66 protein-coding genes, 1 tRNA gene and 1 pseudogene (2 of these 68 running past the window's edge) are annotated in these 54,318 nt (G+C 57.1%); 49 read left to right on the forward strand and 19 right to left on the reverse strand.

What is annotated here, in order from left to right; genetic code table 11:
• From bamC to ACVBEG_RS06065, 5 genes are all read left to right on the forward strand, one after another.
• A protein-coding gene (gene bamC / locus ACVBEG_RS06045; protein ID WP_322180341.1) for an outer membrane protein assembly factor BamC crosses the window boundary here: on the forward strand, positions 1-397 show its end. It extends 719 nt beyond the left edge of the window; only the last 397 of its 1,116 coding nucleotides appear in the window; its start codon lies beyond the left edge, outside the window; it ends in the stop codon at positions 395-397.
• The gene (locus ACVBEG_RS06050; RefSeq protein ID WP_322180339.1) at positions 398-1,156 is read left to right on the forward strand and encodes an MBL fold metallo-hydrolase; all 759 of its coding nucleotides are present in this window, start codon (positions 398-400) and stop codon (positions 1,154-1,156) included.
• Between the two features lie 49 nt (positions 1,157-1,205).
• Entirely contained in the window at positions 1,206-1,916 is a 711-nt protein-coding gene (purC, locus tag ACVBEG_RS06055) for a phosphoribosylaminoimidazolesuccinocarboxamide synthase (RefSeq protein ID WP_219064249.1), read from the forward strand.
• A gap of 93 nt (positions 1,917-2,009) precedes the next feature.
• Positions 2,010-2,099 (forward strand) — tRNA-Ser (locus ACVBEG_RS06060).
• 485 nt (positions 2,100-2,584) lie between these two features.
• A complete protein-coding gene (locus ACVBEG_RS06065) occupies positions 2,585-4,219 on the forward strand; it encodes an AAA family ATPase (protein WP_447107449.1) in 1,635 nt (544 codons plus the stop codon).
• 228 nt (positions 4,220-4,447) lie between these two features.
• Here ACVBEG_RS06065 and ACVBEG_RS06070 read toward each other — a convergent pair whose 3' ends face one another.
• From ACVBEG_RS06070 to ACVBEG_RS06120, 11 genes are all read right to left on the reverse strand, one after another.
• Positions 4,448-5,665: an Arm DNA-binding domain-containing protein gene (locus ACVBEG_RS06070; protein ID WP_447107450.1), complete on the reverse strand. Its 1,218-nt coding sequence runs from the start codon at positions 5,663-5,665 to the stop codon at positions 4,448-4,450.
• Positions 5,662-5,877, reverse strand: coding sequence for an excisionase family protein (gene xisR / locus ACVBEG_RS06075; RefSeq protein WP_447108445.1), 216 nt, complete (start codon positions 5,875-5,877; stop codon positions 5,662-5,664). Before xisR ends, ACVBEG_RS06070 begins: the two co-directional genes overlap by 4 nt.
• A gap of 151 nt (positions 5,878-6,028) precedes the next feature.
• The gene (locus tag ACVBEG_RS06080) at positions 6,029-6,850 is read right to left on the reverse strand and encodes a YfdQ family protein (RefSeq protein WP_447107451.1); all 822 of its coding nucleotides are present in this window, start codon (positions 6,848-6,850) and stop codon (positions 6,029-6,031) included.
• 33 nt (positions 6,851-6,883) lie between these two features.
• On the reverse strand, positions 6,884-7,228 hold the full coding sequence (locus ACVBEG_RS06085; protein WP_447107452.1) for a hypothetical protein: 345 nt from the start codon (positions 7,226-7,228) through the stop codon (positions 6,884-6,886).
• A gap of 49 nt (positions 7,229-7,277) precedes the next feature.
• A complete protein-coding gene (locus ACVBEG_RS06090; protein ID WP_447107453.1) occupies positions 7,278-7,520 on the reverse strand; it encodes a pyocin activator PrtN family protein in 243 nt (80 codons plus the stop codon).
• A complete protein-coding gene (locus ACVBEG_RS06095; protein ID WP_447107454.1) occupies positions 7,517-7,891 on the reverse strand; it encodes a hypothetical protein in 375 nt (124 codons plus the stop codon). The genes ACVBEG_RS06090 and ACVBEG_RS06095 overlap by 4 nt, the downstream gene beginning before the upstream one ends.
• A 14-nt stretch (positions 7,892-7,905) precedes the next feature.
• On the reverse strand, positions 7,906-8,166 hold the full coding sequence (locus ACVBEG_RS06100; protein ID WP_447107455.1) for a hypothetical protein: 261 nt from the start codon (positions 8,164-8,166) through the stop codon (positions 7,906-7,908).
• 10 nt (positions 8,167-8,176) lie between these two features.
• On the reverse strand, positions 8,177-8,749 hold the full coding sequence (locus tag ACVBEG_RS06105; RefSeq protein ID WP_447107456.1) for a deoxynucleotide monophosphate kinase family protein: 573 nt from the start codon (positions 8,747-8,749) through the stop codon (positions 8,177-8,179).
• Positions 8,746-8,952: a hypothetical protein gene (locus tag ACVBEG_RS06110; protein WP_447107457.1), complete on the reverse strand. Its 207-nt coding sequence runs from the start codon at positions 8,950-8,952 to the stop codon at positions 8,746-8,748. The genes ACVBEG_RS06105 and ACVBEG_RS06110 overlap by 4 nt, the downstream gene beginning before the upstream one ends.
• Before the next feature lie 129 nt (positions 8,953-9,081).
• Complete coding sequence (locus ACVBEG_RS06115; protein WP_447107458.1) at positions 9,082-9,333, reverse strand: DUF1654 domain-containing protein; 252 nt, start codon at positions 9,331-9,333, stop codon at positions 9,082-9,084.
• A 142-nt stretch (positions 9,334-9,475) separates the two neighbouring features.
• Positions 9,476-10,195 carry an XRE family transcriptional regulator gene (locus ACVBEG_RS06120; RefSeq protein WP_447107459.1) on the reverse strand — a complete coding sequence of 240 codons (720 nt, stop codon included), beginning with the start codon at positions 10,193-10,195 and terminating at the stop codon, positions 9,476-9,478.
• Between the two features lie 100 nt (positions 10,196-10,295).
• On the opposite strand from ACVBEG_RS06120, the gene ACVBEG_RS06125 reads away from it, so the two are divergent.
• The 37 genes and pseudogenes from ACVBEG_RS06125 to ACVBEG_RS06305 all read left to right on the forward strand — a co-directional run bounded on the left by ACVBEG_RS06125 (position 10,296) and on the right by ACVBEG_RS06305 (position 38,968).
• Positions 10,296-10,523, forward strand: a complete 228-nt coding sequence (locus ACVBEG_RS06125; RefSeq protein WP_447107460.1) for a YdaS family helix-turn-helix protein — start codon at positions 10,296-10,298, stop codon at positions 10,521-10,523.
• Positions 10,524-10,664: 141 nt separating this feature from the next.
• Complete coding sequence (locus ACVBEG_RS06130; protein WP_447107461.1) at positions 10,665-11,153, forward strand: phage regulatory CII family protein; 489 nt, start codon at positions 10,665-10,667, stop codon at positions 11,151-11,153.
• A gap of 34 nt (positions 11,154-11,187) precedes the next feature.
• Positions 11,188-11,352, forward strand: a complete 165-nt coding sequence (locus ACVBEG_RS06135) for a TraR/DksA C4-type zinc finger protein (protein WP_447108446.1) — start codon at positions 11,188-11,190, stop codon at positions 11,350-11,352.
• Positions 11,349-12,386 (forward strand): PriCT-2 domain-containing protein, encoded by a 1,038-nt coding sequence (locus ACVBEG_RS06140; RefSeq protein WP_447107462.1) that lies wholly within the window; start codon positions 11,349-11,351, stop codon positions 12,384-12,386. Before ACVBEG_RS06135 ends, ACVBEG_RS06140 begins: the two co-directional genes overlap by 4 nt.
• A gap of 65 nt (positions 12,387-12,451) precedes the next feature.
• Positions 12,452-14,098, forward strand: a pseudogene (locus ACVBEG_RS06145) (primase-helicase family protein); the annotation flags it as partial.
• 328 nt (positions 14,099-14,426) lie between these two features.
• Positions 14,427-14,906, forward strand: coding sequence for a hypothetical protein (locus tag ACVBEG_RS06150; protein WP_447107463.1), 480 nt, complete (start codon positions 14,427-14,429; stop codon positions 14,904-14,906).
• A 264-nt stretch (positions 14,907-15,170) separates the two neighbouring features.
• Positions 15,171-15,515, forward strand: a complete 345-nt coding sequence (locus ACVBEG_RS06155; RefSeq protein WP_447107464.1) for a phage holin family protein — start codon at positions 15,171-15,173, stop codon at positions 15,513-15,515.
• 36 nt (positions 15,516-15,551) lie between these two features.
• Complete coding sequence (locus ACVBEG_RS06160; protein WP_447107465.1) at positions 15,552-16,052, forward strand: hypothetical protein; 501 nt, start codon at positions 15,552-15,554, stop codon at positions 16,050-16,052.
• 227 nt (positions 16,053-16,279) lie between these two features.
• The gene (locus tag ACVBEG_RS06165) at positions 16,280-16,882 is read left to right on the forward strand and encodes a terminase small subunit (RefSeq protein ID WP_447107466.1); all 603 of its coding nucleotides are present in this window, start codon (positions 16,280-16,282) and stop codon (positions 16,880-16,882) included.
• Positions 16,883-16,886: 4 nt separating this feature from the next.
• Complete coding sequence (locus tag ACVBEG_RS06170) at positions 16,887-18,908, forward strand: phage terminase large subunit family protein (RefSeq protein ID WP_447107467.1); 2,022 nt, start codon at positions 16,887-16,889, stop codon at positions 18,906-18,908.
• A 1-nt stretch (position 18,909) separates the two neighbouring features.
• Complete coding sequence (locus ACVBEG_RS06175) at positions 18,910-19,116, forward strand: phage head-tail joining protein (RefSeq protein WP_120265958.1); 207 nt, start codon at positions 18,910-18,912, stop codon at positions 19,114-19,116.
• Positions 19,116-20,597 (forward strand): phage portal protein, encoded by a 1,482-nt coding sequence (locus ACVBEG_RS06180; RefSeq protein WP_447107468.1) that lies wholly within the window; start codon positions 19,116-19,118, stop codon positions 20,595-20,597. The genes ACVBEG_RS06175 and ACVBEG_RS06180 overlap by 1 nt, the downstream gene beginning before the upstream one ends.
• Positions 20,594-21,757, forward strand: coding sequence for a head maturation protease, ClpP-related (locus tag ACVBEG_RS06185; RefSeq protein ID WP_447107469.1), 1,164 nt, complete (start codon positions 20,594-20,596; stop codon positions 21,755-21,757). Before ACVBEG_RS06180 ends, ACVBEG_RS06185 begins: the two co-directional genes overlap by 4 nt.
• Positions 21,754-22,098, forward strand: coding sequence for a head decoration protein (locus ACVBEG_RS06190; RefSeq protein WP_447107470.1), 345 nt, complete (start codon positions 21,754-21,756; stop codon positions 22,096-22,098). The genes ACVBEG_RS06185 and ACVBEG_RS06190 overlap by 4 nt, the downstream gene beginning before the upstream one ends.
• A 62-nt stretch (positions 22,099-22,160) precedes the next feature.
• Positions 22,161-23,156 (forward strand): major capsid protein, encoded by a 996-nt coding sequence (locus ACVBEG_RS06195; RefSeq protein ID WP_447107471.1) that lies wholly within the window; start codon positions 22,161-22,163, stop codon positions 23,154-23,156.
• A 2-nt stretch (positions 23,157-23,158) separates the two neighbouring features.
• Positions 23,159-23,479, forward strand: a complete 321-nt coding sequence (locus ACVBEG_RS06200) for a head-tail joining protein (RefSeq protein WP_447107472.1) — start codon at positions 23,159-23,161, stop codon at positions 23,477-23,479.
• Positions 23,476-24,141: a hypothetical protein gene (locus ACVBEG_RS06205; protein ID WP_447107473.1), complete on the forward strand. Its 666-nt coding sequence runs from the start codon at positions 23,476-23,478 to the stop codon at positions 24,139-24,141. Before ACVBEG_RS06200 ends, ACVBEG_RS06205 begins: the two co-directional genes overlap by 4 nt.
• Complete coding sequence (locus ACVBEG_RS06210; protein ID WP_447107474.1) at positions 24,134-24,646, forward strand: hypothetical protein; 513 nt, start codon at positions 24,134-24,136, stop codon at positions 24,644-24,646. The genes ACVBEG_RS06205 and ACVBEG_RS06210 overlap by 8 nt, the downstream gene beginning before the upstream one ends.
• The gene (locus tag ACVBEG_RS06215) at positions 24,643-25,200 is read left to right on the forward strand and encodes a phage baseplate assembly protein V (protein ID WP_447107475.1); all 558 of its coding nucleotides are present in this window, start codon (positions 24,643-24,645) and stop codon (positions 25,198-25,200) included. The genes ACVBEG_RS06210 and ACVBEG_RS06215 overlap by 4 nt, the downstream gene beginning before the upstream one ends.
• A gap of 54 nt (positions 25,201-25,254) precedes the next feature.
• Complete coding sequence (locus ACVBEG_RS06220) at positions 25,255-25,515, forward strand: hypothetical protein (protein WP_447107476.1); 261 nt, start codon at positions 25,255-25,257, stop codon at positions 25,513-25,515.
• Positions 25,516-25,520: 5 nt separating this feature from the next.
• Positions 25,521-25,847: a GPW/gp25 family protein gene (locus ACVBEG_RS06225; RefSeq protein WP_447107477.1), complete on the forward strand. Its 327-nt coding sequence runs from the start codon at positions 25,521-25,523 to the stop codon at positions 25,845-25,847.
• Positions 25,844-26,725, forward strand: a complete 882-nt coding sequence (locus ACVBEG_RS06230) for a baseplate assembly protein (RefSeq protein ID WP_447107478.1) — start codon at positions 25,844-25,846, stop codon at positions 26,723-26,725. Before ACVBEG_RS06225 ends, ACVBEG_RS06230 begins: the two co-directional genes overlap by 4 nt.
• Before the next feature lies 1 nt (position 26,726).
• Positions 26,727-27,332, forward strand: coding sequence for a phage tail protein I (locus tag ACVBEG_RS06235; protein ID WP_447107479.1), 606 nt, complete (start codon positions 26,727-26,729; stop codon positions 27,330-27,332).
• Complete coding sequence (locus ACVBEG_RS06240; RefSeq protein ID WP_447107480.1) at positions 27,329-28,801, forward strand: phage tail-collar fiber domain-containing protein; 1,473 nt, start codon at positions 27,329-27,331, stop codon at positions 28,799-28,801. The genes ACVBEG_RS06235 and ACVBEG_RS06240 overlap by 4 nt, the downstream gene beginning before the upstream one ends.
• Positions 28,802-28,810: 9 nt before the next feature.
• Positions 28,811-29,326 (forward strand): DUF4376 domain-containing protein, encoded by a 516-nt coding sequence (locus tag ACVBEG_RS06245; RefSeq protein WP_447107481.1) that lies wholly within the window; start codon positions 28,811-28,813, stop codon positions 29,324-29,326.
• Positions 29,323-29,700 (forward strand): DUF1353 domain-containing protein, encoded by a 378-nt coding sequence (locus ACVBEG_RS06250; RefSeq protein ID WP_447107482.1) that lies wholly within the window; start codon positions 29,323-29,325, stop codon positions 29,698-29,700. The genes ACVBEG_RS06245 and ACVBEG_RS06250 overlap by 4 nt, the downstream gene beginning before the upstream one ends.
• An 89-nt stretch (positions 29,701-29,789) precedes the next feature.
• The gene (locus ACVBEG_RS06255; protein WP_447107483.1) at positions 29,790-30,950 is read left to right on the forward strand and encodes a phage tail sheath subtilisin-like domain-containing protein; all 1,161 of its coding nucleotides are present in this window, start codon (positions 29,790-29,792) and stop codon (positions 30,948-30,950) included.
• 12 nt (positions 30,951-30,962) lie between these two features.
• On the forward strand, positions 30,963-31,466 hold the full coding sequence (locus ACVBEG_RS06260; protein ID WP_447107484.1) for a phage major tail tube protein: 504 nt from the start codon (positions 30,963-30,965) through the stop codon (positions 31,464-31,466).
• A 12-nt stretch (positions 31,467-31,478) separates the two neighbouring features.
• A complete protein-coding gene (locus tag ACVBEG_RS06265; protein WP_447107485.1) occupies positions 31,479-31,787 on the forward strand; it encodes a phage tail assembly protein in 309 nt (102 codons plus the stop codon).
• Positions 31,788-31,936: 149 nt separating this feature from the next.
• Positions 31,937-34,495: a phage tail tape measure protein gene (locus ACVBEG_RS06270; RefSeq protein ID WP_447107486.1), complete on the forward strand. Its 2,559-nt coding sequence runs from the start codon at positions 31,937-31,939 to the stop codon at positions 34,493-34,495.
• 9 nt (positions 34,496-34,504) lie between these two features.
• Positions 34,505-35,350, forward strand: a complete 846-nt coding sequence (locus ACVBEG_RS06275; protein ID WP_447107487.1) for a phage tail protein — start codon at positions 34,505-34,507, stop codon at positions 35,348-35,350.
• Entirely contained in the window at positions 35,325-35,531 is a 207-nt protein-coding gene (locus tag ACVBEG_RS06280; protein ID WP_443701131.1) for a tail protein X, read from the forward strand. The genes ACVBEG_RS06275 and ACVBEG_RS06280 overlap by 26 nt, the downstream gene beginning before the upstream one ends.
• Before the next feature lie 72 nt (positions 35,532-35,603).
• Positions 35,604-36,641 (forward strand): phage late control D family protein, encoded by a 1,038-nt coding sequence (locus ACVBEG_RS06285; protein WP_447107488.1) that lies wholly within the window; start codon positions 35,604-35,606, stop codon positions 36,639-36,641.
• 65 nt (positions 36,642-36,706) lie between these two features.
• Complete coding sequence (locus ACVBEG_RS06290) at positions 36,707-37,216, forward strand: glycoside hydrolase family 24 protein (protein ID WP_447107489.1); 510 nt, start codon at positions 36,707-36,709, stop codon at positions 37,214-37,216.
• Positions 37,213-37,755, forward strand: coding sequence for a lysis system i-spanin subunit Rz (locus tag ACVBEG_RS06295; protein WP_447107490.1), 543 nt, complete (start codon positions 37,213-37,215; stop codon positions 37,753-37,755). The genes ACVBEG_RS06290 and ACVBEG_RS06295 overlap by 4 nt, the downstream gene beginning before the upstream one ends.
• A 149-nt stretch (positions 37,756-37,904) precedes the next feature.
• Positions 37,905-38,699 (forward strand): DNA adenine methylase, encoded by a 795-nt coding sequence (locus ACVBEG_RS06300; protein WP_447107491.1) that lies wholly within the window; start codon positions 37,905-37,907, stop codon positions 38,697-38,699.
• 83 nt (positions 38,700-38,782) lie between these two features.
• A complete protein-coding gene (locus tag ACVBEG_RS06305) occupies positions 38,783-38,968 on the forward strand; it encodes a hypothetical protein (protein ID WP_447107492.1) in 186 nt (61 codons plus the stop codon).
• Here the strand turns inward: ACVBEG_RS06305 and ACVBEG_RS06310 are convergent.
• The gene (locus tag ACVBEG_RS06310; protein ID WP_447107493.1) at positions 38,965-39,666 is read right to left on the reverse strand and encodes an SOS response-associated peptidase family protein; all 702 of its coding nucleotides are present in this window, start codon (positions 39,664-39,666) and stop codon (positions 38,965-38,967) included. The genes ACVBEG_RS06305 and ACVBEG_RS06310 overlap by 4 nt on opposite strands.
• Before the next feature lie 101 nt (positions 39,667-39,767).
• On the opposite strand from ACVBEG_RS06310, the gene ACVBEG_RS06315 reads away from it, so the two are divergent.
• A complete protein-coding gene (locus tag ACVBEG_RS06315; RefSeq protein WP_447107494.1) occupies positions 39,768-40,193 on the forward strand; it encodes a LexA family protein in 426 nt (141 codons plus the stop codon).
• Positions 40,186-41,463 carry a translesion error-prone DNA polymerase V subunit UmuC gene (gene umuC, locus ACVBEG_RS06320; RefSeq protein WP_447107495.1) on the forward strand — a complete coding sequence of 426 codons (1,278 nt, stop codon included), beginning with the start codon at positions 40,186-40,188 and terminating at the stop codon, positions 41,461-41,463. Before ACVBEG_RS06315 ends, umuC begins: the two co-directional genes overlap by 8 nt.
• Positions 41,464-41,614: 151 nt before the next feature.
• On the opposite strand, the gene ACVBEG_RS06325 is transcribed toward umuC, so the two are convergent.
• Together ACVBEG_RS06325 and ACVBEG_RS06330 are read right to left on the reverse strand one after the other, a co-directional pair.
• The gene (locus tag ACVBEG_RS06325) at positions 41,615-42,031 is read right to left on the reverse strand and encodes a type II toxin-antitoxin system PemK/MazF family toxin (RefSeq protein WP_447107496.1); all 417 of its coding nucleotides are present in this window, start codon (positions 42,029-42,031) and stop codon (positions 41,615-41,617) included.
• Entirely contained in the window at positions 42,031-42,312 is a 282-nt protein-coding gene (locus tag ACVBEG_RS06330; protein WP_447107497.1) for a hypothetical protein, read from the reverse strand. Before ACVBEG_RS06330 ends, ACVBEG_RS06325 begins: the two co-directional genes overlap by 1 nt.
• A gap of 491 nt (positions 42,313-42,803) precedes the next feature.
• Here ACVBEG_RS06330 and ACVBEG_RS06335 point away from each other — a divergent pair, with 491 nt between their 5' ends.
• Complete coding sequence (locus ACVBEG_RS06335; protein ID WP_447107498.1) at positions 42,804-43,397, forward strand: hypothetical protein; 594 nt, start codon at positions 42,804-42,806, stop codon at positions 43,395-43,397.
• 275 nt (positions 43,398-43,672) lie between these two features.
• Here ACVBEG_RS06335 and ACVBEG_RS06340 read toward each other — a convergent pair whose 3' ends face one another.
• Positions 43,673-44,545: an undecaprenyl-diphosphate phosphatase gene (locus ACVBEG_RS06340; protein ID WP_322180337.1), complete on the reverse strand. Its 873-nt coding sequence runs from the start codon at positions 44,543-44,545 to the stop codon at positions 43,673-43,675.
• 751 nt (positions 44,546-45,296) lie between these two features.
• Here ACVBEG_RS06340 and ACVBEG_RS06345 point away from each other — a divergent pair.
• Positions 45,297-45,542, forward strand: a complete 246-nt coding sequence (locus tag ACVBEG_RS06345) for a hypothetical protein (protein ID WP_322180335.1) — start codon at positions 45,297-45,299, stop codon at positions 45,540-45,542.
• Positions 45,543-45,599: 57 nt separating this feature from the next.
• Here the strand turns inward: ACVBEG_RS06345 and ACVBEG_RS06350 are convergent, their stop codons facing one another.
• Together ACVBEG_RS06350 and ACVBEG_RS06355 are read right to left on the reverse strand one after the other, a co-directional pair.
• Positions 45,600-45,848 (reverse strand): hypothetical protein, encoded by a 249-nt coding sequence (locus ACVBEG_RS06350; protein WP_322180333.1) that lies wholly within the window; start codon positions 45,846-45,848, stop codon positions 45,600-45,602.
• Positions 45,849-46,080: 232 nt separating this feature from the next.
• Positions 46,081-46,362: a hypothetical protein gene (locus tag ACVBEG_RS06355; RefSeq protein WP_219064245.1), complete on the reverse strand. Its 282-nt coding sequence runs from the start codon at positions 46,360-46,362 to the stop codon at positions 46,081-46,083.
• Positions 46,363-46,865: 503 nt separating this feature from the next.
• Between ACVBEG_RS06355 and ACVBEG_RS06360 the strand changes: the two genes are divergently transcribed.
• Together ACVBEG_RS06360 and ACVBEG_RS06365 are read left to right on the forward strand one after the other, a co-directional pair.
• Positions 46,866-48,554: an NAD-dependent malic enzyme gene (locus tag ACVBEG_RS06360; RefSeq protein WP_322180331.1), complete on the forward strand. Its 1,689-nt coding sequence runs from the start codon at positions 46,866-46,868 to the stop codon at positions 48,552-48,554.
• Between the two features lie 128 nt (positions 48,555-48,682).
• Complete coding sequence (locus tag ACVBEG_RS06365) at positions 48,683-50,305, forward strand: GMC family oxidoreductase (RefSeq protein ID WP_322180330.1); 1,623 nt, start codon at positions 48,683-48,685, stop codon at positions 50,303-50,305.
• A gap of 161 nt (positions 50,306-50,466) precedes the next feature.
• Here ACVBEG_RS06365 and ACVBEG_RS06370 read toward each other — a convergent pair whose 3' ends face one another.
• Together ACVBEG_RS06370 and ACVBEG_RS06375 are read right to left on the reverse strand one after the other, a co-directional pair.
• The gene (locus tag ACVBEG_RS06370; protein WP_322180328.1) at positions 50,467-51,759 is read right to left on the reverse strand and encodes a putative porin; all 1,293 of its coding nucleotides are present in this window, start codon (positions 51,757-51,759) and stop codon (positions 50,467-50,469) included.
• 487 nt (positions 51,760-52,246) lie between these two features.
• Complete coding sequence (locus tag ACVBEG_RS06375; RefSeq protein WP_322180326.1) at positions 52,247-52,588, reverse strand: FKBP-type peptidyl-prolyl cis-trans isomerase; 342 nt, start codon at positions 52,586-52,588, stop codon at positions 52,247-52,249.
• A gap of 522 nt (positions 52,589-53,110) precedes the next feature.
• Between ACVBEG_RS06375 and ACVBEG_RS06380 the strand changes: the two genes are divergently transcribed.
• A protein-coding gene (locus tag ACVBEG_RS06380) for a glutamine synthetase family protein (protein ID WP_322180324.1) crosses the window boundary here: on the forward strand, positions 53,111-54,318 show its 5' portion. 160 nt of this gene lie beyond the right edge of the window; 1,208 of the gene's 1,368 nt are visible here — the first part of the coding sequence; the start codon lies at positions 53,111-53,113; the stop codon falls past the right edge of the window.

Consider the following 54,318-nt stretch of genomic DNA (forward strand, 5'->3'; position numbering starts at 1 on the left):
CTTTGATACGCCGAACCGCGTGGCGTTGAGCGTAGACGGCAGCGGTAACCCGGTACTCAACCTCGGTGCCGATCTGGACCGTGCATGGTCGAGTGTCGGCCGTGCGCTGGATCATGGCGAGTGGCGTGTGGAAGACATCAACCGTAGTCTGGGTCTTTACTACATCAACCTGGCAGAGAAGGCACAGAAGCCTGAAAACGAGCCTGGTTTCTTTGGTCGCCTGTTAGGTAGCAAACCGGCGAAGGAAGAAATCGAAGCCCGTGCCGAGCGTTATCAGGTCCGCTTGAGCAAAGTGGGTGACAACGTGCAGGTTACTGTCGAGAAGAACATCAGTACCGTAGCGCCTGCCGATGTAGCGCGCCGCATATTGGGTGTCATTCAAGATAACCTCGGTTAAGTGCGCTTTGCTGTTCTAGGCAGCGGCAGCCGAGGGAACGGCACGCTGGTAGCGAGTAACGACACATATGTGCTGGTGGATTGCGGTTTCTCCTTGCGAGAAACCGAGCGACGTCTGGCTCGTCTGGGTGTTAGTCCCCATCAGTTGAGTGCCATTCTGGTGACCCACGAACATGCCGATCATGTGCATGGCGTGGGTTTGCTGTCGCGGCGCTACAATTTACCGGTGTACCTCAGCACTGGCACCCTTCGCGGGATGCGTAAACCTGTAGAAGCCGCAGGGTTTCTGTCAGGCGGTCAGGGCTTGCAGCTGGGGGCGTTGCACATCAATGTGGTGTCGGTTGCCCACGACGCACTTGAGCCGACGCAGTTTGTGTTCAGTAACGGTCAGCGTCGATTTGGTCTGCTGACCGACCTTGGCTCTTACTGCGCCTCGGTGCTACAGAGTTATCACGGCCTGGACGCTTTGATGATCGAAGCCAACCACTGCCGCGATATGCTGGCCAGAGGTCGTTACCCGTATTTTTTGAAAGAACGGGTCGGCGGCGAACTGGGACATTTGAACAATCATCAGGCCGCCAACCTGGTGAGCGAATTGGGATGGCAGGATTTACAGCACCTGGTGCTGGCCCATCTCAGCAGCAAGAACAACCTGCCGCAGCTGGCCCGGCAATGTTTTGTCGACACCCTTGGGTGCGATCCGGACTGGCTGCAAGTGGCCGATCAAGATTCAGGGCTCGACTGGCGATATATCGCCTAGTGTCCCAAACGGGCGCCTGGCCCAACTACTTTAGCAAGCGGAGCCCATCATGGAAAAACGTGAAGAACTCTACCGCGGCAAAGCCAAATCGGTGTACACCACCGACGACGCAGACCGCTTGATCCTGCTGTTTCGCAACGACACCTCGGCGTTCGACGGCAAGCGTATTGAACAGCTCGATCGCAAAGGCATGGTGAACAACAAGTTCAACGCCTTCATCATGCAAAAGCTCGAAGAGGCGGGTATCCCAACCCAATTCGACAAGCTGCTGGGCGATAACGAATGCCTGGTCAAAAAACTCGAGATGATCCCGGTCGAATGCGTCGTACGTAACTACGCCGCCGGTAGCCTGGTCAAACGCCTGGGCATCGAAGAGGGTACCAAGCTCAACCCTTACACCTTCGAACTGTTCCTCAAGGACGACGCGAAGGGCGACCCGTTCATCAACGAATCCCACGTAGTGGCTTTCGGTTGGGGCACCGCCGAACAACTGGTTCGAATGAAAGAGCTGTCCCTGAAGGTCAATGAAGTCCTGAGCAAGCTGTTCGACGACGCTGGCCTGCTGCTGGTCGACTTCAAACTCGAATTCGGCGTATTCCACGGCCAGATCGTCCTCGGCGATGAATTCAGCCCGGACGGTTGCCGTCTGTGGGACAAAGAAACCCGCAAGAAAATGGACAAAGACCGCTTCCGCCAGGGCCTCGGTGACGTTATCGAAGCTTACGAAGAAGTCGCAAAACGCCTCGGCGTACCGCTTTAACGTAAAAAGTTACGCAAGCGCCTGATAGCACGCGAAAATTTCCCTCGCAGGGGGTTCGCCTTCTGCACCTGAGCTGTTATCATGCGCGCCGTTGGAGAGATGCCAGAGTGGCCGAATGGGACGGATTCGAAATCCGTTGTACTGGCGACAGTACCTAGGGTTCGAATCCCTATCTCTCCGCCATTATTGAATAAGACTAAGCCCTTGTAATCTTAAGCGATTACAGGGGCTTTTTCGTTTCTGGCCTTCTGTTTAGGGCATATTTAGGGCAAAAAGTCGCACGGCAATACCGCTCTAGGCCGCTCTGAGCGTTAGGTCTATGTGTCTTGCTGATGGTTTTGGCTATTATTGCTCAGATGATCGATGAGGATTCAGGGCTTCCCCCCCACGCAGCGAAATTACCCCAATGCCCCCATCTGCATTCGGTGTCACCAGCGCATGCAGCAGTTCGTATCGACATGCCGTGCCCAAGAGCAGACGTTCCATCTCAGACCAACCCGCAAAATTATCGTTCAAATGCCGTATTCATTTCCTTTCGTATAACTACATACCCAGCGAGCACTCATTGCGGTCGTCCCTGTATTTTTTAATTTAGGTGCGGTTCGGCTTTGCCTTCGAGTGGGCTATCATCAAGAATTCTTGAAAGGGCAGTATCAAAAGGATTAGGCGTGGAAAGAATAGAGAGTACTCAGCTAGTTGAAATGCAAATTCCAACTCAGATAGGCCAAGTTAATTTAGCCGTGAAGGCGGGATCCCCAGTGTTCATTTTGGGGCGTAATGGAACAGGGAAGTCTGCTTTGGTTAATCTGCTTGCGTTACAGTGGGCTGGGCACTGTGTCTACCTGCCAGGATCGCGACCAACCTATTTTGATAACGAAAGTTTGTCTATGACGCCCGCATCACGCCGTCAATATGATAGCAATCTTAGCTATTACGACTCGCCGGACTCGAGATGGAAATCTCTCGCAGGCACAATTCGTAACGAGAAAGCTATTCACGACTTTCAAGGAGCCGAAGTTCAATACAAGCTAGATGCAGCGAACCAGATAAAGGCCGAGGGACCAAGTTCTTCGGCAATTGCACGGCTTCAATCTGATAATTCGCCACTAGACATCGTCAATGCAGTGCTTTCCCAAGCGAATCTGGCAGTGCAACTTGTAATTGGCGGCGGCGGCGAACTGAGTGCAAAGCAGGCTGGTTCACTATACAGCTATGCACGTATGTCCGACGGCGAGCGGTCTGCACTTATTTTTTCAGCTGAGGTAGTCGCAGCACGGCCAGGTACAGTTTTCCTTATTGACGAGCCTGAACTTCACCTCCATCCATCGATTGTTGTTGCACTTATCAAAGCATTGATATTGACGCGACCTGACTGTGGCTTCGTGATTTGTACCCACCAGCTTGAGTTGCCACAGGCCATCCACGGAGGGGAAATCGTTTTAGTGCGCGGCAGCGCTTGGCATGGTGGCAATATCGCATCATGGGATATTGATGTCATCAACGATCAAGAGCAAATTCCAGAGTGGTTATGGGTCGACGTGATCGGCGCTCGCCGCAAGATTCTGTTCATTGAGGGCAACGATAAAACAAGCTTAGATCAACCGTTGTATTCGCTTCTCTTTCCGACAGTTTCGGTTCGACCACGGGAATCCTGCAAAGACGTAATACGAGCTGTTGAAGGTCTTCGAGCAGTGGAAGGGATCCATCGAGCAAGAGCATTTGGTCTTATCGATCATGACGGAATGTCTACGGAGCAAAAGAGCAAGTTTGAAGAAGGAGGCATTTACCCGCTACCGATATTTTCTGTTGAAAGCATCATCTACTCTTCAGAAGCCCAAGCCGCGGTCGCTGCATTACAGGCAGAGACACTTGGTGTCGATTTTCAGCAGTTACTTGATAGCGCGAGGAGAGGTGCGGTCGACTCGTTAAAGGGGGTGGGGAAGAAAGAGCATCTTGCAGGTCGCCTTGCGGAGCGGCACCTACGAGACCACTTGCTTTCGAATATGCCAACACGTCAACAATTAATGGAACCGAATGCCGGTGATGTAAGTCTCACGTTCAGATCGCCATATCCCGATGAGCTTGCACGTCTGACAATGCTGGTTGAAACGGAAAATTTGGAAGAGATTGTGAGTCGATACCCCGTTCGTGAGTCTGGTGTTCTAGATGGCATAGTAAGGGGGCTGCATTTCAATGGCCGCGACGATTACGAAAGAGCCGTATTAAGACGCGTTGGTGCAGATGCCAGCCTGCGTGACGCTCTGAAGCTGAAGTTGAGAGACCTTGCATTGGAGTTGGAGTGATTTTGATGCAGGCAACGGTATGCATCCCACGATCCATATGATGGTTGACTATCGTACTAGGGCCCTCTTTGGAAGGGGCGCACAAGCCCTTACCATTAGCGATGCCGGCGCGTGCACTTGAGTGCGTTCTGCAATTTTGAACCAATGCGGTAGCTCGCAAAGCGGGTTGCTCATTGGACCCAATTGCTAGATTTGGTTGTAACAATGTAGGTCCTTTCGGGCCCACCTTCATGTATCCCTAAATCCAAGCATTTTCGAAACCATACCCGCCATACTCTTGGTGTCCTTCGGTATCCACCTTCCATAATGCTTTCTCACCATCGTTGTATCCGCATGCCCCAACTGGCGAGCCACCCATTCAACTGGGACGTAGCTCGACAGCATTTGGCTGGCAAAGGTATGGCGACACTGGTTGGCTCCTCGATGGCGGACTTCTGCCTTTTTCAAATGGGCGGTGAACCAGTTACTCAGAGTTTTTCCGCTCCAGAGCAAACCGCTGGTGGAGCTGCGAAAAAGAAACCTGACTTTCATCGTCTTCGACGTGATGTTGTCTCGCTGGATTACCGTGATCTCAACGGCGGGTGCTTCCTTGGCGGCAGTGACAATCTCCCGCATCAGTTCGAGAGCGGGGTCTATCAGTTCCACGACTCGCACCCTGGAGCGTTCTTTGGGGACTTTGAATTCACCAACGACCAGTGCGCGCCGTACGTACACCAGGCCAGCTTCAATATCGATATCTTCAACGGCAAGTGCGATGACTTCGGAAAGCGATAACCCAGCCCAGCAGTTGAACTCTATCATTCTGGCATCGGCGCGCCTTTCAGGATCCGCTTTGCCGATGAGTTCGATCTCGGAGCGGCTAAACGGGTCTGCGTGTTCCAGGTCTGCGTCCGATCCAACATTGCTGACTCTGTCGAGCGGGTTGGTTTTCAGGATGCCATCACCGAAAGCGTCGGCCCAGACTCCACGAACAACGGTGAAGATATCGTTCACCGTCTTGGGGGCCAATCCTTGCTTGAGCAATTGTGCCTGAAACAATTCAATGTCGCTTTTACTGATGTCGACGATTCGACGTTTACCGAACTTATTGTCGACATGTACAGCCTTGCTCACGTAGTTGACGACCGTACTCGATGCTTTGAGTGCGCGCTGAACCTCCAGCCATCGATCAATGCCTTCCTTCACCGTGCGCTTGAGCGACGGGCCACCGGTGCCGGTGAACATGGCGGCCCTGGGTGAGTTTGGGAAGTGGGCCGCATAGTCGAAGCGGCCCTCTTTGATTTCAGTCTGGATAGTTCGGCGCTTGTTGTCGGCATAGGCTATCGAGGCTTTGTTGACCTTCGCGATCCCTTCCAGTGGCTCTCGGCAACGTTGGCCGTTGAAAATGAACCAGATCCGCAACTGCTTACCGTTCATTTCAACGCCTGTCGGCATCTTGTCGATCATGGTTTCCCTTCCATCCAGCGTTCAATCGCTACTTGGTTGTAGACGATGACGTTGGCCGGATCCCAGCGCCAATGCTTGCCCTCTAGCCATAAACCTTTGGAGCGGTATTTGCGCACGGCCTCGGTACTGAGCCCGAAAATGGGGAAAAGCAGGTCCTGCCGGAACCAGGCTCCCGGGGTGATGCGAATTTCAAGTTTTTCTGAAGATCCCATTAGTTTGTCGGTGGTTGAGGTCGAGTGGGTACCGCCGCCTTCTTTTAGGATGGAAATGCGTTTGAATGATTGCTGTGTCTGCATGTGCTGTGTCCTTCGGTGAACCCGCCGCCGGATCGGTGGTGAGAGGACGGCGGCGGGTGTTGGTTTACTAGATAGTTGCTTCGTACAGAGGTACTTCGCCGATCGCTTCTTGAATCTTGGTGCGGACGGTGGTGTAAGCCTCTTCGAGAACCTTGTCAGGACGTACCAGTTCGAACCACATCAGCAGGCGGCCTTCTTGGATGCGATAGCGGAAGCGAGCGGGAACGCAAAAGGCGTCGCCGCCGAGGAAGGGCTTAACGGCGATATAGAACTGTTCAGGGATATTCAGTTGTCCTGATTCACCGGCGCGGCCGTCAATCTGCTCGTTGTAGGTGAGCTGCACCTGGCCGTTGTCGAGGCGGGTACCTTGTCGGAAGCTGATGTTCTTCTTCGCTTCCAGGGTGCGGCTGATTTCGAGCATGTCGGCAGCGTTCGGTGCGGTAGGTACACTGTCCGGAACGGTGATGTCTTTTACGTTTTCCTCGAAAAACTCAGCAAAGGCCGCCTGGTCCATCCGCTTACGGTCGGCACTTTTCCAGCGACCCCATTCGATGGTGATCGGGCAGCAGTACGTCGCAACATGGTTTCCCCACGATGGGCTTTCCGGCTGGTGATAATCGAGCACTGCAGTGAAGGTGCGGCCTTCTGGCCCGTCGCAGAACACCGATGCGGCTGGACTGGTGAAGCGGTTTACGTAGGCGATGAACGTGGCTGCATCCAAGATGCGAATGGCTTGGCGGATGCGGGTTGGGGCGGGCAGTAGATGCTCCAAGTCCTTAATGGTGACGCCAGTCGGGATCAGTGCGACCGGTGCAGACAGGCCGGGGTGATCGATGGGTTTTCCTACCTGTTGCGCCAGGTGGACCAATTGGTTAAGGGCTTCTTGCATTGGATGTGCTCCAGTTTTTGGGGTGAGATTTCGTTACTGCGAGACGTGTCGCAGCCTTTCCATTGCTTCATCTTCGGCGACCGGGCGTAGCGCCAGATCCTGTTGGCGAGGGTCGCGGCGTGTGAGGTTGCCTTCAGGCGTAAGGAAGAACAGTGATGTGCCGCGAGAAAGAGCCGGCTCTTTCACTTTGACGTCAGCCTTCACGTTCATCTGGCCGCGCCCGTCCGGCTTGTACGAGAGCTTGATTACGATGTCGCCGCCCTTGCCAGCCAACCGAATAGCGTCAATCAGGCGGTGTTGCGATTCGGAGAGTTCATCGAGCAGGCCACCGGCTTCAATGTCGCGCAGGGTGTCGATAAATGGTCGTGCTTTGCTCATGTGCTGTGCCTTTTTGGTTGCTTGCCCCTGCAGGCCGGGGCCGCCTGTATCACGCAGCTTTTGAACGTGTTTGTGCGTCCAGGTATTCGGCGAGGTCGTGCAGGTACACGACCGGCTGCCCCTGCCTTGTTCCACCGAGGCGGGTGACCTTCAGGGCAATGCGCTTGGCATTGATCTGGCGAAGTAGGTAGCGATCATTGGAAATGTGCGAGAAGTAGCGAGTCCGGACTGCCGACAGTGTTGGGCACGGTGTCGCGAACTCTTCGCGTAATTGATCCAGGGTGCCACTCACGCTGAAACCTCCCCGAACTCCTCCTTTCGGGGCACCAACTGAAGGCGGATCAATTCGGCCAGACCTTCTTTCGTCTTGCCGGTAGCGGTTGCGCAGAGGCGTCCGAGCTGATCAGCCACGACGGCTCCGTAGGGGCGTTCGGGGCTTCGGGTTGGGGTGACGTAAGCGACTTGGCCGTCGAGCAGCACGGCATCAACCATGCGGAAGACTTCGGCCAGTTCTGCGGTAACGGGTGGTAAGCCTTCGAGCAGGGTTACGGCTTCATGCGCTGCACCGATGATGGTTGCGCGGCTGATGATCCCTGGACTATTGATGAAAACTGGCACTAGTTTCAGGGCGCCAACAGCTTGGGTAATGGCGTTCTGGCTCATACTGCGGCGTCCTTCTAAGCGTTGATGGTGATGTCGAGTTGCTTTGCCAGCCAGCTCACGCCCGCTTCCTTAACCATCACTACGGCGTAGTGACTGTAGGTTCTGATGTTCTCGTTCCAGCGGCTGCGCGTTTCGACGTACAGATAGCCCTGGTCGCGATGCTTGGAAGCAAGCTCGCTGGCCTGAGTCAAAACACCTATCTCGCGCAATTTGTTGCGAAATGCGCGGGGTTTAAGGCCCAGCAAAGCTGCTGTTGCGGCCAGGTCTCTGTTCATGGCGCTGACCTCAGGCGGCTGCGCGCTGGGCGCGAGCACGTAGGGCGATAAGGAGCTCGTCCAGCTGACCTAACAGCTCGTCCAGTCCGCCTTCGTTGTGCAATATCAGGTCGTCGTCATGGATGCTTACACCGGCTTCGCTGATATGCGCACTGACTTGGGGAGCATCTGGACGGCGCAGGTGAATGACAGTCCCGCCGCGTTTGCGGATGAAGTCGGCTTCGTTCTCAAAGCGGACATCGCTGATGACGAACCCAGGTGCGCCGTCGAAAACGGCGCTCAGGCAATCGAGATTCTGTTCGGCCAGGTCGATCCAAAGGTTGGCGCTGATCATGTGGCGTCCCCACTCAGTGCCAAGCAGCTGCATCAGTTGACGTGGTGAGCGCCCCAGCCATGCAATCGGTTGCTCTTTGGCGTCGCCTTCGAGATCTTCCGGGCTGAGGTTGAAGATCGCCATTACTCCCTCGCGCAGCGGATCGGCGAATGCATAGGACTCGAAACCATGCTCGGTGGCTAGGTGTTGGGAGACGGTTGTTTTGCCAGAACGGGCTAGGCCGGTGAGGCCAATGAGTAGTTGGCTCATGCTGCGTCACCACCCCATGGACTGAAGTGATCGGCAGCCATTGGATCTGGTACGGGCGGTACTGCCAGAGCGGCGCGGCCCTTGGGCGTGATGATGACTAGCAAGCCGGTGCGGCGCTGGACGGCCTCAATGGAGCTGATGTTGGAAGCTGCTGCCGGGTGTAGGTACACCGGGCAGCGTGGGTTGTGCTGTGTCGTTTGCATGGCTCGTACTCTGTGGTGAGAGGGGGTACGAGGTGAAAATTAGCAATAGCTAAATAGTTTTGCAATAGCAGTTGCTAAATTACTTTCATTGAATTGAAGAAAGCCCGCTTTTGGCGGGCTCATTACTGATCAATCTTTATCAGGCACATCCCAAAAAACACGCAAAGTCCCATCGTCCTCATAAGTCACATAAACGCCATCTGTCTCTGTGATGGCCTCAATGATTTTGTCCCAGTCTTCCTGGGCCTCATCTGGAGCCTTGGAGATGATTGCTGCTTGTGCTTTTTGGGCTGTGGGCGAGTTAATAATTTTTTGAAGGCGCGCCCCAAGCATCTCGATTGAAGTAGCGGGGGCGGGTGTCTTCGGTTTCGGCTGTGCCATATGTTCCTCCTTGGCTGCATGTATATACATACAGTAGTTTGGCTCGGATATTACGGCAAGCGAAAAGAGTACATCTGTGCTCTTTTTTTCGTTACGTGCAAAAAAGCCCGCTTGCGCAGGCTTGGTCCAGTTCTCTTAGCGGCTACAACTTCCTGGCATTCCATACGAGTAAAACTCGAGCCTGGATGTGAACCTTCTCTAGGTCTGCCCCCTCAATCAGGATCGCCGGATATACAGGGTTGTCGGAAATCATGCGCAAGGAACCGCCCGTCATGCGCTGAAGACGCTTAATGAACAGGTGCCCATCCAGAGTAAAGACGTAAACCGCGTCAGTCCGTATTTCAGTTATGCCCCGATCCACAAGAAGCGAATCGCCGTCACGGAACGTACCGTCCATGCTGTCGCCATCTCCCGTGATAATGGCTAGGTTCTCGATACCTGAAAACGCCAAGCCCTGGGTTTTCAGCCAGTCAAGATGGACAGTTATGTCGCGGATGACTTCAACTTGGTGGTCGGGTGGTACTCGACCTGAGCCCATTGATCCGGTGACGTTGAGGTGTGGAATCGTGATAAACCCCAGCGATTCCATAACTTTCCTGGTGCCAATAGGAACGACGTTATCTATTGGTCTTTTCCCCGTTTGATCCGAACTGGCTGAGTCTTCTGGAGTCACCAGCGTACCCGGAGCCAGATCAATTTTGGCCTCAAGGGTGGCTGCGGCCTTCTCGCCGAGCTTTCTGTGTCCGTTCAATAGCTGCGACAAATAGGACGCGTCCAAACCAAATTGGTTGGCGAAATCCTTCTGGCTGAGACCGGCCATTGCTTGGCGCAGGGCCTTAATTCGGTGTTCGTAGATATCCATAGCTCAATGATCGCTTTACGTTAGCAAACAGTAAATTACGGTTTGCTATTGCTGTGATGATTAGCAATTGCTAATCTGCACATCCAGAACGGAGGTGCATATGACCTTGCACGAATATTTAAAGGCTCTGAATAAGACTGATTTGGAGATATTTGCCAATCGTTGCGGTACCTCTGCCGGGCAACTTCGGCAGGTTGCCTACTGCAATCGGCGGGCAAGTGCGGCTCTTGCTGTCAGCATCGAAAGAGAATCCAAGGGCACTGTTGTATGCGAGGTCCTGCGGCCAGACATTGACTGGGCTTATCTACGCAGATCCAAGGCTGCCTAGTAAAAGGTGCCGGAACTGGGGCCTCTCACCACAAGATTCCCCCAGCCCGGCTTATGACGACACAGCACATGCATCGGTCATGGTCATAGAGTAGGGAATGCCTTGCTTTATTGCCACACCGTAACAGGGGTATTTACGGTTATGAGTCGTACGGATCTATTGCCTGACGCTGGTCAGGTCCTTTCACTGCGTCAGGCGCTGTATCGCGCAGGGCGTGACTACAAGGGCGGTATCACTGCCCTTGCCTATGACATGGTGCTTGATAACGACACCGTCCAGAAGAAACTCAAGCTTGATGAGGAGCGTCGTTGGTTGACTCCCGATGAGCTTGAAGAAGTGATTCGGTTGACAGAAAGCCCACTGCTGCTTGACGCCTTGATGCGTCCGGCGGGCGCCGTTTGGTACAAGCCTGAGCCAGTAGCAGCAACTAAAGATGCACTGAAGGCCGTCGGCGAGTTACTCGCGGAAACGGGCGAGTTTGTGTCCAGCATGCACAGCGGCGCAGCGGACGAGATCTGGGAGTTGCACGAGGTTGCGCTGCTTGATAAGCACGGCGTAGACGTTATTCGTGCGGTGCTTGGCATCATGGCAGGTGCACGCCAAGCGATGGGGGGTCATGACAATGGCTGATGTCATCGATCTGGCAAACGATCATGCCGAGCATATGCTGCAGCTTGCTCTCAATCGCGCAACGCCGGCGCGCACAGTTCGAGCCAGTGCACAGTTCGGTGAAGACTGCGGCGACGCGATCCCTTTGCTACGTCAGCAAACGATTGATGGTTGCGAGACTTGTGTTAGTTGCCAGGGGTTGCGGGAGGCTCGGCGATGAGTGACGACAAAATCCCTCTACAGCTATTCGATCTACCGAACCTTCTTCAATACATATCGCCGGACTCGCGAGATACGTGGGTCGAGGTTGGTATGGGGCTGAAGGCTGAGTTCGGACAGGACGGCTACGGTCCATGGAATATCTGGAGTCAGAGCAGCAAGAGCTATGACGGTAAGGCGGCCTTGTCCGTGTGGAAGTCATTCAAAAAGGGCGGTACCGGCATGGGTACCGTGATCAAGTTGGCGCACGATGCTGGCTGGCGTCCTGAAAAAACTGAAATGACCGCTGAGGAAAAGAAGCGGTTCGCGGCCGAAGCGGATGCGCGGCGCAAGCAGCGTCAGGCAGAGGTCGAGGCTGATGAGGCGTTACTCGAGGAGATGCGCACGCTGGTCGCGGATAGCTGCTACCGAATCTGGACCGAGCACTGCCAGCCAGATGGTCAGAGTGCGTACCTCGAACGAAAACAAGTCGGTGCCTTCGGTATCGGCTTTTTCAATACCACAGTGATTCTGTCCATCGACGACCACAACAAGCGATGTCAGGTGTGGTCCGGCAGCAACGCGATGCAGTTTTTCAACAACCTACCTAAGCCACGCCCTGCATCCCTGAGTTTCCTGATGTTCAAGCCCGGTAGCATTGCTATCCCGCTGCGAGATCTGGCTGGCAAGCTTTGGAGCCTGCAATCGATCAACGGGCAGGGCACCAAGCTGTTTCCAAAGTACGGCCGCAAATCGGGTTGCTTCCACGTATTGGGCGTTGTCGATTCGCCGGTCATCGTTGCTGCCGCTGAGGGCTACGCGACCGCTGCCACCGTGCACATGGCGAGTGGTTGGCCGGTTGCCATGGCCGTTGACTCCGGCAACCTGGTCAACGTCGTTAGATCCATACGTTCGCTTCATCCTGAGGCTGCAATTGTCGTCGCGGGTGACGATGATCCGGATGCGGCAGGCAATCCCGGTCGAACTAAAGCCGAAGCTGCCGCCCTTGAAGTTCGCGGCTTTGCTGCGTTTCCGTTTTTTGGGGAGGCTGCCTGATGGCCAAGGATTGGAATGATTTGCACATCGAGCAAGGCCTTGATGTTGTTCGCGACCAGCTCGACGCGGCTGCACTGTCCGCTGTACCTGTCCAGATGAATGACGTTTCCCATGCCCCACCTTTGGATGAGCCCGCCGAAAACGGCGCTGCTACTCCAGAGGGGGGCGGGGGGAATCCTTGGACGGCCGAACGGATCTTCACCCGATTTGCCCTGGTCGAGGGTAAGACCGCGATTTTCGACACTTTCAAGCGAGTGATCATCAAGAAGTCAGCCTTCGAAATGCTAGTGACCAAACCACTTGCGAAAGAGTGGTTGGAGTTGCCGGTGAAGAAGGTCATTGCTGATGACGTGGCTGAGCGGCTGGCAAACAAGGCGAAGGCTGAAGCCAAATTCAAGCAGGTCGGCGGTAACGGCATGGCGCCGGTCGAGCGTTACGTCTACATCGATGGCACTAAGGACTCTTGGGATATCCAGAAGCGCCGACGGATCCCGGAAGGAGCGTTGAAGATGTCCTTGGGTGACGCGTACGGGATGTGGTTGAACAGCCCGGATCGGCGCACGGTGGATATGGAACACATCGTGTTCGACCCGCGCATGACGAAAGACCCCGAGGTGTACATCAATACCTTTGAGGGGTTGCCTCTGGTTCCGGTCAACGATCCGTCTAAGTGCCGCACCTTTAAATCAATCATCCGTTTTCTGTGTAACGGGGATGCCGCATCCACGGATTGGCTGACTAAATGGCTGGCTTACCCGTTGCAAAATGTCGGCGCAAAAATGGATACAGCCGTGCTGTTCCATTCGACTATGGAGGGTAGCGGTAAAAGCCTGCTGTTCAGCGACATCATGGGGCAGATCTACGGTGATTGTGGTGCGACCGTTGGGCAGGCACAGCTCGAGTCAAATTGGACGGTCTGGCAGTCGAATAAGCTCTATGGGGTGTTTGAAGAAGTCGTCAGTCGGGATCAGCGTTACAACCAGGTCGGCAAGATCAAGCACATGGTTACCGGCAAGACGGTTCGTATGGAGTCGAAGTTCGTGAACGGCTGGGAGGAAGCCAACCACATGAACGCGGTGTTCCTGTCGAACGAGATCATGCCTTGGCCGATCGGGGAGAACGACCGGCGGATGCTGGTGATGTGGCCCAAAGAAACATTACCCGAGCCTGCCCAGGCGAAGGTTAAGCACGAATTGGTAAATGGCGGCGTTGAGGCACTGTATGACTATTTACTCAGTTATCCGCTGGGTGACTTTGATGAGCGGACAAGGCCGCCTGACACGGAAGCTCGCCAGCGCTTGGTGGAATTGAGCATGGCCAGTTGGCAGACGTTTTTGCGGGAATGGCGGCACGAACTGCTCGGTGCGCCATTCGGTATCTGCGTGAGCAGTGATCTGTACGCGCTCTTCCTGGAGTGGTGCCACCGGAACAAAGAGCACTCACTGAGCCATACGAAATTCAGTGGGTTCATTTCGACCGAGGTGGACAAGGTTCAGCGGGTGCCGTGGATGGAAGGGGCGCGTCGATCATTCGGCACGTTTTTCTTTCCTTGGGCCGGCATAGATAAGGCACCTTCCCCGCCCCCATCCATGAGCGCCGCCGCGCTCGGAGCGTCGGTGGCCAAATGGCGAGCGCAGGCGAAGGCAGGCGGCTGGAGCGTGGATAGCTGGGATCACGTGAAGTTTGCAGACAAGGGGAGAGCGGCCGCATGACGACCAATAGTGTGTCAGGTGTGTTTCCTCTGAGTCAGACTGAAAGCTTCAACCTGACACAGCCACAGCCCACGGAATTACCGACTTTGCGTAAGTCCGTGTCAGGTGTGTCAGGTTTAACGCGTGCGCAGGCGCACACACCTAAACAACTGACAATCTCAAAACACGACTTAGTTTGTTTTTTTATGCGTGAAGAAACTCCTAACACACCTAACACACCTGACACGGTTCTGTTAAAGCATTGTTTTATAAGGTTTTTAGGTGTGTCAGGTTTGTGTCGGGTTGTTGGTAATTTGTGTCAGGTTCGATTGGTTCGGGGGGAAGGGCAATGATCGAGGAAATTGAAGCGTTGATGGTGCACTGGGGCGAACAGCACCACCGGCTCGGCCTGGGTGGCGGCATGGGCAGCCAGATGGGGACGATTATTGAGTGGGGTGGATGTGCGCCACGCGGTACACCGGGTTCGCGTGAGTTGATGGGTGCCACCACCGGCATGGATTACATCGGCAATGAGATCGGCGCAGCTGTTGCTGAGTTGATGCGGGATAAGGATCGCGCCCAGGGTCTGGCTAAGCTGGCCGAACTTCGATACTTGCATGTCCCTGCGAGCCCTGTCAGAGAGCAAATGCGAATTCTGGGTATCGCCGAAGGTGCTGACCGGACCTATCGCAACTGGGTAGAACGTCTTCATCTGCGTGTACTTTCGATTCTGACGGTGCGGGCCAGCGCTACACGTGGTTATGTCCGGGAGGGTGGATCAGTTGAGAAGAACCTCACGCGAGCATCCCCGCTGCGCAACTCCCTGTAGTCCGGCGCTACCGTTCGTCCGGTCATCTTGTCGAAGTGTGGTCGAAGTGCGGTTGAAGTGTGGTCGAACTCGGTACAACCGATAATCACTGCTTTTCGGTCTTTCCGAAGACAGGTACAAAGTCAGCACGATCTACGAATTGCGACTGAACTGATCACCGAGCACGTGCTGTGCAGCTTCACCCGGCTTCCCCTGGCCGGTCACCAACCCCGCTTCGGCGGGGTTTTTTATTCTCCCGGTTTATCTTTGTTCTTGAGGCACACCATGACTACTGAGCAACAAGCGCTGGTCGATATGCCGATCTGGTTAGTGATCGTCCTGGCCCTGGTCGGTGGTGTATCTGGTGAGATGTGGCGAGCAGACAAGGATGGTGCGCGAGGGTGGTCTTTGGTGCGGCGCCTGGCGCTGCGGTCGGGCGCCTGCGTGGTCTGCGGTCTTTCCACCATGATGCTGCTATATGCAGCGGGCGTTTCGATCTGGACGGCTGGCGGTTTTGGGTGCCTCACGGCCATGGCCGGGGCGGATGTTGCAATCGGCTTGTACGAACGCTGGGCTGCCAAGCGGTTGGGCGTAAGTGAGATGCCCGCCGAATCCAATCGTTCTGAATAACTCTCACCCAGCCACTCACTTCGCAGGTCTCCAGCTATGAATGAATCCAGGCAGCAGCAGATGCTTGCGGGACAATCTTCCATCGCTCAAAAAATCTTTAGCTATGTACCCATTCAATCATGCTGGGCCGCTCGTGATATTCACGGCGCCGTCCTGGCTGCCAATGTCAGTGGTGCATCTGCCTACGCTATACGCCGTGCTCTTGGTGAGCTCAAAGATGCTGGGCTGATCAGGGAGCCAATCGGCGGAAAGTTTCAGCGAGCTGTAGCCACATCCAAACCCAAGAAGGAGACAACCATGCCTCAGGCATCCAAGCAGTCCGTTGCATCGACCAAAAAAAACGATGGCGCGTTGGACGTATTGGCAACCCTGTCGGGTGAAGTGGTTAGCCTGTCTGAAGAGTTCAGCAAGCGCATGAAGGCATTGGCTGGCCGCATCGAAGAGGTAGCCCTGTCGGTAGAGGCTGAGCGCGAAAGTAATGCTGCTGCCATCGTTAAAGCCAAGCGGCTGCAAGAGGCGCTGCGAGAGTTTGCGTAAACACCAGCCATTGCGGTCGGGGGATGGCCTACCGATCGCGCACTTCTTCTCTGTGCCACCCGCACCGGTTTGGGGCGCCGAAAACTGCCGGGGACCCTGGGGGTATTCGGCGGGTACGGGGTCGGAAACCCGCGGGAAAGTGTTAGCGGCAGGGTTGCCAGCTTACTGAAATTCAACCCATTGAAATTGAAGGGTTTCCATTGAAAAGCCGTTGAAAAGGAGGGCTTATGACAGAACCAATGTACCTGTCAAAGAGCGCCTTCGCGGCCCGGATCGGCAGGTCACCCAGTTACATCACCTGGCTGAAAGACAACAATAGACTGGTGCTGTCTGCTGACGGAAAGAAGGTCGATGTGCTTTTGACCGAATCACTTATCCGCGACACCGCCGATCCCAGCAAGACTGCCGTCGCCGACCGCCACCACCAAGACCGGCTTCAGCGTGACATTTACAGCCAGTTATCCACTCAGGTTGAACCGACTTCAACGGCTGCGCCGCCGCCCATGATTACACCTGCGGGGCAGCAGCCTGACTTCCAGAAGGCTCGCGCACTACGCGAACACAACCTGGCGCTGCTGACCGAGATCGAGCTGCACAAGGCCAAGGGGTCGCTGGTCGCTATGACAGCGGTCAAGACCGGCGCATACAACGCTGGGCGCATGCTGCGAGACCAGCTACTGGGTATGCCCCCGCAACTGGCTCCCGAATTGGCCTCCATGACCGATCCTTGGGAAATCGAAAAACACCTGACGGCGGCCATCCGCCGGTCGCTGGAAGATGCCGAACGCATGTCTTCAGCGGATCTTGAACATGCCCTGACCACGAGTTAAGCCCATGCCCACGGAAATCCCTGACGGTGCAGAGGTGTACCGCGAGGCGTATTTCCGTGGGCTCCGGCCCGACCCGGACGTCTGGATTGATCAATGGGCCGACGAATACATGCGCATCCCGCGCGACACCGGCGCCGCTGAGCCAGGCCAGTACCGCACCTCGCGTACTCCGTATGCCCGCGAACCCATGCGGTGCCTGTCGCCGGCTCACCCCTGCAAGCGCGTTATCACCATGGTCGCCTCGCAGTTGATGAAAACGCAGATCGCCTTGAACTGGATCGGCGGCCTGATCCATATGGCACCGTCCAACATCCTGACCCTGCTGCCGAGCCTTGGCCTGGCCAAGCGGGTGTCGTCGCGGATCGGCAAGACTATCAAGGCCACGCCCGTACTGCGTGAGCGTGTGGCCTCCAACCGCTCGCGGGATTCGCGCAATACCATGGATACCAAGGAGTTCGAGGGTGGTTCGTTGTACGTGACGACGGCGGGCTCTGCGGCCAACCTGTCGGAGCTGTCGGCGCGCTACGTCTACGGCGACGAGATTGACCGATGGGAAGTGGACATCGGCGAAGAGGGTGACCCCATCGAGCTGGCGGAAACCCGTGGCAGTACCTTCGGCCGCAATGCAAAATTTTACTTCTCCAGCTCGCCAACCATTAAAGGCGCCTCGCGGATCTCCGACCTGTTTGAGGGCAGCGACCAACGTTACTACTACGTCCCATGCCCGACCTGCGGGCACATGCAAATCCTTGAGTGGGAACGACTGCATTATTCGAAGGACTACAGAGTGGTGCATTACCAGTGCGCCGGTCCTGATTGCGACGTGCTGATCGATGAGTACCACAAGGGTGAAATGCTCGCCAAAGGTGAATGGCGCGCTCATGCCGAGGGTGATGGCGAGACGGTTGGCTTCCACCTCAATGCGTTGTATTCGCCGCTGGGCTGGATGGACTGGAAGTCACTGGCCAAGCAATTCGAAAAGGCCAAGAAGGCCCAGGCCAAAGGCGACCTGGAGCCCATGCAGGTGTTCTACAACACCCGCCTGGCGAAAGTCTGGGACAGCGCCCAAGAGCAAACCAAGGCCGACACGCTGATGAAGCGGGCGCGGCTAGAGGACTTTACCCTCGGCTCGCTATCGGCCGCAGTGATGATGATCACCGGCTCCGTCGACGTTCAAGCCAATCGCCTGGAGTTCATGGCCATGGGGTGGGGCGCGGGCATGGAGCGCTGGGTTGTTGACTACCAGGTGGTCTCGGGTGATCCCGCAGACGACCGCACCTGGGCGGCGCTGGACGAATTGCTCAAGGCTAAATACCGCCATCCGTGCGGGGTCAGCCTGGGCATTCTTGCCGTAGCGGTCGACTCCGGTGGTCACCACACCGATGAGGTCTACCAGTTCTGCCGCGTTCGCCGCTGGCGAAATGTGTTCGCCATCAAGGGGGCGAGCAAGCCTGGTAAGCCGGTGATTGCCCAACGGCCGTCGATGGTCGACGTAACCTGGAAGGGCCAGACCGAACGCAACGGTGCCGAACTGTGGTTTGTCGGTACTGATACAGCGAAGGACTGGATCTACAACCGCTACCCGTTCGAATCTGGGCCGGGCGCTCTGCACTTTGCCAACGACTTGCCGGACGATTTTTTCGCCCAGTGTGTGGCCGAGCGCAAGGTTGCCCGCTACGTGCGAGGACACAAGCGCATTGAATGGGTCAAGGGCAAGGCCGAGCGCAACGAAGCGCTCGACCTGATGGTGTACTGCCTGGCCATGGCGCATTACCTGGGCATCAACCGCTACAAGGAACATGACTGGGAGCGAGTGCGTCAGTCCCTGGCGCAGTCTGGTTTGTTCGACGAAGCGTCAGGGGTCAAGCCTGTTCAAGGCGAGCGGGTCAGTAACACCGGACAAGCAACATCAGTTTCCGCACCACAACCGGCTCCGCAACCCACTGCTCCGGCCGCGCAATCGCGACCAGCAGCACCGCCACCTCAACGCCGCAGCTCCAGCAGCGGTTACCTGAAGAGACGCTGATATGTCATTTACTCAGAAGCACCTCGACGCGGTTGAGGCGGCCATCGCGCGCGGAGAGAAAGTCGTGCGCTACACCGACCGTACCGTGGAGTACCGCACCGTCGACGAGCTGCTCAAGGCTCGCGAGGAGATCCGCTCGTCGCTGATCAATGCTGCCGGACCGCGCTCGCGTGTGGTCAGGCTGTACCACGGAGGCAAAGGACTCTAATGGCCCGCCACTATCCGACGCTAACCCGTAACGGATTCGTGCTGCCGTCGAACATCAAGGCCAGTTACGAGGGCGCCGGAGAGGGCCGCAGATCCACTGGCTGGGATGCTCCCGACAACGGGATCAACAGCATCAATACCCCGGCACTGCGTAACCTGCGTTCGCGTTCGCGGGCAGCGGTTCGCAATGACCCGTATGCCTTCAACGTGATAGACAAACGCGTCAGCAACTTGATCGGTACTGGCATCAACCCTCGGCCGAAAACCGAAGACGCCCAGCTGCGAAAACTGCTCCAGGAGTTGTGGGACGACTGGGTCGACGAGTCAGACGCCGATGAGCGCACCGACTTCTACGGTCAGCAAGCGCTGGTGGCTCGCACCGTTGAAACCTCGGGCGAATGTTTTGTGCGGTTGAGACCGCGCAGCCTGGATGAAGGTCTCGCGGTTCCGCTCCAGCTCCAGATACTGGCCCCTGAGTTCGTGCCGCATGACAAGTTCGAGACCACCAAAACCGGCAACATCATCCGCGCCGGGATCGAGTTCACCCCAGGTGGAAAGCGGGCGGCGTACTGGATGTACCTGTCGCATCCGCGTGATGCGTCTTCGCTGAACGCCGGTTACAACCAGCTTGTGCGGGTGCCTGCTGCGCAGGTGTTGCACATCTTCGAACCGGTTGAGCCAGGCCAGCTGCGCGGGGTGCCGCGATTGTCGCCGGTGCTCAAGCGCCTGCGCAGTCTCGACAACTACGACGACGCGGTGTTGTTCCGCCAAGAGGTGGCCAACCTGTTTGCGGGCTTTATCAGTCGCCCAGCACCGGATTCTGGACTTACACCCAGAGATCCGGTCACCGGTCTTCCGCTGAGTCTTGATCGTGATGGCTTCACGCCGATGGTCGCGCTAGAGCCCGGCACCATGCAGGAACTGGGGCCGGGCGAAGAGGTAGAGTTCTCCAAGCCGCCTGACGCGGGTAACAACTATCCAGACTTCATGCGACAGCAACTGATGGCTGCTGCGGCGGGGGCCGGCACGCCCTATGAAATCCTCACGGGCGACATGCGTGGGGTCAACGACCGAGCGCTGCGAGTCGTGCTCAACGAGTTTCGACGCCGCCTAGAGCAACTGCAATTCAGCGTTTACGTCCACCAGCTCTGCCGCCCAGTCCGGGCCGCCTGGATGGACATGGCTGTCTTGTCAGGCGTCCTGGTCCTGGACGGCTATGCCCAGCGCCGACGGGAATACCTGCGTACCCGCTGGGTGCCGCAAGGCTGGGCTTACATCCAGCCCGTGCAAGACGTACAGGCGCGGCGAATGGAAGTACAAGCGGGCTTTGCTTCGCGCAGCGAGATGGTTCTGCGCACGGGCTACGACGCTGAAACGGTTGATACGGAAAATGCTGCCGACCTCGCCAGAGCCACGGCTCTCGGTCTCAATTACAACACTCTTGACCCTGTCGTACTCATCGACAACAAGGAGCAACCATGAGCAAAAAAGCGCGACCGCGTATTTACAACCGGGCTGGTCAGCGGGTGCAGGTGCAGGACAAAACCTGGTACGCGCTGCAAACCGACGCCGCTGCCGCTGAGCCTGTTATAGAGGTGTTTGTTTACGGCGAGATCGGCGCCTGGGGCGTCACCGCCAATCAGTTCGTCCAAGACCTGCGCGCCATGGATGATGGGGTCTCACCGGTGATCGTGGCGTTCAATAGCATTGGTGGCGACCTATTCGACGGCTTGGCGATTCACAACGCGTTGTCCCGTCTGGGTGAGCGCTGTACGGGGCGGGTCGATGCCTTGGCAGCCAGCGCAGCCAGCGTGGCAGTATGCGGCGCGCACCGGGTGGTGATCGCAGCCAACGCCATGCTGATGATTCACAACCCATGGACCTATGCCGCAGGGGATGCCGAAGACTTCCGCAAGGTGGCCGACGTACTGGACCAAACCATGGAAGCGATCATCGCGGCCTACAAAGCGAAGGCGCCGGACATCGATGAGACGGAGTTACGGCGGCTAGTCGCCGCCGAGACCTGGTTGACCGCCAACGAGGCAGTGGCCCTAGGCTTGGCTGATGAAGTCGGCGACGGGCTCACGGTCAAGGCCTGTCTCGGACAGGGTGGTGTGCTGCAGCGTTACCAGCACGCACCGGCCGATTTGCTGGCTCAGCTCGACGAGCCGCCAGAGCCCGATCCTGACCTGACTCTTCCAGCTCTTCCAGCTCTTCCACCGACGCCACCCGTGGTTGATTCAACCAAGCTGGCACTGATGATCACCCAGCGTTGCGCCGAGGGCGGCATCAGCAATCTGGTCGCGCCGCTGCTCAGCTCCACCAAGCTTGAAAGCGAAGAGATTGTCCTGGCCGGCCTGGCACGGGCAAAAGCGGTGAATGATCTTTGCGTTGCAGCACGCTTGCCGGAGTTCAGTGCCGAGTACGTCACCGCTGGCCTAGATGCACCGGCGGTTCGAGCACGCCTGTTTGACAAAATCGTCAGCGGCGGCAAGGGCTTTGAAATCGATAACACCCTGCCGCTGGACAATGACCCGGCGCCGAAGGTGCTGGCTAAACAACCTGATCCCACCTCGATCTGGGCCGCTCGACAGGCAGCTCAATCTGGAACTGCGCACGGCGCGAAAGGAGCAAGACCATGACCATCAAAAAAGAACCCGTCCACGCCGGTGAGTTTCTGCTGTCTGAAGGTGCCGGGCGCATCTCGCGAGAAGCCATCAATGTGGCCGCAGGACCGGCACTGTATCCGGGGCAAGTCCTCGGCCTGGTAACGGCTACCGGTGAATTCGCACCGTATAGCGCGGCCGCAGAAGACGGTACCCAGGCCGCTGTTGCGATTCTGTTCGGCCCACTGGGTGCGTCGGACGTGGTGCGACGTGGTCGTGCCGTAGTGCGTTTGGCGGAAATCAGCGAAGCGCACTTGACGGGACTCGACGCCGAGGCCGAGAAAGATCTTGCTGCACATTTTCTGATCGTTCGCTAAGACGCTCAGCCACGCTTATCTACCCCGCCTTGAGCGGGGTTTTGCATTTCTGGAGAGTACCCATGGCCGATATCGCCATTTTTGACGACGAAGCGTTTACCGTTACCGCGCTCACCGCTGCACTCAACGAACAACCCTATCTGCCGGGGCGCATTAGCGCCCTGGGTCTGTTTCGGGAGGAGGGTGTCACCACCCTGACCGTGCAGATTGAAAAGGACGGCGATACCCTGGCATTGGTTCCGGCTGGCGAGCGCGGCAGTTCTGGCCTGGTGGTCGGGGCCAGCAAGCGCACCCTGATCCCCTTCAACACCGTCCACCTGCCGGAACGCTTTACGATCAAGGCTGACGAGATCCAAGGCATTCGCGCCTTCGGTACCCGCACCGAATTGCAAGCCGTTCAGGACGTCGTCAACGCCCGCCTGGCGAAAGCCCGCCGCCAGTTGGATGCCACTCACGAGTTCCAGCGGATGGGCGCACTCAATGGCCTGATCCTCGATGCCGATGGACAGAGACCTTTGCTGGACCTCTACGCGGCCTTCGGTGTGCAACGCCAGGCGCTTTCCATGGCCCTTGCCGACCAGGCTACCGAGCTGCGGGTTAAATGCGGCGAAGCCCTGGATATGCAAGAAGATGCGCTGGGTAGCGTGACCAGTACCGGCTCTCGCGCTTTCTGCGGCAAGAACTTCTGGAACAAGCTGATCGTTCACAAGTCGGTCAAGGAAACTTACCTCAACAGCCAGCAAGCTGCGGCGCTGCGCGGTGATGCCCGAGAAAGCTTCGAGTTCGGCGGCATTATCTGGGAGCGCTACCGTGGCAAAGTTGCTGGGGTTTCTTTCGTCCACGACGATAAGGCGTTGCTGGTACCTGAAGGCGTTCCGGATCTGTACATCTCGGCATTTGCCCCGGCTGACTACATGGAAACGGTCAACACCCAGGGCATTCCGTACTACAGCATGATCGAGCCGCTGCCGTTCAACAAAGGCATGGCCGGTGAAGCCCAGTCCAACCCGCTGCACTTGTGCACTCGACCTCGCGCACAGATCCTTCTGGAACTCTAACGGTGGCCTTCCGCGATCTGATCGCCGAGGTCGATGCGGTGGTGTTTGAAACCCTAGGCGACACTGCTCGTATCGAGGGCCGCGAGGAGCCGGTCCTCGGCATGTTCGCAGCGCCCTGGCTCCAGCCAAAGATCGGCAAGCTTAATACGGGGCTGCGTGAGCCCCGGTTTGAGATTCGTGTCAGTGACTCACACGGTCTGGAGCAGGGCATGTTAGTCACCGTCGAACTGCCGGAGCTGGATGGTGGTGGCGACTACGACCTGCTGCAACTGGAACCCAGCGGGGACGGTCTGGTCGTCCTAATCTTGAGGATGCGCGCATGAGTGTCGGTAGCTACTTCAAGCCTTCAGCCGGCGGCGGGATGCTCTCCATCCAGTCCTCGGCGGCGGATCTGAAAGCCTTCGAAGATTTCTCCAAGGTAGTACCTAAAGCGGCAGCTGCGGCTCAGCGTCGAGCGATCAACAAAACGTTGGGTTGGCTGCGCACTCACATTGCCCGGGCAGTCAGCCGACAAGAGCGCATTGCCGTTGCGGCGGTTCGTCAGCGCTTGCGCAGCTACCCGGTCTCCGGAGGGGCGACCAGCGGCAAGTTGTGGTTCGGTCTTAACGCCATAGAGTCCAGCCGTATCGGCCGGGCACGACAGTCGGGCAGCGGTGTGTCGGTCGCCGGGCGACGATACCAGGGCGCTTTCCTGAAGAAGGTCTACGGCAACAAACCCGATATCTGGATCCGTACGGCGAGCAAGCATTTCAACGCGGACGATTATCCCGGTAGCACTGTGTTGGGCGGTGGTGGGGCAAGTTCGGGGTGGGTCGCAGAAAACGGCGATCGTTTCCCGCTGGCCAAAGCCAAGGTGTCACTGGAGCAGGCCCGTCCGCATTTCGATGCCTGGGTCAAACGCGCCGATGCGCGTTTGCTGGAGATCCTGCAGCAGGAATTCAACTTTGAGCTGCAGAAGTATTTAAAGAGGACGGCCAATGCCTGACGAGCCTTTTAGTCTTGACCAGCTCTACCAGGCGATTGAACAACACCTGCTGAGCAACCTCTCGGGGATCAAAGCGGTGACGGCCTGGCCAAACATCAAAGACCGGATTGCACTGCCGGTAGTGTTCATTGAAATGGCCGAAATGGAACCTGGTAAAGATATCGGCACCGGGGAGACAACTCTGATTTGTAAGTTCGAGGCACGGATCATAGTTGATCCGATTCGTCCGAAACATTGCCAGCAGGCCGCACACCTGGCGGCACAGTTGGCCGTGTTGCTGCGAATGCAAACCTGGGGTGTTGCGGTCGAGCCTGCCGAGTTCGTCCAGGCGATGCAGGATTGGACTAAGCCGGAGCTGGATGGCTACGTGGTCTGGCTGGTGGAATGGACACAACAACTTTACCTGGGTGTTGAGGAATGGCCATGGCCGGACGAACCGCCGGGTTCGTTGGTGATTGATATTGAACCTGGGGATGGTCCTGTTTCGCCCGAGGATCTGCTGTGAGTTACGCCGTCGCCGAGCATGACCGCATGATTGCGGCAATGTTGATGCCGTGTGCGGTGGTCGGGGTGGATCTGGCAGCGCCGGCGGTGCGTGTATCGAATGGCGAGTGGACCAGCGCCTGGGTGCGCTGGCATAGCCTCGCGGCCGGTAAGGCGCGGCACTGGCGAGCGCCGAGTCTGGGCGAGCAGGGGGTGTTGTTTAACCCCAGTGGTCAGGCCGGCATGGGCACTTTCATCCCGGGTCTATATGGCAATGCTGGCGCGCAGCCGGACAATCGCGATCATGTCGAGGTCTGGCGCTTCGACGATGGCGGCTCGCTGATTTACGACTGGCAGGCCAACAGCTACAGCATCACGCTCCCAGCCGGTACCGTCACCATCAAGGTCGGCGGCTCCAGCGTCACCGTCACGGATAACGCGGTAACGGTGACGGCGGGGACCATTGGTCTGGTGGGTACAGTGAATATTGACGGGCCGCTGAACGTCACCGGTAACGTGACCGGCGCCGGAACGATCACGGACGCCGCCGGCAACAGTAACCACCACACGCACTAATCGAACGTTCCTACGGCCCGCCTTGTGCGGGCTTTTTCATTCCTGGAGAAACGCATGGCCAAGACCAATGCAGAACTCGACACGGCTGACTCTTCGGCAGAAAGCATCGCACTTGCGGCCAGCCCCATTCCCGCGCCCATTGCGACGAAGCCCGCAACCCTTTTCACGGACACACTCTACACCTCCCGCACCTTGATTCTGCCGAGTCATCGCGCGGTGCCTGTCGTGGCAAAGCGCGTGGCCGTGCTGGACGGCGACAAGGAGTTGCTGGACTACCTGAACGCTAGCGCCGAGTTCCAACCACTGCAGGAGTAAGGGTGATGATCGGAATGGATCGCCACACCGGCCAGGCCATTTCCGGCATCGCACATCTGCACCAATCCATCGAAGACATCCTGACCACCCCGTTGGGCAGTCGGCGCATGCGGCCCGAATACGGCAGCAAGCTGCGCCGGTTCGTCGATCTGCCGGTCAATGCCGGCTGGAAAAGTGCAGTGCAGGCCGAGGTCGCGCGCGCCTTGGGGCGCTGGGAGCCCCGTCTCAAATTGGCGTCGGTACGGGTTACTGCAGTCCTGGGCGGGATGATTACCTTTGAACTGAAGGGCGAGTATTTGGGCAGTAGCCTGATGATGGAGGTTACCGCATGAGTAGCGTGGATTTATCGGCTCTGCCGGTGCCAGAGGTGTTGGAGTCGCTGGATTTTGAGGACGCCTATGCCGAAGAGTTGTCGAGCTTTCGGCTGTCGATGGGTGACAATTGGAGCGCCTCGGTCGAGAGCGATCCGGTGGTCAAGCTGCTGGAGGTCGGCGCTTGGCGACGGCTGCAAAACCGCGCGCGGGTGAACGATGGGGCCAAAGCGTTGCTGCTGGCCTATGCCCGCCGCAGCGATCTTGACCAGTTGGCCGCAAACGTCGGTTTGAAGCGCCTGGTTATTCAGGCGGCGGACACGACGGCGGTGCCTCCCACGGCTGAAGTGCTGGAGGAAGACGATGCACTGCGCGAACGAATCCAGCTGGTCTATGAAGGCCTGACCACGGCGGGGCCGCGTAACAGCTACATCCTGCATGCGCGTAACGCCTCGGGTCTGGTTGCGGACGCGACGGCAGAAAGTCCTTCGCCGGCGGTCGTAGTGGTGACGGTGCTGAGCCTTGCGGGTACCGGCGTGGCCGATCAGGCGTTACTCGACACGGTGTATGCCTGGCTGAGTGACGACAACGTGCGCCCGGTGGGTGACCGCCTCACGGTGCAAAGTGCCGAAGTGATCCCGTACAGCATTCAGGCCGTGCTGCACATGGCCGGCACCGGATCGGAAAACGAAGCCATCCTGGCCGAATGTCAAAGTCGGTTGGCCGCCTGGATCAACCCGCGTCGTCGGCTGGCAGTTGAGGTGGCTCGTTCGGCAATTGACGCCCGGCTGCACATCAGCGGCGTCCGTCGTGTGGAGTTGATAGGTTGGGTCGACATCGTGCCCACCAAGGCGCAGGCCGCCTATTGCACCAGCTTCAACGTGATGTTGGGGGCCTGACATGAAAAGTCTGCTTCCGCTCAACAGCACCCCGTTGGAGCGTGCCATTGAGGCCGCCAACTACGACGACCTGCCGGTGCCCTTGCGCACCCTCTACAACCCGGCCACTTGCCCCGTGCAGTTGCTGCCGCAGTTGGCCTCGGCCTGGTCTGTGGATCGCTGGGACAACGAATGGCCCGAAGCGGTCAAGCGCCGGGCGATTGCCTCGTCGTTCTACGTCCATGCACACAAGGGAACCATCGGTGCCCTGCGCCGGGTGGTCGAACCGTTGGGCTACTTGATCGAGGTGGTCGAGTGGTGGGAAACCGTACCAGAAGGGGTACCGGGCACCTTCGCGCTCAAGGTCGGCGTGCTGGACACCGGTATCACCGAGGAAATGTACGAGGAGCTGACCTGGCTGATTGACGACGCCAAGCCTGTCAGTCGGCACCTTACCGGCCTTGCGATCAGCCTTGAAACCACGGGGAGCGTTTATATGTCCGCCTGCCTCTACGACGGTGACGAAATCGACGTTTACCCACCTGCGCCGCGTGACATCGAAGTCTCGGGCTTTTTCGGGCTGGGTGGGCGTGAAACCACTATCGATACTTTGGATGTCCTCGCATGATTAACCAGAATTCACAGTTCTTTGCCATCTTGACCAACGTCGGGGTCGCCAAGCAGGTAAACGCCGATGCCCTGGGCGTGCCGTGGAAAATCGCGCAAATGGGGGTGGGGGATGCCAATGATACCGACCCTATCCCCAGCGCTACGCAAACCAAGCTGATCAACGAGCGGCGCCGGGCGCCGCTGAATCAGTTGAAAGTGGATCCGGCCAACAGTGCCATCATCATCGCCGAGCAGGTCATTCCCGCTGAGGTCGGCGGGTTTTGGATTCGCGAGATCGCCCTGTATGACACGGACGGCGACATGGTGGCGGTTGCCAACTGTGCGCCGTCGTTCAAGCCGCTGCTGACGCAGGGATCTGGCCGTACGCAGGTCGTGCGGCTGAACATGCAAGTCAGCAACTCCAGCAACGTTGAGTTGAAAATTGACCCGTCCGTCGTGCTCGCCACGCGCGCGTATGTCGATACCGTGTTCAGCTCGATTATCGACGTGTATGCGCAGGCGTCGGCCTATGACGGAACACCGCGAAAGCTTATGAAGGTCGGTGCTTTCGGTTGGGGCTCAAGTTACGGTTCTGGCCCGCTATTGCTGAACGACATGACTGGCGAACAGACAACATTTAGTGGCCTGTATCGTTATTCACCGGAGACCCTGGGCCATCCCGCCTTTGGAAGCGGATACGGCAGCATCCTGCAGGGTTCGTTAAGCGACGCCGGCGGAAACTGGGCCACGCAACTCATCATTGACTATGCCGCTGATGCCATCGGTTTTCGTCGTCTGTCCGGCGTTGCGGGTTGGAAGCCGTTCCTAGAAATCTGGCACGCTGGAAACCTCAAGGCAGCAACACAAGAACAGGCCAACTCTGGCGCTGATGACGCAACGTTCCTCACGCCCAAAAAGTTTTCGGCAGCACTTGCAGCGTTGATTATCCAGGCAACCGAGACCATCAAAGGGATTGCGCGGGTAGCTACGCAGCCGCAGACCAACTCAGGCGTTGACGATGCAACGTTTGTCACGCCGAAAAAATTCTCGGCTGGCATCGCGGCGCTGGTTGTTCAGGCTACTGAAGCAATAGTCGGTATCGCCCGAGTGGCGACCCAGTTGCAGACAGACGCGGGTGCCGATGACGCAACGTTTGTTACGCCCAAGAAAATGCGCTGGGGGTTCCAGATTCTAAAAGCCGCAAGGGGCTACATAGCGCTGCCGTCATGGTTGGGCGGCTTCATCATCCAGTGGGGGGCGGAGTCCATTGCAGCTACCACCACCAACATATCGTTCCCGCTTACCTATCCGAATGCCTGTCTGTCGGTAACTGCGACAGCGCAGAACGCCACCGGAAGCGCAGATGTAATAGAGATCAACGGGGCGATGACGCGGTTGTTATTCCCTGTGGTGATTGTCAGTTCGGGCTCAACTGGTTCTCCAGGCCAGGTAGCAGGCGGGTTTTATTGGATTTCAGTGGGATATTAAGGGGGCGCAATGAAGTATTTGACGTTCGACTCTCATGGGGTCGTGCAATGCAGGCTGATCAAGGGCATCTGCGATATTCCGGAGGGGGCGATAGAGGTTGATGATGATCTGTGGTTTCGCGTCAGCCAAGAAACTGATGGCGTTTGGATGCTGGACGCAGATGGCGAGATCACCAAGCACGCTCTGCCGGTAGTAGCTCCGAACTATATCGAGCAGATTGCTGCAGTTCGATACATGCATGAAACCGCCAGTATTACTGTTGGCAGCGTTGCGATCGATACCGGCCGTGACAGCCAGGCACTGATTACGGGGGCAGCATTGTCTGCGGTTATTGACCCGGAATACGTGTGTGTATGGAAGACAATTAACGGTCCTGTCGAGCTGACAGCGACACAGTTGATTGGTGTAGCCGCGGCTGTTCGTGCCCATGTCCAAGCCTGTTTTGATCGAGAGGGCCAGCTACTGGCAGCATTGGCGGAAGGCGCCTTCACAGTCGACATGCTCGATGAAGGTTGGCCGGCATGAGCTGCTTTCTAACAACGCTTAAAACCGAACAGGTCGGCAAATGGGGCCATACCCTGCTGGACGATCTGGTTTATCAGGATGACGAACTGGGCCTGATCACGGTGCCAGCCGGGTTTCAAACTGACTTCGCCAGTATCTGGGTGCTGCACAACGCGGTGCTGTTCGTGCTGTACGCCCTGTTCGCGGGTTATGGCAACTACGCGGCTGCCGTTCACGACAGGCTCTATGCCACCGGGCAATTAACCCGTCGCCAAAGCGATGCAGTGTTGTATCGGGCATTGCGAGCAGAAGGGGTGGCGCGCTGGCGGGCCCGGCTGTTCTGGGCCGGCGTACGCCTCGGCGGGTCCAGGCAATACCTGAACTCGACACCCTGACGCCCCGCACTGACGGGGCGTTTTCTTGCCTGCCAAGTTTTCCCTGAAGCCCTGCATTGCGGGGCTTTTTCAATTCTGGAGATTGCTTTATGAGTTTCTTCCACGGCGTTACCGTCACGAACGTCGACACCGGCGCGCGGGTCATTTCCCTGCCGTCGTCGTCGATCATCGGCCTGTGTGACACCTTCACCCCAGGCCTACTGGCAACGGCACTGGCCAATGAACTGAAGCTGATCACCAGCGAGCGCGAGGCGATTGCGGCTTTCGGTGCGGACTCGGCCATGACCAAGGCCTGCCAGGCGATCTATGTGCGTTCCAAGGCGGTGATTGTTGCCTGTGGCGTCGAGAAGCTTGAAGACGTGGCGCTGCAAACCTCGGCCATCATCGGCGGGGTGCTGGCCTCGGGTAAACGTACGGGTATGCAGGCCTTGCTGGACGGCAAGAGCAAGTTCAACGCTCAGCCTCGTTTGCTGATCACGCCCAAGCACAGCGCCACTCAGGCAGTGGGTACGGCGCTGGATGCATTGGCTGCCAAGCTGCGCGCGGTGGCCATTGTCGATGGCCCGAATACCACCGACGAGGCCGCAATGGCCTACGCGGAAAACTTCGGCAGCAAGCGCGTGTTTATGGTCGACCCCGGCGTGCAGTACTGGGACACCGTACTGAGCGCGACGGTCGATGCGCCGGGCTCGGCCTGGGCTGCCGGCATGTTTGCCTACACCGATGCCGAATACGGCTTTTGGGCCTCTCCGTCGAACAAGGAATTGGTCGGCATCACCGGCACCACGCGGCCGGTCGAGTTCCTTGATGGCGACGAAACCTGCCGCGCCAACCTGCTCAACAACGCGAACATCTGCACCATCATCCGCGATGACGGGTTCCGCCTATGGGGCAACCGCACGTTGTCCAGCGATCCAAAATGGTCGTTCGTCACGCGGGTCCGGACCATGGATATCGTCATGGACGCGATCTTGTACGGGCATAAATGGGCGGTCGACCGCTCGATCACCAAGACCTACATCAAGGACGTCACCGAGGGCCTGCAGGCATTCATGCGCGACCTGAAAAATCAGGGCGCAATCATCAATTTTGAAGTCTACGCGGATACCGAACTGAACACCGCCAGCCAGCTGGAGCAGGGCAAGGTGTACTGGAACATTCGTTTCACCGACGTGCCGCCAGCGGAAAACCCAAATTTCCGCGTCGAAGTCACCAATCAATGGCTGACCGAAGTTCTTGAAGCCGCTTAAGGAGCCCGCTCGATGATTCCTCAAATCCTTTCCAACGCCAATCTGTTCGTGGATGGCGTGAGTTTTAACGGTGACGTGCCGTCGATGACGCTGCCCAAACTGGCCATCAAAACCGATGAGTATCGGGGCGGGGGCATGGCCGGCTCGATTGAAATGGACATGGGCCTGGACAAGATGGAGGCCTCTTTTGTCACCAACGGCGTGCGCCGCGAGTCGCTCAAGTGGTTTGGCCTGGCTGACCAGACGGCGTGCAACGCGGTTTTCCGTGCCTCTTTCAAAGGCTTGAAAGGCGCCATTACTCCGGTGATTGCCACCGTGCGCGGCATGCTCAAAGAGGTCGATCTGGGTGACTGGAAGCCTGGTGACAAGGCCGAAATCAAGCACGCGATGGCGCTGACCTATTACAAGCTCGAGGTCGACGGCCGCGTCGTATACGAAATCGACATGATCAACGCCGTGCGGGTGATCGATGGCGTCGACCAACTGGCTGCCGAGCGCAGTGCCCTTGGCCTCTAAGGACGATTGAACATGACACAAGCAATCGAAAAGAAAACCCCGTCCTGGCTCGACGTCAGCGACGAAGGCGTGACGGTGACGTTCAAATACCCGACCGAGTTGAACGCGGTCAAGGTCGGCAAGGTGTTCATGCGCCCACCGAGCGTTCGCGATTTGCGGGCAGCGGAAGCGGGCGCCAAGGGCGACGCCGAAGCCCGGGAAATGTCCTTGTTTTCCAGTCTGACCGAAGTCGGTGAAAAAGACCTGGTCGGACTCAAGCTGCTCGACTATCGCCGTTTACAGGAAGGCTATTTTCGCCTGGTCGACGAAGACGAGCTGTAACTCGGCAGTGATGAAGGCGGCGGCCAAGCGCCTGGCAGCGGAGACAGGGTTTTCCGCTGCCGAGATTCAGAGCATGCCGTTTTCCGAAATGATCTGGTGGCTCACGGATTGAGCTGCCTTTGATGCAACCAGACGCATAGGGCACCTACATGGCCAAGAATCTTTCGCTGGGTCTGGAGATCGGTGGCGCCGTCAGTCCTACGGTCGGCGCTGCCTTCAAGGATGTAGAAAACCGGATCAAGCAACTGAGCGCGCGGGGCGACAAAGCGCGTGTTCTGCAGAACACCATTGGCGACACCATCCGCTTACGGGATGAATGGAAGAAAGCGCACGACACGGGTGCCGCCGGTGCCGACAAGTTGCTGGGCAAGCTGGAATCGAACCTCAATGTTTTGCGCAAACAGGGGGTCGAGGTCGGACGCCTGTCCAAGGCCTATCAAACGCTGGGCCGGACGGCGCGCAGTGCTGATCTCAAAGCAAAGGGCTATCAGCAGATCGAGGCCGGAAAGTCGGGGCTGAAAAATACCGTGGGCCAGGCAGTGGCAGGCGGTGCTGCGATGGCCATTCCGACCAAGGTCAGCGCTGACTACGGCGCGATTGTTCGCGACATTGCGATCAAGGCCGGCATTGCCAATAAGCCGCAAGAAGCACAGATGTCGCGGACCATCATTTCAACCTCGCGCGATACCGGCATGGCCCGTAATGACGTGGCGGAAGTGGTCAACGCCCTAGTCGGTGCCGGCATGGAGTTGTCCAAAGCACTGGAGTACGCCCCGTCCGCTGCCAAATTTGTGGTGGGGCAGGGCGCCGATGGTGCTGATACGGCCAAGATGATCAACGCCCTGGGGCAGAACGCCAAGATCACTGACGCCAAGGACATGCAGAAGGCGCTCGAGGCAATCGCTTACCAGGGTCAGGCAGGCAGCTTTGAAGCCAGCGACATGGCCAAGTGGTTTCCTGAACTGTTGGCCGGCATGGGCAAACTGGGCATCACCGGCAATGACTCTGTGGCCCAGTTGGGCGCCTTGCTGCAAGTGCAGATGAAGACGGCCGGTAGCTCCGACGAAGCGGCAAACAACCTGAAAAACTGGATGGAGAAAATCGGTTCCGGGGATACGGTGGCCGCTTACAAGAAGGTCGGCATCGACTATCAGGGATCCATGCAGACCGGACTGCAAAAGGGCATGTCGACCCTTGAATCCAGTTTCGCCCTTGCACAACGATACATCGAAGCCACCGACCCCAAAAAGGCGGCAGCGATGGCCGAGGCGACGGCGAAGATCAGCCAGGAAGCGGATCCGGCCAAGGCCAAGCAGATGATGGCGTCGCTGGAACAGGCGTTGCGTACCGGCGATCTGTTTTCCGATATGCAGGTCAAGGCAGCATTGACGGCTTTCACGCAAAACAAAGCGCTGTATGAGCAACTGAAAAAAGACGCCGGCAGCGCCACGGGGATCCTCGACAAGAACCTGGCAGAGCGGCGCGAGGCCTCGGCACAGAAGTGGTCCGAAATGGCCCAGAGCATGGACGATGCCATGCGCAGCATTGGTGACTCGCTGCGACCTGTCACGGATGCGGTCGCCGACGGCATCACCTCGGTGGCCCGTAGTTTGACGGTGATGGGGGACGAGTCGCCCAAGGTCGTGTCCGGCATCGCCGCTGTGGGGGCAGGATTCATCGCGTTGCGTACCGGCTTAAGCGCGTTGAAAATCGGACGCGGACTGTTGAACCTGGGCAAGGGTTCGCTGATGGGCAACCCGAATATCCCGCAAAAAGTCATTGTGATGAACCCGTCAGCAGGCGGTGGGGTGGACGGGAGTGGCGGCGCGGACGCCGGTGGCAAGAAAACCGGCGGTAAAGGCGGGCGGTCGGCCGGTTCACGGCAACTGGTTGAGGCGAATACGGCGGTCAAGGGGGCCGCCGTCTTCGCGGTGGTCGATGCCGCCGTCAAGGCGAAGGACACCTATGACAACGCCACCACCCGCGACGAGAAGGCGCAAGGCTATGGCGAAGCCGCTGGTGGTCTGGCAGGGACCTTGGCGGGCGCTGCTGCAGGTGCCGCCATTGGTTCGATGGTTCCGGTCATCGGCACGATTGTCGGTGGCTTGATTGGGGGTTACCTCGGCAGCATGGGCGGCAACGCGGCGGGCGGCTACCTTGGCAAAAAGGCATTCGGTACTGACCCGGCTCTAAAGCACATGCCACTGGGCGGGCCGCTGATGATGGCCGATGCCGGTAAGGCCATGCCGGGTCCGGCAGTGCCGAGCCTGGCCGTTGCGGCGCAGTCGTTCAAGCCACTGGTGCCATCGATGGTCACGACGCGGACCCAGTTGCAGCAGTTTGAGGATCGACGCCGAGTAGCGTCACCTGCAGGTGGTTCGTTTGATGCGTCCAGGATGATATTGCCTGAAGCGGAATCGAACGTGTCGAAACCGGGCGATGTGGTGCGTTCGATGATGATGCCGCAAGGACCGGGTGGTGCATCCGCTACGCTCATGCGTTCGCCAGCGCCGGTCGCACAGATCCAGCCGCCGAAGATCGATCAGCAGATGACCTTTGCACCGGTGCTATCGGTCACCGTCCAGGGCGACGTCAAGGATCCCCGGCAATTGGCGCGCGAGCTGGAGCCCTACATGCGGCAGCAGTTCGACGACCTCAATCGGCAGATGGCAAACAGAAACCTATTTGATGCCCCGCATGTCGGGTAAGGGGGCCTGATGGCCTATATGGAGCAATTGCAGGCTGGGGTGAAATACCTGGCGACAGCGGGTGAAACCGGACGACGCAGTCTGGACGGCATGCTCGGGCCGGTGAATGGGGCAATCAGTGAGATCACTGGTGCGACGTCGGAGCTGGAAGGGCTGCCGATCATTGGCCCGGCCATAGGTGCCAAGTTGCAGCGGGTCATGCGCGGGGTGAATGCCGCCCAGGCAAAGGTCGGTGCAGTCGTCGCGACCTACAACCAGGCAAGCCGCGCGGTCTCGCAAATTGACGAGCGTTTGGGGGTACTGAAGGAACAGGCGGCCAAGGCTTCGACCGCAATCAACAAGATCGCCGGGAAGATCAGCCCGTCACTGGCCAACATCGTCCCGACCGCTGCGTTTGCCACGGACGCGACACCGGCGGTAGAAGCGGTAAAACCCTTTCCGCATCTGCTGATCATCCAGCCGCTTAAGCCCGAGGCGACGCCGTACTACTTCAACCTGGATACGGCCGCCTTTGACGAACTGCGTCGCTCGACTGAGTTTCGATGGGCCTCGCAAGAACGCCTGACTCGGCGGCCAGCACAGCAGGCAGTCGGCATGGGCGAGGAGAAAATCACCCTCAAGGGCGCGATCTTTCCGGGGTTCAAGGGTGGGCTCAAGCAGCTCGACACGTTGCGCGCGGTGGGTGCCCAACTGCTGCCGTTGTCCCTGACCACGGGGTATGGCGACGTGCTCGGCACCTGGTGCCTGAAGAACATCGAGGAAGAACAGAGCGCACTGCTGCAGGGCGGTATTCCTCGCAAACAAGGGTTTACGTTGGAGTTCACGCGCTATGGCGACGACCTGCAGAACGTCTGACGGGGATCAACTCGACACCCTTTGTCAGAACTACTACGGCCACCTGATCGGCACCGTAGAGGCGGTGCTGGATGCCAATCAAGGCTTGGCCGACGAGCAACAGCCGTTTCGTGCCGGCGTCCTGATCGTGCTGCCGGATTTGCCTGACCCGACAGACGAGGTCGTCATGCTCTGGGATTGACCACGCCGTGACGCATAACCATGACTACCCAGCCCCGCTTTGTGCGGGGTTCTTCATTTTAGGGAACCGTGCATGAAACCCGCTTTTCGCATCGTTGCTGATGGCAGCGACATCACCGCGCTGATCAACGACCGTCTGTTGTTGCTGCGCACGTCGGACAAGCCCGGCATGGAGTCCGACGAATTTGAGCTGCGTATCGATGACCGCGACGGCGCGCTGTCCCTGCCGACCAAAGGCGCGCGTATCGAAGTGTTCCTGGGTTATGCCGGCAGCCAGCTTGCTCGGTTGGGTCGCTACACGGTCGACGAGATTGAAGTCTCGGGTCCACCGGATACGGTGGTCATTCGCGGCAAGGCCAGCGACATGCGCGGCAGTGGCAAAACCACGCGTAGCGGCAGTTGGGAGGACGTGCCGCTGTCGCAAATGGTGCGCGATATCGCGGCGCGCAATGGCTGGGAGGCGGTGTGCCCGGTGACCACCAAGGTGCCCCGGGCCGACCAGTTGAGCGAGTCGGACTTTAACTTCATTACGCGCCTGGCCAAGCAGTACGACTGCACCGCCAAGGTCGCAGACGGCAAGCTGTTGGTCATGCCGCGCCAAGCCGGACAAAGCGCCAGTGGCAAGGTGCTGGGTGTTATCACGCTGACCCGGGCCGATGTGAGTCGCTGGCAGTTCCATCTGGGGGATCGCGCCACCCACAAGGCCGTTGCGACCAAACACCCCGACAAGAAGACCGGCAAGCTCGTCGTGGTGTCCCTGGACAACGAAGACGCGCCCGATGGTCTGCCGCCTGTGCACACCGACCGCCATATTTATCCGAACAAGTCCGCCGCCGAACAGGCCGCCAAGGCTCGCCTGAGCGCATTCAACCGCTCGACCGCCGGGGTACGTTTGGAAATGCCCGGGCGTACCGATTTGTTTGCCGAACTGCAGATCAATGCCCAGGGCTTCAAGGTCGGCCTCGATGGCGAGTACCTGGTGGATTCGGTTGAACAGGTTTTTACCCAGTCCGGCTGGTCCACCACGGTTGAATGTAATGGTGGCAAGAAGGGTAAGGCCAAAGCCAAGGGCAAGAAAAAGAAGAAAGAGGTCAAGGTCGTCCAGCTTTGACTGTTCAACGTTGCATCGTCATCAACCTGCCGCCATCGAGCGGTTTTTTTTCGTCTGGAGAAAACATGCCAAGAATCACCGAGGCCGCCGCAGGCGGTCAAAACGTCCTAGCGTTCCTAGACATGCTCGCCTGGTCAGAGCTGGGGGACGACTACCTGAAACGTTCAGACGATGGCTACAACGTCATCGTGACCGGCATCGACAGGAAGCTTGAGTTGTTCAGCGACTACTCGACACACCCGTTCGCCAATGGTCGTAAGTCGAAAGTGGTCAACAGCAAGGGCCTGACCTCGAACGCCTCGGGCCGGGCGCAGTTCATGCTCAAGGATTGGGTTCATTACCGCGACCAACTCAAGCTGCCGGACTTTGGACCGGTCAGTCAGGATCGTTGGGCCATCCAGCTGATCAAGGAACGTGGTGCGCTGGATGATGTAAAGACCGGGCGGATCGTCGAGGCCATCGCCAAGTGCCGGAACATCTGGGCGAGTCTGCCCGGTGCTGGCTACAACCAGCGCGAACACAAGGTCGAGGATCTGCTGGCTCACTTCATCGCAGCCGGCGGATCGCTTGCATGAGCCTCACGGACTGGATTCCGGCGCAGTACCGAGTGCTCACGGCAGGCCTGCTGCTGACGGTACTAGCCAGTGCTTCAGCGGCGGCCGCCTGGCAGGTTCAGAACTGGCGTTACGGCCAGCAGCTGGAACATCAGGCGCGCTTGCACAGCGCCACCCTCAACGAAATCACCCTGGCCTCTGCGGCTCTGCAGAGAAAAGAGCAGGACAAGCGTCTGCAGGTTGAACAGCAACTGCAGCAGCAGGACAAAACCCACCATCAGGAACTTACCGATGCGAAAAAACGCCAAGGTCTTTTGCGTGAGCGCCTTGCTACTGCTGACTTGCGGTTGTCAGTCCTTGTCAGTGCCACCGACACCACCAGCCTCTGCGGAGTGCCAGCCACCACCGGCGCCGGCAGCGTGGTTCATGGAGCCACAAGAGCCCACCTTGACCCAGCGCATGCTCAACGAATTATCGGCATCACCGACGACGGCGACCAAGGATTGATCGCGCTCGCGGCTTGCCAGGCTTACGCCAAAACCGTTTCACCTCCGAAGTAAAAGAAGCGACCGGTCAGCATGCGTCAACATGCCAACCGGCCGCCGAACCCGCAGACGTTCCCTGCAAGTCCAGCCAAGGCCTCCGCTTCGTGCACAAAGCGCGGCGAGCCTAGCACCTGTTTATCCATACAGTAAAGGTCTTGCTTTCTATGTCCACACCTATCATCCCTTGGATGGGCGGCAAACGCCGCCTGGCCGACCGCCTCATTCCGCTATTCCCACCCCACGAATGCTACGTCGAAGTCTTCGCCGGCGGTGCCGCGCTGTACTTCATGCGGCCCCAGGCGGCACCCGTCGAAGTCCTCAACGACATCAACGGCGACCTGGTAACGCTTTACCGCGTCGTACAGAACCACCTCGAAGAGTTCGTGCGCCAGTTCAAATGGGCGCTCAGTTCGCGACAGGTGTTCGAGTGGCAGAAGATGACCCGCCCCGAAACCCTCACCGACATCCAGCGCGCCGCCCGGTTCTTTTACCTGCAGCACCATGCCTTCGCCGGCAAGGTCACCGGGCAAACATTCGGTACCGCCACCACCGGGCCGGCCATCAACCTGCTGCGCATCGAAGAAAACCTCTCGGCTGCTTGGCAACGTCTGTCTGGCACCTACGTCGAAAACCTTCCCTGGCTGGATTGTGCTGAACGCTATGACCGTGCTCATACCTTCCACTACATGGACCCTCCTTACTGGCAGACAGCCGGCTATGGGGTGGACTTTCCTTTTGATAATTACGAGCGCATGGCCGGCTTTATGCGGCGCTGCAAAGGCAAGGTCATGGTCAGCATCAATGATCACCCGGACATTCGGAAGGTCTTTGACGGCTTCCATTTTGAAACCGTCGACATTCGCTACAGCACTACAAACCAGCGGCAGGGAAGGGCCGATGTCAGTGGAGAATTGGTGATCATGAACTGGGAGCCAGCAGCGTTAGGGGGGCTGTTTTGATGGTCGCCATCGTCGATCTGATTGGCTTGCTATGTGTTTATGGTAGAGCGTTACTGTGGTCACGCAAACGAAGGATGAACCCCATGGAAACCGCTGACCACCATTTGAATGTCCTCCCCTCTCAGCTTCTTGCAGCGGCCGCGCGAGGAGAGATTGACCTTAACCAGTTGGCTGCTATCGTGTTGGCTGGCCGTGGGCTTGATCACAACGCGACCTGGGTAGGCTTCCCGGCGGCCGCTCGACTGCTTGATCAGCGCCTGCAGGCTTAATCATTCTCTAAAGGCAAAGGGAGCAGTAGTTCGGCTCCCTGATGTTTCACGTTCCCTACCTCTTTGCCAACGGCATACCACTCAAAATCCTCGGTTGGTTGGCAGCACTCTTTGGCTATTTCTTCGGCACGCTCTGGAGCAAGGCCTGGATCCAGCCACTCCCTGGCATGCTCAGGGCTAAGCACCAAAGGTTTGCGGTCATGGATGTCCACCATCCCTTGGTCGCTAGCGGCGGTGATGATCACAAAACCATCTCCTTCGTGGGGTTCCAGGCCAATGCTCACTTGAGCGAGTGCGCCGAAAAACATTGGATTTTGGCTTTTCAGGCGAATGAAGTAAGGCTTTTTTTTCTTCGGATCGTCGGGGTCTTTGACCCACTCATACCACCCCTCACTCGGCACCACGGCTCGGCCATTCGGCCACAGTTGCTTAAAGAACTTGCCTGTGGTGACCGTCTCTACGCGGGCGTTGATCGGGTCTGGGCGTTTGCCCCTGGCCCAGAACGGCGCCCATCCCCATTTGACGGCATCGATATGCAGACCGTTCTCTGCGGTGTGCAGTAGTTGTACTCGTGTCGTTGGCGCGACGTTGTAGCGATTGATCGGCACGGCGTCGTACCCACTGAATAGCTCTATCTGTGGGTTTAGCTCTTCGATAAAGATCGCCATCCCTTCGTACTGCACGAATCTCCCGCACATACGCACCTCTCCGCCTGTCGAAATATCCCACAGAAAAATTGACCGCAAGCGTCCTACAAAGTTAACTGTACATTCGTACAGTGTGTGTAGAAGGCCGCGCCATGAGCTTTACCATTCTAGGTCCCATCGCAGAAGTCGGCGCGAAGCTGCCTTTGTGCTCGTTCCAGGTTCCGGCCGGCTTTCCTTCGCCGGCAGCGGATCACATTGAGCAGCACATCTCGCTGGATGAGGTTTTGAACATCCGTGCGCCGCATGTGTACCTGGTAGCCATCACTGGTGAAAGCATGCAGGGCGTCGGGATCTTCGATGGAGACCTTGCCGTGGTGGATCGTGCCATTGAGCCGATGCACGGGCATGTGGTGGTGGCACTGCTGAACAATGAACCCGTGTGCAAGCGTCTTTGTAAGCGCGGGAGGGAGGTGATCCTGCTTTCAGAGAATCCAAAATTCCCTGCACGCTACATTCTTGAAGGCGACGAGCTGTCAATCTGGGGCGTGATCACCAGCACAGTGCGCAGCCATGTCTAAGCAAAAGCCAACCTTTGCACTGGTCGACTGCAACAGTTTCTACGCCAGTTGCGAGCGGGTATTCCGGCCCGACTTGGCGAAGGTACCCATAGTGGTGCTGAGCAATAACGATGGCTGTGTCATCGCCCGTAGCTACAACGCCAAGCCTTTCATCAAGATGGGCGAGCCGTATTTCCAGATCAAGCACAAGCTCAAGCAGCACGGCATTGTCGCGTTCTCCTCAAACTATGCGCTTTACGGCGATATGAGCGAGCGTGTGATGAGCCTGATCGAGGCGATGGTGCCGGCTGTGGAGGTTTACAGCATCGATGAAGCGTTCGCCGACTTGACCGGTATAGATGGACTGGATGCCCTAGGCCGGCAGATCCGCGCACAGGTGCTTCGATGTACCGGCATTCCTGTTGGTGTTGGTATTGCTCATACAAAGACCCTGGCGAAGCTGGCAAACCACACCGCAAAGCGCCTGCAGTCGCAGACTGGCGGGGTGGTCAATATCACCGATCCGGTTAAGCGGGACTGGGTGCTGCGCAATACAGACGTGGCGGAAGTGTGGGGCGTTGGCCGCAAGATGAAACTCCATCTTGATGCCATGGGTATCAAGTCCGCTATGGACTTGGCTAAGGCTGACCCGTGGATGCTCCGCAAGAAGTTTAACGTTGTGATCGAGAAGACGGCCAGGGAGTTGAGCGGTACGCCTTGCCTCGAGCTGGACGAACCTGATCCGCCAAGGCAGGAGATTTGCTGCAGTCGCATGTTCGGCAAGCGGTTGACGGAGCTGCCACCCATTAAAGAGGCGGTGGCCACCTACATGATGCGAGCCTCTGAGAAGCTCCGCACCCAGAATTCGCTGTGCAAGAAGGTACGTGTGTGCATCCGTACAGGGATGTTCAATCCGGACGAGGCGAAGTATGCCAATGGCGTTGTGGTCGATATGCCGTATCCAACCGATGACGTTCGCCTCCTCACCAAAGCTGCCGTTGATGCGCTGGATCGGATATTCCGGCCGGGCTTTAAATACAGCAAGGCAGAAGTGATGCTGCTCAACCTGTGCCAGCCTGGTGAATACACCGATGATCTATTCGCGATATCCCAGCCGGCCGAAGCAACCCGGGTGATGACGGTACTGGATGAGATCAACGGGAGGTGGGGGAGGGGGACTCTGCGGTCAGCCAGCGTACCTACCAACCCTGAGTGGGGGATGAGGCGTGAGTTGATGAGTCAGAGCTACACAACGAAGCTCGATCAGCTTTGGAATGTTTCATGTATGTGATTGGGATACGTCGGGCCAAGGCTGGCTTTTTCAGTCAGAGGAACCCAATTTATGGGCATGCTGAAGGTGGATTGTGAGGCTTAAATCTAGAGGGGGGAGGCGGTAGGGGAATGCCACCCGGTGAGGTGGCATTCGATAGCGGGGTGCTTGACTAAGACAGCCCTGCTTCTTGCCATGCTTTAAGAAGAGCATTGTGGTGTTCAAGCTGAACCCGCCCTATCTTCGGTGGTGGAGAGGAAATTTTCCCTGACATTGGTTGGCTAAACCAAATGTTGTCAAAGGGCACGATCACCCGGTTGTTCAGGTCAAATTTTGTGCTTTTGAGAAGCCCGGTGCCCTGAAATCCCGAATCGTTTGCGCTGATAAGAAATTCACCACGGTAGATTTTGTCGACCTTCTGGCTAGTGCCGTAGGCGATCTCGACCGCGTGATCTTCATCGTAGATAAAAAGAACCAAACACGTCCGGGTCTTGGGACCCGGAAGCGATTTGGCGAGGTGCGTCGGGAAACGCGACAGGACGATGTCTGCTGGTTGTGGCAGCGGACTGAATGGTAGAGCTGTTTGCATCAAAAAATACCTCTTGTTCGTCGCTCCTTCGGTAGGTTCGACACTGGACTAGCAGCGCGGATTGCCGAGATGTGGGCTTCGGTTAATGGTTCATCATCTATGTCGTATGTCGGTAGCACGCGATCAGCGTATTCCCGTAACGCGATATGGATGAGTTCGGTTTTGCTCATGCCGGTCGTATGAGCGAGCAGTTCGACGGTGAGACTGCTAACTCCCGTTGGCGTATCTTTTTTGCGTAAGCGAAAAAGGACGTTTTCTGGCTTATCGGCGACGAGTTTCATACTGGACTCCACTTTGGATGGTTTCTCTCGTGGTTGGTCTGTGGGTTGAGTCAAATCCTGCAAAAAGATGATTTCGAAGGACTGATATAGATTCTATATCACATTGGTGAAAAAGTCAATATAAGCCTTGACCAGAAAAACTGAGTGTGTTCTAGAGACTTGCTGAGGCGGGGCGAGATGCGGCTGGTTTACGTAATTGCAGGAATCGGTGTGTAGGAGGGGGTTAGTCGAAGTATAGGAAGGATATCTTATGGGCACCCGCAGGCAAAAAAGCGCGTTCGGGCATACCTGGTGTGGGGCACAAATGGGGCAAACCGTACGAGAACCTATGCCACCCAATGCCATTTATGCATCTATGCAATCTGTCGAGGCCAACCGCCATAGCCAATAGCCCCGGAGCTATCTCCCTAAATCGCTCACATACTCCTACACAATCGGCGTATGAGGGATATAGGGTAAGCTTCCGTTTTTCTGGCTTGGAGGCCGAGCGAATGTGGTGGCAGTCTGGATTTGATTACGCGAAACACGCTTGGGAGGGAATGGTCGTAGCTGGTGTCATTGGCTACATTATCGCGGCGCTGAAGCCGATCTCGACCATAGTAAAAGCCGTTATGGACCACCGAAAAGGGAAAGGCCGGGTGAAGGCTGAAGGAGTGCTGCTGCCTGACTTTCAGAACCGTCAAGAAGATGCTCGCCGCGATTCCCTGGACGGCTATATGGGGGATCTGCTAATCGACTGTCTCGAGGTCAAAGTCCGGAATATTGGCACAGTGCCCGCCTTTGTTGAGGATGTATGGTTGACTGACTCTGATGGTTCCGTTTATTGGGCCTATAAATTTTCAACGTGGAGCGATTTTCTGGTCCGCCTCGGTGAAGAAGCGCCTACAGAAATTCCACCAGGATCTAGTCATGTGTTTCTCATCCGCGTTCCTTTCGAAAAGGACATCAGCGAGCTGCTCGAGTGGGGCGTTTCCTTTAACAATGGCGTTCTGTGGAAAGTCAGACTCAAAACTTTTCGGCAGCGATTGCCATCATGGGTACCATTCAGCAACCGTATTGATCACGAAAGCTTAGGGCAAAATTAGGGCAAATCGGAGACCGCTATGGACCGCGCAAGGCGCATGCGCGACGCGGATTCTCCCGATTAATGCGGCGTACAGCGGTATGCGGGGCTACTCGCTCGGGTTCGAATCCCTATCTCTCCGCCATTATTGAATAAGACAAAGCCCCTGTAATCGTAAAGATTACAGGGGCTTTTTCGTTTCTGTCGAACTCATGGGGTAACCCCATTTAGTTGGACGCCCGCCCTGGTTTTCGAGATGCAGCTCAGGGCTGGGCTCTATTGGCGTTTAAAGGTTATTTAGCTCAGAAAGCCGGTGCTGACCGCGACAATCAGGAAGATACCCAGTGCTGCCCGGTAAATAACGAAGGGCCAAGTAGAGAATTTTTCCAGAAACTTCATCAGGCCCCAGATGGCGCAAAATGCCGACACGCTGGCGATCACCAGGCCGAAAATCAGGTGAGACCACGCTTCGGCCGGAATATGCGCATGAAACAGCACCCACAGCTCTTTCAGCCCGGCCAGCGCGATAGCGGGCAGCCCAAGCAGGAATGAGAAGCGCGCGGCTTCTTCGCGTTTGAAATTAAGGAAAAGCGCAGCGGTGAGTGTTGAACCTGAGCGGGAAACACCGGGTATCAGCGCGCCAACCTGTGCAATGCCAACGATTAATGCGTCCCGCAGGCGCATCTCTCCCACTGTGCGGCGATGACGGCAGCTGAGTTCGGCCGCAGCCAGCAAAACGGCCATCACAACGCATGAGATACCAATCACCATCAAGCCTCTTAATGGTGAGTCGCACGCATTGAGTGTCGAGGACAAGGCAAGGCCTGCGATGCCAATAGGGATGGTCGCAAGCACAATGGCAACTGCCAGCTTGAATGACTGGTTGCTGAAGTCACGTCGTTGCACGGCACCGATGCTTCCAGTGACGACTTCCCGTACGTCACGCCAGAAATAGCTGACTACCGCAGCCAGTGCGGCCAATTGCATGGCGGCGGAAAACGCCGAACCGGGATCCGGCCAGCCGAGAAGGGCCGGTACGATTCGCATGTGAGCAGTGGATGAAACGGGTAATAACTCGGTGATGCCTTGAATGATGCCCAGGATGCCAATTTGCATGTAATCCAGAGAAGCAAAGCCGATATCAAGGCCGCTGGAGCAGACGTTTGTCAAAGTTTTTTCCTAAAGAGTAAGGTTTCTCCACTCTCCGGAAAACACCAAGCGACGCTCGGAAAATCTCGGTAGTGGACAAAGGATCCTGAGCTGAGCCGCTATGTACGGCGGTCGTTTATGGTGACTGTGAGCTGGAATGATAGGTTTTTTTTAAAGGGTTCTCTACCTGCAGCTGAGATGATTATTGTTAGCCCGGAGCGCCAGCGAAAGCGCGTTTTAGAGGGCGACGACTTCCTCCAGCAGGCGGAGTCTAGCTGAGATTTTACGCGACTCTCCGGTAAAAAATAATGAGTTTTTCTCGCACGGGAGCGGGCGCAGTCACCCACTGACAGCCCTAAGGCTGTATATGACCTACGTTCATAAAGGTAGGACGAAAGGTTACTAGACCCTTAAAACGTGTTTTGTTAAAAATATACCTGCCCGGCCCCATCTTGAACTAGCTGGTAGGAAACAGGGTGGTAGGCGGGCGAGCAACCTCCATTTATCTAAATGGAAACAATCCAACATTGAGTTGGGTGATGATCAATGGGCCCGAATGCCGACCCGAGGGTAAATTGCTGCGCATTTGGCCAACTGCTGTTCCAGCACGCGGGCATTGGGCTCATTGATCTCTTTTACTCCTTCCTTCCCTTCCTCCTGGCAACGCCGCACGATTGCGCCCGGAGAGGATGTCACTTGCCGGTTGGCGTGATTCGAGTTTGTGGGCTAATGATTAAGGTTGAGCACATCACCGACGATCAGGGAGAGCGAAATGGCATTCGTAGACAGGCCGCACTCGATTAATTACGTCCATCCAAACGGCAGGGACGCGATGATTGATTTCGAGTGGGGCGACCCAGGCGATCCAGTCCCGAAAGGGCTTCGTATTACTGTGAAATACGCCGAGGACAATATTCATAATCTTCATGAAAAAGCGCTTTACAAGAGCTTTGAAGACGCAAAAAAACAAGGCATCAAATTGGCGACCAATATGATTGATCAGGCAGACCGGCTTTAGGTCTGTCGACCCGTCACTACGTTTAGTCGGCACTGATGCGGCATCGCGTGACAAGCTTCAGTCTTCCGGGTCGATTTCGTCTTCCGGTTCGCGCCTGGCTTGCAGATCGGCCATGGCGGCGGCGATGAAGCCAGCGTTTCCCTCAATCACGGCGAGCTGCGTCATGATGGCAGCCGACACCTCTGTCGATCCATGCTGATCAATCCATGCGCGGATCTCATTCACGGCAGAACCGAGGGCGGTGATGTTTTGATTGAGTCGGTTGAGCAGGGCGAGGGTGGGGTCGTTGGGCAGATTGCTGGACATGCTGGCTTCTCCATTGAGATTGACGACGGCTGTTTGCGTCGAAAATGTCGTTGCCTGCTCTGGCGACAGTGGAGAACACCTGCAACCCGTGCAGCCTGACCTGAGAGGGGGGGGCGTTGGCGTTGGATAATCAAGCGAGACCGACACATCCCCGTGCCGGCCTGAAAATGTCTTTAGCGGAAAGGTGACGTGCGGCGTGCAGCCCCGTTAAACCTTTCCACTCTGAATGCCTTTAATGCACCGATTGCCTGGCAGATTTCCCAGCGGGCTTATTGATAGAACCGAGAATGCTTTTAATGCGTTGCCACTCTACGCGAGCTTCGACGTATTTTTTTTCGGCCCTTCTTTTTGCAGTTGAAAATTCGTTCCAGACGTCTGGATTCAGCGTTTCTTTCTTTAGAAGCGAATACGCATGATTATCAAGTTGATCCGCTTCAAAGAAAAGTTGGTTGCTCCTTGTTGCTGCTTCTTCCCAGCTGACACCGGTGACTTTCTTGAATTTATCGTGAATCATTCTGAGCTCCTTTTTTCAATCTCGAAGGGCGTTCTAACTTGGGTTAAACCCTTCGTTGGGCGAAAAATTCCACCCGTTGAATCTTCCTGGTAAAAGACGACAACTCGCTCCTAAGCGACGCCCGATGAGTCACTATTTTTACACTGAATTAAACAAAATTGAACGGTTATTAGCCTCTCTGCGATAGGCGGTTTTTGCCGCTCTAGCGCGCACTTTTCGCGCTGCCTGGCTGACAGTGCTGCGTATAAAAGACTACTGTTTGATGGACCACCGTAGTCGATTCGAGCATCGGCGACCTTGCCGTTGCGGGTGCCATCTCCGCTGTCATCAAGTTGTACGATGATCACCCTGCTGCAATGGCTCGACCGCGAGTAAGATAGGCAGCGCAATCTCGTCCCTTGAGATTGCTGAGGCGGGTTGAATAGAGAGCCGTCAGGCTCCGGCTGTCCGTCTTGGTTCCGTATCGAAATTTCAGAGTAAACAGAAAAAGGCGATCACTGAAAATGAGCAAAACCTCGCGTCCTTTATATATTTCCTACGCTGGACCTTCCCTGCTGGAGATGCCGCTGCTGAACAAGGGCAGTGCTTTCACGCCGCAGGAGAGGGTCGAGTTCAACTTGATCGGGCTGCTGCCGCAGAACGTGGAGACGATAGAAGAGCAAGTGGCTCGGGTTTTCAGCCAATACAACCAATGCGCCAGCGACCTCGACAAGCACATTTACCTGCGCTCGATTCAGGACAACAACGAGACGTTGTTCTTCCGTCTGCTCGACTCGCACCTGGATGAAATGCTGCCGATCATCTACACACCGACGGTTGGTCAAGCGTGTCAGGAGTTCTCGAAAATCTATCGCACCCATCGGGGGCTGTTTGTCTCGTACCCGGAGCGCGACCGTATTGACGACATTCTGCGCAGCGCGACCAAGGATCAGATCAAGATCATCGTCGTCACCGACAGTGAGCGAATTCTCGGCCTGGGCGACCAGGGCATTGGCGGTATGGGCATCCCGATTGGTAAGTTGTCGCTCTACACCGCGTGCGGTGGGATCAGCCCGGCCTACACGTTGCCGATTGTGCTCGACGTTGGCACCAACAACCGCGAGTTGCTGGACGACCCGATGTACATGGGCTGGCGCCATGAGCGTGTAACCGGTCAGGAGTACGAAGAGTTCGTCGCGATGTTCATTGAGGCGGTGCAGCGTCGCTGGCCTGACGTGCTACTGCAGTTCGAAGACTTTGCCCAATCGAATGCGATGCCATTGCTGAATAAGTACAGGGACCAATTGTGCTGCTTCAACGATGACATTCAAGGCACCGCTTCGGTCGCGGTGGGTACGTTACTCGCGGCCTGTAAAGCCAAAGGCGAGACCCTTGGAGAGCAGGTGGTGGTGTTTGTCGGTGCCGGTTCGGCAGGCTGTGGCATTGCCGAACACATCATTGCAGCGATGCAGATACAAGGGCTGAGTGAGAGCGAAGCACGCAAGCGCATTTTCATGGTCGACCGTTATGGCTTGCTGACCGAGAACATGACTGGCCTGCTGGAATTTCAACAGCGCCTGGCACAGAAAACCGAGGATGTAGCAGGCTGGGCAGGCGACGAGGCATTCCCGCAATTGCTCGATGTTGTCAGCCACGCCAATGCCACCGTCATGATTGGTGTGTCGGGCCAGCGGGGCTTGTTTACCGAGCAGGTAATCCGCGAAATGCACAAGCATTGCGCCAAGCCGTTGGTGATGCCGATGTCCAACCCAACCTCCAAAGTCGAGGCCACACCGGAGGAAATCCTGCGCTGGACCGATGGTAATGCCTTGGTCGCCACCGGCAGCCCGTTTGCTCCGGTATCGATCAATGGCCGCACGGTCCATATTGCTCAATGCAACAACTCTTACATTTTTCCGGGGATTGGCTTGGGCGTCATCGCAAGCAAGGCCTCGAGAATCACCGATAAGATGTTGATGGCCGCGTCCAACGCTTTGGCGGAGTGCTCGCCAATGGTGACGGGGCTGGGTGATGCAGTACTGCCACCGATCAAGGATATCCAGGCAGTCAGCAGGAAAATTGCCTTGGCAGTTGCCAAGCAAGCTCAAGCTGATGGCGTGGCGCTGGAAACCTCAGAAGACATGTTACTTGCGGCTATCGAGCGCAACTTCTGGATGCCTAACTACCGGGACTATCGCCGCAAGTCGGTTTGATCGTCACCCGGCTTAAAAACCGTTGATAAAGGCCGCTGCAAGGCAACTTGCAGCGGCCTTTCGTTTTCTTGAAGAAAGCATAGGATGGCCTCGGACAACAAAACAATAAGAAGACCAGCGAGGGCTGCATGCAAGCGACGAGTGAGCCGTATGACTATGTGATTGTGGGCGCCGGACCTGCGGGCTGCTTGCTGGCCAATCGGCTTTCGCAAAACCCTGCACACCGCGTGCTGTTGCTCGAAGCCGGCGGGCTGGACAATTACCCCTGGATTCATATCCCGGTCGGCTATCTCTACTGCATCGGCAACCCACGTACGGACTGGTGCTTCAAAACTGAAGCCGAGCCCGGGCTTAATGGTCGTTCGCTCAACTACCCCCGGGGCAAAGTGCTGGGCGGCAGTTCATCCATCAACGGCATGATCTATATGCGCGGCCAGGCCCATGACTATGATGACTGGGCGGCTCAAGGCAATGTGGGCTGGGGTTGGAAAGAGGTATTGCCGTTATTCAAACGCTCAGAAAATCACTACGCCGGCGACTCTGCCATGCATGGCGCGGGGGGTGAATGGCGGGTGGAGCCGCAACGGCTGTCATGGGGCATTCTTGATGCCTTTCGCCAGGCCGCAGCGCAGACTGGCATCGAGTCTATCGACGACTTTAACGGCGGCGACAATGAAGGTTGCAGTTACTTTCAGGTCAATCAGCGGCGCGGCGTACGCTGGAATGCGTCCAAGGCATTTTTGCGGCCTATTGCGCAGCGCAAGAATCTGACAGTCCTCACAGGCGTGGAAGCGTCACGTATCGAATTCGAAAATGGCCGCGCGAGTGCCGTTGTTGCGCATGTTCAGCAGTGCGAGCAACACTTGCGCGCTCGCCGAGAGATCATTCTGTGCTGCGGGGCCATTGGTTCGCCGACGTTGTTGCAGCGATCCGGCATCGGCCCGAGACCCTTGCTTGAGAAGCTCGGTATCGGTGTGCGTCATGAGCTGCCAGGCGTAGGGAGCAATCTGCAGGACCATCTTCAACTGCGGTTGATCTATCAGATCAGTAACGGTAAGACCCTCAATCAGATGGTTGGCAGCCTTTGGGGCAAGATCAACATGGGCCTGCGTTACGCGATCAATCGCAGCGGTCCGTTGGCGATGGCGCCAAGCCAATTGGGCGCCTTCGCCCGCTCGGACCCTGAGCAGCGCTCGGCCAACCTTGAATATCATGTGCAACCGTTATCGCTGGAGCGCTTCGGTGAGCCGTTGCACAGTTTTGCCGCGTTCACTGCTTCAGTCTGCAATCTGCGACCCCTGAGTCGCGGGACGGTCGAAATTCGTTCTGCTCTTGTGGATGAGCCGCCTTCGATTTGCCCGAACTACTTAAGCCATGAAGCCGACCTCCATGTGGCGGCCGATGCGATACGCCTGACCCGGCGGATTGTCGCTGCGCCCGCATTGGCGAGTTTTCAGCCGGTGGAGTATCTGCCTGGCGCGAATCTGCAAAGCGAAGAACAACTGCGTCAGGCCGCCAGTAGCATTGGCACGACGATTTTTCATCCTGTCGGCACCTGCAAGATGGGGCAGGGCAGTGATGCTGTTGTCGATGAGCGTCTGCGGGTACGGGGTATCAGTGGCTTGCGCGTGGTAGATGCGTCGATCATGCCGACGATTGTGTCAGGCAATACCTGTTCGCCGACCCTGATGATCGCCGAGAAGGCTGCCGAGATGATTCTTGCTGACGGGGCCGCGATCAGAGCAGGGTAAAGGTGCAACGCCCGCGCCAGGCCGAACAAAAAGGGAGATTGAAAGGCAGGCTGGCGCGAATGGCGCAACCGACGGATGAGAGGGGATCAACGCGCCAGCGCCAGCCTGTAGGGAAAACGCTGAATGACTTCAGCGTTCCAATCACAACGAGAGATCAGGCTTTAGAACTTAGCTTCCACATCCAACTGCAGGGTGTTGGTTTTGGCGTCGGTCTGGGTGCGGCTGGCGTAATCTGCGTCAGCCATGTAGTAAGTGGCGCCGACTGCGAAGTTCTTGTCGATGTCGTAACCCACCTTGAACTTGTGCCCACGCGAACCGGTGGTGCCGTTGGCGAAGTCGGAGTCGGTGAAGGCGCCGACCACGGCGTTGCGCTGAACATCGCGGTAGTTGTAATCGAGGTTGAAGACATACAGGCGTGTCTTGAAGCCTGTCAGCCAGGCGGTGTCCTGGTCACTGCTGGTCCCGTTGTTGAGAACATATTGTCCATAAAGGGTGAGCGGTACTGGCAGGCCGCTGATGTCGATCTGACCGAAGCCTTCGTACAGTCGGAAGTCGCTGGTGGAGTTGCCGTTGACTGCCAGTGCGCAAGGCGTGGTTACCGCGCCGGTGGTCGGGCAGCGACTGTCGCTGCCGTTGTCATAGGTATAGAGGCTACCGCCCAAGGTGACCTTGAGGTTGTCGGTCGGTGCAAAGCGTGCACCGAGTTGGCCTGCGTACAGGCGCAGGTCGTGACTGAACTGTACGCCCTCGCCATCGACGTTGTCTTTGAGCGTGTAGTAACCAGCACTGCCGAACAGCTCAGTTTTGCCGCCAAGCGGGTATTTATAAGTGGCCGCCAAACCTTCTGGGTTGATGTCGCTATCCCAGATGACATCGCCCATGCTCACCCATGGCTGGACCATTTTGCCGCCGATCAGGTGAAGGTTTTCCACAGCTTTGGGGTGGAAGTCGATATAGGCCTGGTCCAACCAGATTTGTTTCTTGTCGAAGTAGCCATTCAGGTCTTGGTTGGTGGAGCGAGCATCATCTCCGCCACCAGTGGCAATACGGATGCCGGTGTCAACCTGCGGGTTGATTTCACTGTAAGCACCCAAGCGGGCCCGGATGCGTTGGCGGTTTTTGTCGGCGCCGTTGTTGGATTCGCCGTCGATCTTGACGGTCTCTTGGCGCACACGGACATCGCCCTTGAACTGGGTCTTGGAAGCCCAAGCCACTTTTTTCTCGAACGCGCTCAGGTCTTCTTTCTTGACCTGTTGGGAGACAGCCTGTTGCTGGGCTTGTTGATCTTTACTCAGCTCGGCTTGCAGCTCAGCATACTGTGCGGGCGAGATGGAACCATTGGCCTTGAGCATTTCGAGCAGTTTTGCATCGACTGCGGCACTGGCTGGAACGCTCATGGCCAACACCATGCCACCACAAAGTCCCGCTGCAATTCGTGTAGAAACAAAACGCATAATGATCTCCAAATTTATGATGAGGTGACATACGTCTCCTCAGGAAAAGCTGGCGCTTTCCGCTCGCGCCATGTGGGGCGGTAACCCCTTGTTCAAAAAACTGGCGCCAGTATTACCGGAGATCATTACAGAGAAGTGGCAGGGTTATAGCAGATAGGTGACACAGCTTTTGACCGAAAAGGCTTGATCTAGAGCCGTTGGTGATATAGACGAGAGGCGCAATTACGCCCAGGCGGCGTTCCGCATTTTCGGGTTTTGATGCGGCTGAACACATTGGTGTCGCGGTTCACTCGATCAATCGTGATCTGCAGATATTGCCGGAGTCGCCGCTGATCTGCTCAGCAAAGCGGGTCAGGCGCTCACCCACAGCAACGTCCCGCGCAGAGTGGCGATCATTTGCTTTACGGACTGGGTGGTTTCCGTCTGCAAATCCATAAGAGGTGCAACCCTGCGTCGAGCGGCTGGCAATGATCTGAACGTCGCGTCATTAATCATCCCGCGTCAGCACTTCCAGCAACTCAATGTCGAAAATCAGGTTTGAGTTCGGCTTGATGTGGGCGCCGACCTGCCTTTCGCCGTAGGCGAGGTGGGCCGGCACAAAGAGTTTGCGCTTACCGCCGACTTTCATGCCCATTAGTCCTTGATCCCAGCCTTTGATCACGCGTCCGGTTCCGATGACGCACTGGAAAGGCTTGCCGCGATCATAGGAGGAGTCGAACGTGGTTCCGTCCTCCAGAAAACCGTTGTATTGGGTGGTGATCAGGGCACCTTTGACCACTGCCTTGCCGTCACCGGGTTGAATGTCCACGACCTGTAGTTCGCTGCTCATCACGTACTCTCGTTCATTCGACAAACGCTGAAACGCTATCAACGTCTGTTCAGGAAGCGTGATCGTAGCCCACGACGTTGCCCCATCAAAGTGAACTTGTCCTGTAGGGCATTTGATGAGGGTGGAGAGGGCGAATGTTTAGTCCTCAGGTAACCAAGCATTGTTAAAACTGGATTGAATGACCTATAGCGCTGTGTGACGCTGCAACACATCTATTGTTGGCGGCATTTTTTATGGATGGGTTGAACGGAGGGATCAGGCACGGACTTTTGACTGGTACAGCCGTGACCTGCGTTCCGTCTCAACACCCCCGGCCAATATCGGTGCAAGGTACCTGCGCGCTCCCTTCCGAGTTGGACTTTTGGGCGTTGTGGCATTGTCGCCATGCGCGTCCACCGGATGGCTCTTTTTCTGGTTAAACCTTCATTCGCATTTGCCTGACGTTTTTTAGCGTGCGGCAACGTGTGTGTTTACCAACCGGCAAGCGCCCGAGCGCGTGCCTGGAAGAAAAAGTGAATCGCCATGAGTTTTGCTCCCCTGCAAGAAGCCCTGAGTTTTCTTGAGCTGAATCCCGATATCGAGATGTTCGAACTGTTCATCCTCGACAACAACGGCGTACCTCGCGGCAAGTTGCTGCACCGTGATGAATTACTCGCGGTGTATGAAAGCGGCCGGCCGTTGCCAAGCACGATTCTTGGCCTGACCATCAATGGTGAAGACGTTGAAAACTCCGGGCTGGTCTGGGATGTGGGCGATATCGATTGCCGCGCTTATCCGGTGTCCGGCAGTCTGCAGCGCATGCCCTGGAGGCAGATTCCCACGGCGGCGGTGCAGGTCAGCATGCACCCGGAGCAAGGCATGCCGGCATCGGTAGCGGACCCGCGCCGCCTGTTGGTCAAGGTTATCGATGGGCTCAAGGCTGACGGGTATTACCCGGTGATGGCGGCGGAGCTTGAGTTTTATCTGCTTGATCGCCAACGCGACAGCAATGGCCGTCCGCAGCCGCACCGGGATGTGGATGGCGGCCGGCCTGTGGCGACTCAGGTGTACGGCTTGCGTGAACTGGAACAGATTGAGCCGTTTCTCGCCGATCTTTATAGTGCCTGCAAGTTGCAAGGGATTCCGGCGCGCACAGCGATCTCCGAATATGCGCCAGGACAAGTAGAGATCACCCTTGAGCACCGTGCCGATGCGTTGCAGGCAATGGACGAAGCAGTCCGCTACAAGCGATTGGTCAAAGGCATCGCGCACAAGCACGGAATGATTGCCTGCTTCATGGCCAAGCCGTTCGATGACCTGGCCGGCACCGGCATGCACATGCATGTCAGTCTCGCGGACGAACAGGGTAACAATCTGTTCGCCAGCGAGGCCGCTGACGGCACGCCACTGTTGCGCCACGCCGTGGGTGGGATGCTCACGACGCTGCTTGATTCGTTATTGCTGTTCTGTCCGAACGCCAACTCTTATCGTCGATTCCAGACCAACAGCTACGCACCGTTGTCGGCGACCTGGGGGGTAGACAATCGCACGGTCAGCCTGCGCGTACCGGGCGGTCCAGCATACACCCGCCATATCGAGCACCGTATCTGCGGTGCCGATGCCAATCCCTATCTGGCAGCGGCCGCGATTCTGGCGGGTATTCATTTGGGTATCCGCCAGCAACTGGACCCCGGCGCACCGGTCGAAGGCAATGGTTATTCGCAGGCCGCGCAATTATTGCCGACAGACTG

Source organism: Pseudomonas sp. GG8 (genome assembly GCF_052976945.1).

Bases quoted from the DNA above. Each gene is read 5' to 3' on its own strand.
- ACVBEG_RS06160 (WP_447107465.1), top strand. From the start codon at position 15,552: ATGAATGAATCCAGGCAGCAGCAGATGCTTGCGGGACAATCTTCCATC.
- ACVBEG_RS06130 (WP_447107461.1), top strand. From the start codon at position 10,665: ATGAGTCGTACGGATCTATTGCCTGACGCTGGTCAGGTCCTTTCACTG.
- ACVBEG_RS06360 (WP_322180331.1), top strand. From the start codon at position 46,866: ATGAGCAAAACCTCGCGTCCTTTATATATTTCCTACGCTGGACCTTCC.
- ACVBEG_RS06290 (WP_447107489.1), top strand. From the start codon at position 36,707: ATGCCAAGAATCACCGAGGCCGCCGCAGGCGGTCAAAACGTCCTAGCG.
- ACVBEG_RS06140 (WP_447107462.1), top strand. From the start codon at position 11,349: ATGAGTGACGACAAAATCCCTCTACAGCTATTCGATCTACCGAACCTT.
- ACVBEG_RS06135 (WP_447108446.1), top strand. From the start codon at position 11,188: ATGCTGCAGCTTGCTCTCAATCGCGCAACGCCGGCGCGCACAGTTCGA.
- ACVBEG_RS06370 (WP_322180328.1), bottom strand. From the start codon at position 51,759: ATGCGTTTTGTTTCTACACGAATTGCAGCGGGACTTTGTGGTGGCATG.
- ACVBEG_RS06310 (WP_447107493.1), bottom strand. From the start codon at position 39,666: ATGTGCGGGAGATTCGTGCAGTACGAAGGGATGGCGATCTTTATCGAA.
- ACVBEG_RS06190 (WP_447107470.1), top strand. From the start codon at position 21,754: ATGACCATCAAAAAAGAACCCGTCCACGCCGGTGAGTTTCTGCTGTCT.
- ACVBEG_RS06225 (WP_447107477.1), top strand. From the start codon at position 25,521: ATGATCGGAATGGATCGCCACACCGGCCAGGCCATTTCCGGCATCGCA.
- ACVBEG_RS06265 (WP_447107485.1), top strand. From the start codon at position 31,479: ATGACACAAGCAATCGAAAAGAAAACCCCGTCCTGGCTCGACGTCAGC.
- ACVBEG_RS06205 (WP_447107473.1), top strand. From the start codon at position 23,476: ATGAGTGTCGGTAGCTACTTCAAGCCTTCAGCCGGCGGCGGGATGCTC.
- ACVBEG_RS06235 (WP_447107479.1), top strand. From the start codon at position 26,727: ATGAAAAGTCTGCTTCCGCTCAACAGCACCCCGTTGGAGCGTGCCATT.
- ACVBEG_RS06330 (WP_447107497.1), bottom strand. From the start codon at position 42,312: ATGAAACTCGTCGCCGATAAGCCAGAAAACGTCCTTTTTCGCTTACGC.
- ACVBEG_RS06120 (WP_447107459.1), bottom strand. From the start codon at position 10,195: ATGGATATCTACGAACACCGAATTAAGGCCCTGCGCCAAGCAATGGCC.
- ACVBEG_RS06295 (WP_447107490.1), top strand. From the start codon at position 37,213: ATGAGCCTCACGGACTGGATTCCGGCGCAGTACCGAGTGCTCACGGCA.
- ACVBEG_RS06165 (WP_447107466.1), top strand. From the start codon at position 16,280: ATGACAGAACCAATGTACCTGTCAAAGAGCGCCTTCGCGGCCCGGATC.
- ACVBEG_RS06220 (WP_447107476.1), top strand. From the start codon at position 25,255: ATGGCCAAGACCAATGCAGAACTCGACACGGCTGACTCTTCGGCAGAA.
- ACVBEG_RS06240 (WP_447107480.1), top strand. From the start codon at position 27,329: ATGATTAACCAGAATTCACAGTTCTTTGCCATCTTGACCAACGTCGGG.
- ACVBEG_RS06305 (WP_447107492.1), top strand. From the start codon at position 38,783: ATGGAAACCGCTGACCACCATTTGAATGTCCTCCCCTCTCAGCTTCTT.
- xisR (WP_447108445.1), bottom strand. From the start codon at position 5,877: ATGGGATCTTCAGAAAAACTTGAAATTCGCATCACCCCGGGAGCCTGG.
- ACVBEG_RS06170 (WP_447107467.1), top strand. From the start codon at position 16,887: ATGCCCACGGAAATCCCTGACGGTGCAGAGGTGTACCGCGAGGCGTAT.
- ACVBEG_RS06315 (WP_447107494.1), top strand. From the start codon at position 39,768: ATGAGCTTTACCATTCTAGGTCCCATCGCAGAAGTCGGCGCGAAGCTG.
- ACVBEG_RS06255 (WP_447107483.1), top strand. From the start codon at position 29,790: ATGAGTTTCTTCCACGGCGTTACCGTCACGAACGTCGACACCGGCGCG.
- ACVBEG_RS06280 (WP_443701131.1), top strand. From the start codon at position 35,325: ATGGCGACGACCTGCAGAACGTCTGACGGGGATCAACTCGACACCCTT.
- ACVBEG_RS06085 (WP_447107452.1), bottom strand. From the start codon at position 7,228: ATGAGCAAAGCACGACCATTTATCGACACCCTGCGCGACATTGAAGCC.
- ACVBEG_RS06325 (WP_447107496.1), bottom strand. From the start codon at position 42,031: ATGCAAACAGCTCTACCATTCAGTCCGCTGCCACAACCAGCAGACATC.
- ACVBEG_RS06175 (WP_120265958.1), top strand. From the start codon at position 18,910: ATGTCATTTACTCAGAAGCACCTCGACGCGGTTGAGGCGGCCATCGCG.
- umuC (WP_447107495.1), top strand. From the start codon at position 40,186: ATGTCTAAGCAAAAGCCAACCTTTGCACTGGTCGACTGCAACAGTTTC.
- ACVBEG_RS06250 (WP_447107482.1), top strand. From the start codon at position 29,323: ATGAGCTGCTTTCTAACAACGCTTAAAACCGAACAGGTCGGCAAATGG.
- ACVBEG_RS06150 (WP_447107463.1), top strand. From the start codon at position 14,427: ATGATCGAGGAAATTGAAGCGTTGATGGTGCACTGGGGCGAACAGCAC.
- ACVBEG_RS06245 (WP_447107481.1), top strand. From the start codon at position 28,811: ATGAAGTATTTGACGTTCGACTCTCATGGGGTCGTGCAATGCAGGCTG.
- ACVBEG_RS06365 (WP_322180330.1), top strand. From the start codon at position 48,683: ATGCAAGCGACGAGTGAGCCGTATGACTATGTGATTGTGGGCGCCGGA.
- ACVBEG_RS06300 (WP_447107491.1), top strand. From the start codon at position 37,905: ATGTCCACACCTATCATCCCTTGGATGGGCGGCAAACGCCGCCTGGCC.
- ACVBEG_RS06355 (WP_219064245.1), bottom strand. From the start codon at position 46,362: ATGATTCACGATAAATTCAAGAAAGTCACCGGTGTCAGCTGGGAAGAA.
- ACVBEG_RS06345 (WP_322180335.1), top strand. From the start codon at position 45,297: ATGGCATTCGTAGACAGGCCGCACTCGATTAATTACGTCCATCCAAAC.
- purC (WP_219064249.1), top strand. From the start codon at position 1,206: ATGGAAAAACGTGAAGAACTCTACCGCGGCAAAGCCAAATCGGTGTAC.
- ACVBEG_RS06155 (WP_447107464.1), top strand. From the start codon at position 15,171: ATGACTACTGAGCAACAAGCGCTGGTCGATATGCCGATCTGGTTAGTG.
- ACVBEG_RS06210 (WP_447107474.1), top strand. From the start codon at position 24,134: ATGCCTGACGAGCCTTTTAGTCTTGACCAGCTCTACCAGGCGATTGAA.
- ACVBEG_RS06080 (WP_447107451.1), bottom strand. From the start codon at position 6,850: ATGCAAGAAGCCCTTAACCAATTGGTCCACCTGGCGCAACAGGTAGGA.
- ACVBEG_RS06275 (WP_447107487.1), top strand. From the start codon at position 34,505: ATGGCCTATATGGAGCAATTGCAGGCTGGGGTGAAATACCTGGCGACA.
- ACVBEG_RS06180 (WP_447107468.1), top strand. From the start codon at position 19,116: ATGGCCCGCCACTATCCGACGCTAACCCGTAACGGATTCGTGCTGCCG.
- ACVBEG_RS06105 (WP_447107456.1), bottom strand. From the start codon at position 8,749: ATGAGCCAACTACTCATTGGCCTCACCGGCCTAGCCCGTTCTGGCAAA.
- ACVBEG_RS06335 (WP_447107498.1), top strand. From the start codon at position 42,804: ATGTGGTGGCAGTCTGGATTTGATTACGCGAAACACGCTTGGGAGGGA.
- ACVBEG_RS06285 (WP_447107488.1), top strand. From the start codon at position 35,604: ATGAAACCCGCTTTTCGCATCGTTGCTGATGGCAGCGACATCACCGCG.
- ACVBEG_RS06110 (WP_447107457.1), bottom strand. From the start codon at position 8,952: ATGCAAACGACACAGCACAACCCACGCTGCCCGGTGTACCTACACCCG.
- ACVBEG_RS06115 (WP_447107458.1), bottom strand. From the start codon at position 9,333: ATGGCACAGCCGAAACCGAAGACACCCGCCCCCGCTACTTCAATCGAG.
- ACVBEG_RS06375 (WP_322180326.1), bottom strand. From the start codon at position 52,588: ATGAGCAGCGAACTACAGGTCGTGGACATTCAACCCGGTGACGGCAAG.
- ACVBEG_RS06230 (WP_447107478.1), top strand. From the start codon at position 25,844: ATGAGTAGCGTGGATTTATCGGCTCTGCCGGTGCCAGAGGTGTTGGAG.
- ACVBEG_RS06195 (WP_447107471.1), top strand. From the start codon at position 22,161: ATGGCCGATATCGCCATTTTTGACGACGAAGCGTTTACCGTTACCGCG.
- ACVBEG_RS06095 (WP_447107454.1), bottom strand. From the start codon at position 7,891: ATGAGCCAGAACGCCATTACCCAAGCTGTTGGCGCCCTGAAACTAGTG.
- ACVBEG_RS06260 (WP_447107484.1), top strand. From the start codon at position 30,963: ATGATTCCTCAAATCCTTTCCAACGCCAATCTGTTCGTGGATGGCGTG.
- ACVBEG_RS06270 (WP_447107486.1), top strand. From the start codon at position 31,937: ATGGCCAAGAATCTTTCGCTGGGTCTGGAGATCGGTGGCGCCGTCAGT.
- ACVBEG_RS06185 (WP_447107469.1), top strand. From the start codon at position 20,594: ATGAGCAAAAAAGCGCGACCGCGTATTTACAACCGGGCTGGTCAGCGG.
- ACVBEG_RS06350 (WP_322180333.1), bottom strand. From the start codon at position 45,848: ATGTCCAGCAATCTGCCCAACGACCCCACCCTCGCCCTGCTCAACCGA.
- ACVBEG_RS06070 (WP_447107450.1), bottom strand. From the start codon at position 5,665: ATGATCGACAAGATGCCGACAGGCGTTGAAATGAACGGTAAGCAGTTG.
- ACVBEG_RS06100 (WP_447107455.1), bottom strand. From the start codon at position 8,166: ATGAACAGAGACCTGGCCGCAACAGCAGCTTTGCTGGGCCTTAAACCC.
- ACVBEG_RS06125 (WP_447107460.1), top strand. From the start codon at position 10,296: ATGACCTTGCACGAATATTTAAAGGCTCTGAATAAGACTGATTTGGAG.